This is a genomic window from Streptomyces sp. NBC_00820 (assembly GCF_036347055.1).
In the GTDB taxonomy this organism is placed as follows: Bacteria; Actinomycetota; Actinomycetes; order Streptomycetales; family Streptomycetaceae; genus Streptomyces.
Map to the genome: position 1 here is coordinate 5868287 of NZ_CP108882.1, position 57671 is coordinate 5925957.

The 57671-nt window shown below is 71.8% G+C and carries 41 protein-coding genes (2 of these 41 running past the window's edge); 29 read left to right on the forward strand and 12 right to left on the reverse strand.

Annotated features, from left to right (window positions below; genetic code table 11):
• The 3 genes from OIB37_RS26605 to OIB37_RS26615 all read left to right on the forward strand — a co-directional run.
• Positions 1–1424, forward strand: the 3' portion of a protein-coding gene (locus OIB37_RS26605) for an aldehyde dehydrogenase family protein (protein WP_330460128.1). Its footprint begins 22 nt before the window's first position; 1424 of the gene's 1446 nt are visible here — the last part of the coding sequence; its start codon lies beyond the left edge, outside the window; its stop codon occupies positions 1422–1424.
• 417 nt (positions 1425–1841) lie between these two features.
• Positions 1842–2756, forward strand: a complete 915-nt coding sequence (locus tag OIB37_RS26610; protein ID WP_330460129.1) for a formate/nitrite transporter family protein — start codon at positions 1842–1844, stop codon at positions 2754–2756.
• 396 nt (positions 2757–3152) lie between these two features.
• A complete protein-coding gene (locus OIB37_RS26615) occupies positions 3153–5090 on the forward strand; it encodes an acyl-CoA dehydrogenase family protein (protein WP_330460130.1) in 1938 nt (645 codons plus the stop codon).
• A 42-nt stretch (positions 5091–5132) separates the two neighbouring features.
• Here the strand turns inward: OIB37_RS26615 and OIB37_RS26620 are convergent, their stop codons facing one another.
• Positions 5133–5591, reverse strand: coding sequence for a lamin tail domain-containing protein (locus tag OIB37_RS26620; protein WP_330460131.1), 459 nt, complete (start codon positions 5589–5591; stop codon positions 5133–5135).
• A gap of 200 nt (positions 5592–5791) precedes the next feature.
• On the opposite strand from OIB37_RS26620, the gene dxr reads away from it, so the two are divergent.
• From dxr to OIB37_RS26650, 6 genes are all read left to right on the forward strand, one after another.
• Complete coding sequence (gene dxr / locus OIB37_RS26625; protein WP_330460132.1) at positions 5792–7063, forward strand: 1-deoxy-D-xylulose-5-phosphate reductoisomerase; 1272 nt, start codon at positions 5792–5794, stop codon at positions 7061–7063.
• Positions 7060–8364: a M50 family metallopeptidase gene (locus OIB37_RS26630; protein WP_330460133.1), complete on the forward strand. Its 1305-nt coding sequence runs from the start codon at positions 7060–7062 to the stop codon at positions 8362–8364. Before dxr ends, OIB37_RS26630 begins: the two co-directional genes overlap by 4 nt.
• Positions 8365–8738: 374 nt before the next feature.
• Positions 8739–9896, forward strand: coding sequence for a flavodoxin-dependent (E)-4-hydroxy-3-methylbut-2-enyl-diphosphate synthase (gene ispG / locus OIB37_RS26635; RefSeq protein WP_330460134.1), 1158 nt, complete (start codon positions 8739–8741; stop codon positions 9894–9896).
• A 177-nt stretch (positions 9897–10073) separates the two neighbouring features.
• Positions 10074–10922 (forward strand): GNAT family N-acetyltransferase, encoded by an 849-nt coding sequence (locus OIB37_RS26640; protein WP_330460135.1) that lies wholly within the window; start codon positions 10074–10076, stop codon positions 10920–10922.
• Positions 10923–11040: 118 nt separating this feature from the next.
• Positions 11041–11574, forward strand: a complete 534-nt coding sequence (locus tag OIB37_RS26645) for a GNAT family N-acetyltransferase (RefSeq protein WP_330460136.1) — start codon at positions 11041–11043, stop codon at positions 11572–11574.
• Between the two features lie 123 nt (positions 11575–11697).
• Complete coding sequence (locus OIB37_RS26650; RefSeq protein ID WP_330460137.1) at positions 11698–13401, forward strand: proline--tRNA ligase; 1704 nt, start codon at positions 11698–11700, stop codon at positions 13399–13401.
• A gap of 133 nt (positions 13402–13534) precedes the next feature.
• Here OIB37_RS26650 and OIB37_RS26655 read toward each other — a convergent pair whose 3' ends face one another.
• From OIB37_RS26655 to OIB37_RS26665, 3 genes are all read right to left on the reverse strand, one after another.
• Positions 13535–14452: an aminoglycoside phosphotransferase family protein gene (locus tag OIB37_RS26655; RefSeq protein ID WP_330460138.1), complete on the reverse strand. Its 918-nt coding sequence runs from the start codon at positions 14450–14452 to the stop codon at positions 13535–13537.
• Between the two features lie 78 nt (positions 14453–14530).
• Positions 14531–15061 carry a ferritin-like domain-containing protein gene (locus OIB37_RS26660; RefSeq protein WP_330460139.1) on the reverse strand — a complete coding sequence of 177 codons (531 nt, stop codon included), beginning with the start codon at positions 15059–15061 and terminating at the stop codon, positions 14531–14533.
• Positions 15058–15666, reverse strand: a complete 609-nt coding sequence (locus OIB37_RS26665; RefSeq protein WP_330460140.1) for a hypothetical protein — start codon at positions 15664–15666, stop codon at positions 15058–15060. Before OIB37_RS26665 ends, OIB37_RS26660 begins: the two co-directional genes overlap by 4 nt.
• 341 nt (positions 15667–16007) lie before the next feature.
• Between OIB37_RS26665 and rimP the strand changes: the two genes are divergently transcribed.
• The 9 genes from rimP (at position 16008) to OIB37_RS26710 (ending at position 28693) form a co-directional block, all read left to right on the forward strand.
• Positions 16008–16517, forward strand: coding sequence for a ribosome maturation factor RimP (gene rimP, locus OIB37_RS26670; RefSeq protein WP_330460141.1), 510 nt, complete (start codon positions 16008–16010; stop codon positions 16515–16517).
• A gap of 3 nt (positions 16518–16520) precedes the next feature.
• On the forward strand, positions 16521–17507 hold the full coding sequence (gene nusA, locus OIB37_RS26675; RefSeq protein ID WP_330460142.1) for a transcription termination factor NusA: 987 nt from the start codon (positions 16521–16523) through the stop codon (positions 17505–17507).
• A gap of 102 nt (positions 17508–17609) precedes the next feature.
• Positions 17610–17903: a YlxR family protein gene (locus OIB37_RS26680; protein WP_330460143.1), complete on the forward strand. Its 294-nt coding sequence runs from the start codon at positions 17610–17612 to the stop codon at positions 17901–17903.
• A 142-nt stretch (positions 17904–18045) separates the two neighbouring features.
• Positions 18046–21141, forward strand: coding sequence for a translation initiation factor IF-2 (infB, locus tag OIB37_RS26685; protein ID WP_330460144.1), 3096 nt, complete (start codon positions 18046–18048; stop codon positions 21139–21141).
• Positions 21142–21478: 337 nt separating this feature from the next.
• A complete protein-coding gene (locus OIB37_RS26690) occupies positions 21479–21778 on the forward strand; it encodes a DUF503 domain-containing protein (RefSeq protein WP_330460145.1) in 300 nt (99 codons plus the stop codon).
• Between the two features lie 38 nt (positions 21779–21816).
• Positions 21817–22266, forward strand: a complete 450-nt coding sequence (gene rbfA, locus OIB37_RS26695) for a 30S ribosome-binding factor RbfA (RefSeq protein WP_330460146.1) — start codon at positions 21817–21819, stop codon at positions 22264–22266.
• A complete protein-coding gene (truB, locus tag OIB37_RS26700; protein ID WP_330460147.1) occupies positions 22263–23168 on the forward strand; it encodes a tRNA pseudouridine(55) synthase TruB in 906 nt (301 codons plus the stop codon). Before rbfA ends, truB begins: the two co-directional genes overlap by 4 nt.
• Before the next feature lie 414 nt (positions 23169–23582).
• On the forward strand, positions 23583–27605 hold the full coding sequence (locus tag OIB37_RS26705) for a trypsin-like peptidase domain-containing protein (protein ID WP_330460148.1): 4023 nt from the start codon (positions 23583–23585) through the stop codon (positions 27603–27605).
• A 140-nt stretch (positions 27606–27745) separates the two neighbouring features.
• Entirely contained in the window at positions 27746–28693 is a 948-nt protein-coding gene (locus tag OIB37_RS26710; RefSeq protein ID WP_330460149.1) for a bifunctional riboflavin kinase/FAD synthetase, read from the forward strand.
• 97 nt (positions 28694–28790) lie between these two features.
• On the opposite strand, the gene OIB37_RS26715 is transcribed toward OIB37_RS26710, so the two are convergent.
• The 3 genes from OIB37_RS26715 to eccE form a co-directional block, all read right to left on the reverse strand.
• Positions 28791–32144, reverse strand: a complete 3354-nt coding sequence (locus tag OIB37_RS26715; protein WP_330460150.1) for an SCO5717 family growth-regulating ATPase — start codon at positions 32142–32144, stop codon at positions 28791–28793.
• A gap of 353 nt (positions 32145–32497) precedes the next feature.
• Complete coding sequence (locus tag OIB37_RS26720) at positions 32498–33289, reverse strand: hypothetical protein (protein ID WP_443058206.1); 792 nt, start codon at positions 33287–33289, stop codon at positions 32498–32500.
• Positions 33286–34623 (reverse strand): type VII secretion protein EccE, encoded by a 1338-nt coding sequence (gene eccE / locus OIB37_RS26725; RefSeq protein ID WP_330460151.1) that lies wholly within the window; start codon positions 34621–34623, stop codon positions 33286–33288. The genes OIB37_RS26720 and eccE overlap by 4 nt, the downstream gene beginning before the upstream one ends.
• Positions 34624–34819: 196 nt before the next feature.
• Between eccE and eccB the strand changes: the two genes are divergently transcribed.
• Entirely contained in the window at positions 34820–36349 is a 1530-nt protein-coding gene (gene eccB / locus OIB37_RS26730; protein WP_330460152.1) for a type VII secretion protein EccB, read from the forward strand.
• A gap of 11 nt (positions 36350–36360) precedes the next feature.
• Entirely contained in the window at positions 36361–37629 is a 1269-nt protein-coding gene (gene mycP / locus OIB37_RS26735) for a type VII secretion-associated serine protease mycosin (RefSeq protein ID WP_330460153.1), read from the forward strand.
• A 78-nt stretch (positions 37630–37707) separates the two neighbouring features.
• Here the strand turns inward: mycP and OIB37_RS26740 are convergent, their stop codons facing one another.
• The 4 genes from OIB37_RS26740 to OIB37_RS26755 are packed head-to-tail and all read right to left on the reverse strand — an operon-like array spanning position 37708 to position 41318.
• Positions 37708–37944, reverse strand: a complete 237-nt coding sequence (locus OIB37_RS26740; protein ID WP_330460154.1) for a hypothetical protein — start codon at positions 37942–37944, stop codon at positions 37708–37710.
• 41 nt (positions 37945–37985) lie between these two features.
• Positions 37986–38525: a hypothetical protein gene (locus OIB37_RS26745; protein ID WP_330460155.1), complete on the reverse strand. Its 540-nt coding sequence runs from the start codon at positions 38523–38525 to the stop codon at positions 37986–37988.
• Positions 38522–40828: a DUF6571 family protein gene (locus OIB37_RS26750; RefSeq protein ID WP_330460156.1), complete on the reverse strand. Its 2307-nt coding sequence runs from the start codon at positions 40826–40828 to the stop codon at positions 38522–38524. Before OIB37_RS26750 ends, OIB37_RS26745 begins: the two co-directional genes overlap by 4 nt.
• Positions 40829–40838: 10 nt before the next feature.
• Positions 40839–41318 carry a hypothetical protein gene (locus OIB37_RS26755; RefSeq protein WP_330460157.1) on the reverse strand — a complete coding sequence of 160 codons (480 nt, stop codon included), beginning with the start codon at positions 41316–41318 and terminating at the stop codon, positions 40839–40841.
• A gap of 588 nt (positions 41319–41906) precedes the next feature.
• Between OIB37_RS26755 and OIB37_RS26760 the strand changes: the two genes are divergently transcribed.
• The 8 genes from OIB37_RS26760 (at position 41907) to OIB37_RS26795 (ending at position 51833) form a co-directional block, all read left to right on the forward strand.
• The gene (locus tag OIB37_RS26760; RefSeq protein WP_330460158.1) at positions 41907–42386 is read left to right on the forward strand and encodes a hypothetical protein; all 480 of its coding nucleotides are present in this window, start codon (positions 41907–41909) and stop codon (positions 42384–42386) included.
• The gene (locus OIB37_RS26765; RefSeq protein ID WP_330460159.1) at positions 42383–44176 is read left to right on the forward strand and encodes a hypothetical protein; all 1794 of its coding nucleotides are present in this window, start codon (positions 42383–42385) and stop codon (positions 44174–44176) included. The genes OIB37_RS26760 and OIB37_RS26765 overlap by 4 nt, the downstream gene beginning before the upstream one ends.
• A gap of 23 nt (positions 44177–44199) precedes the next feature.
• The gene (locus OIB37_RS26770; RefSeq protein WP_330460160.1) at positions 44200–45477 is read left to right on the forward strand and encodes a S8 family serine peptidase; all 1278 of its coding nucleotides are present in this window, start codon (positions 44200–44202) and stop codon (positions 45475–45477) included.
• A gap of 110 nt (positions 45478–45587) precedes the next feature.
• On the forward strand, positions 45588–45926 hold the full coding sequence (locus tag OIB37_RS26775) for a WXG100 family type VII secretion target (protein ID WP_443058287.1): 339 nt from the start codon (positions 45588–45590) through the stop codon (positions 45924–45926).
• Between the two features lie 38 nt (positions 45927–45964).
• Positions 45965–46267 (forward strand): WXG100 family type VII secretion target, encoded by a 303-nt coding sequence (locus tag OIB37_RS26780; RefSeq protein ID WP_330460162.1) that lies wholly within the window; start codon positions 45965–45967, stop codon positions 46265–46267.
• Between the two features lie 118 nt (positions 46268–46385).
• Complete coding sequence (locus OIB37_RS26785; protein ID WP_330460163.1) at positions 46386–47447, forward strand: serine/threonine protein kinase; 1062 nt, start codon at positions 46386–46388, stop codon at positions 47445–47447.
• Positions 47448–47458: 11 nt separating this feature from the next.
• Positions 47459–49678: a protein kinase domain-containing protein gene (locus OIB37_RS26790; RefSeq protein WP_330460164.1), complete on the forward strand. Its 2220-nt coding sequence runs from the start codon at positions 47459–47461 to the stop codon at positions 49676–49678.
• Between the two features lie 34 nt (positions 49679–49712).
• Entirely contained in the window at positions 49713–51833 is a 2121-nt protein-coding gene (locus OIB37_RS26795; protein ID WP_330460165.1) for a protein kinase domain-containing protein, read from the forward strand.
• A 94-nt stretch (positions 51834–51927) separates the two neighbouring features.
• On the opposite strand, the gene eccCa is transcribed toward OIB37_RS26795, so the two are convergent.
• Positions 51928–55893 (reverse strand): type VII secretion protein EccCa, encoded by a 3966-nt coding sequence (gene eccCa, locus OIB37_RS26800; RefSeq protein WP_330460166.1) that lies wholly within the window; start codon positions 55891–55893, stop codon positions 51928–51930.
• A gap of 310 nt (positions 55894–56203) precedes the next feature.
• Here eccCa and eccD point away from each other — a divergent pair, with 310 nt between their 5' ends.
• Positions 56204–57671: the 5' portion of a type VII secretion integral membrane protein EccD gene (eccD, locus tag OIB37_RS26805; RefSeq protein ID WP_330461978.1), read on the forward strand. It continues 32 nt past the right edge of the window; 1468 of the gene's 1500 nt are visible here — the first part of the coding sequence; it begins with the start codon at positions 56204–56206; its stop codon lies off the right edge, out of view.

Genomic DNA, 57671 nt, shown 5'->3' on the forward strand with positions numbered 1-57671 from the left:
GGCTCGCCGGCCGCCAGGCCACCGGCGAGGACACCTTCGACGTCACCTCCTCGTGGGACGGCCGCCTCGTCGCCCAGGTGAGCGTGCCGACCGACGCGCAGGTCGAGGAGGCCGTGGCCGCCGCCCACGCCGTCCGCGACGAGTTCGCCGCCACCCCGGCCCACGTACGCGCCGCCGCCCTCGACCACGTCAGCAAGCGCCTGGCCGAGCGCACCGAGGAGATCGCCCAGCTGATCTCCGCCGAGAACGGCAAGCCGATCAAGTGGGCCCGCGGCGAGGTCGGCCGTGCCGTCTCCGTCTTCCGGTTCGCCGCCGAGGAGGCCCGCCGCTTCAACGGCGGCGAGGCCCAGCGCCTCGACACCGACGCCGGCGGCAAGGGCCGCCTCGCGCTGACCCGCCGCTTCCCCAAGGGCGTCGTCCTCGGCATCGCGCCGTTCAACTTCCCGCTGAACCTGTGCGCGCACAAGGTCGCCCCGGCCATCGCCGCCGGTGTCCCGATCATCCTGAAGCCGGCCCCGGCCACCCCGCTGTCCGGCCTCGTCCTGGGCGACCTGCTCGCCGAGACCGACCTGCCGGCCGGCTCCTGGAGCATCCTTCCGGTCACCAACGACAAGATGCCCGCCCTCGTCCAGGACGAGCGCCTGCCGGTCATCTCCTTCACCGGTTCCGAGAAGGTCGGCTACGCGATCATGGACTCGGTGCCGCGCAAGCACTGCACCCTGGAGCTGGGCGGCAACGGCGCGGCCGTCGTCCTCGGCGACTGGGCGAGCGACGCCGACCTGGACTGGGCCGCGACCCGCATCGCGACCTTCTCCAACTACCAGGGCGGCCAGTCCTGCATCTCCGTGCAGCGCGTGATCGCGGACGCGTCCGTGTACGACCGCCTGCTGCCGCGCATCGTGGCCGCCGTCGAGGCCCAGGTCACCGGTGACCCGAGCGACGCCACCACCGACGTCGGCCCGCTGGTCAGCGAGGACGCCGCCCAGCGCGTCGAGGCGTGGGTCGACGAGGCCGTCGCCGCGGGCGCCCAACTGCTCACCGGCGGCAAGCGCGACGGCGCCACCTACGCGCCGACCGTCCTCGCCGACCTCCCGGCCGGCACCACCCTCGCCTGCGAGGAGGTCTTCGGACCCGTCCTCAGCGTGCAGAAGGTGGACGGCGAGGCCGAGGCCTTCGCCGCGGTCAACGACTCCAAGTACGGCCTCCAGGCGGGCGTGTTCACCCACGACCTCCAGGCCGCGTTCCGGGCGCACAGCGCCCTCGAGGTCGGCGGTGTCATCATCGGCGACGTCCCGTCCTACCGTGCCGACCAGATGCCGTACGGCGGCGCCAAGCAGTCCGGTGTGGGCCGCGAGGGCGTCCGGTACGCGATGGACGACTACACCTACGAGCGCGTGCTGGTTCTCACCGGCCTCGCACTCTGACCTGACACGGACAGGTCGGAAAGAGAACGGCCGGAGCCCGCTGTGCGGGGGCTCCGGCCGTTCTTGTCGTTCCGCGGAAGTGATCACGCCATTCACGGGAACGCACATTGATAAAAGCGATCTATTAAACAATAACTCACGCCTATCAAGTGCTGAGATAAGCGCTGCCTATCAAGCAATTGATTGTGCTTTTGACTTTCCCTCACCAAAGCGCGCACACTTCCTCCCGCACCGGGAGTCGGACATTCGCGGACACGCTGGAAAGCGTCGGCGCAAGCGACCGCATCACCATGTGTCGGGCGTGGGCCCTCATGTCGGCCCATCCACGATTCGTCCCGCCCTCCCGTGTCGCCGCCGGGTGGCGATGGCGCCAGGCCCGGCACCTCATTTCGCTGAGCAGTCGCTGGGAGCACCGTCGTGCCGATACCACTTGAAGAGGCCCTGGACATGCAGGTCGAGACCGCGCGGGGCAAGGCCGCCCTGCTCCGGTCGCCCGGACGCTACCTGGTGCTCTCCGCGCTCGCCGGAGCCTTCATCGGCGTGGGCGTCGTCCTGATGGTCATGGTGAGCGGCCCCCTCGGCCTGGCGCACTCCCCCTGGGCCAAGCTGGTCCAGGGTCTGGTCTTCGGTGTGGCGCTGACCCTGGTGATCTTCGCCGGCGGCGAGCTGGCCACCAGCAACATGATGACGATGGTCCAGGGCGCCGCCCGCCGCCGCGTACCGGCCCTCGTCGCGCTGGCCGTCATCGTCGCCTCCCTCCTCGGCAACCTGGTCGGCTCCGTCGTCTTCGCCTGGCTGGTGCACCGTGCCGGGGTGCTGGACGTCGCGGCTGCCCCCGGCAGCCCGGCGCCCGGCGCGACGATGCTGGACGGCATGCTGCACGCGAAGCTGGCGGAGAGCGGCGACGTGCTGTTCTTCCGCGGGGTGCTGTGCAACTTCCTGGTCTGCCTGACCGTGTGGATGGGCGTGCGGACCCGCTCCGACGCGGCCCGGATCGTGCTGATCTTCGCGGGCATCCTGGCCTTCGTCGGCTCGGGCTTCGAGCACGTGGTCGCCAACATGACGACCTTCTCGCTGGGCCTGTTCGAGCACGTGCCGGGCGTCACCGTGGGCGCCTTCGCCCACAACCTGCTCTTCGTCGGCCTGGGCAACCTCGTGGGCGGCGGCCTGCTGGTCGGCGCGGCGTTCGCCTTCACCGGCCGCCGCACCGCGCCGGGCGCCACCCCGGGCACCACCCCGGCGGCCGTCCCGGCGCCCCGCTCGGGCGAGAAGTCCGAGACCGCGACCGGGTCCGAGCCCGCGCTCGCGGCTTCGGCGGGCAAGACCGCCTGACCCGAGCGCGCGCCCGTACGCGCACCGGCGCGCGTGCCGGTACGCACCGCGCCTTTCCCGCGCTCCGGCCGGCCCAGGACACGTCACATCCGTCCTCGGCCGGCCGTCGGCGTTCACCGCGCGACTCACCCGACGGAGTTACCACGAATGGCGCAGCGGGGCCGACCGGACCGGCGGGCCGTTCCTCCGGCCCGCCCGGATCGGCGGCCGCCGCACCCGACCCGGTCTTCCCGGGCGCCGCACCGGCGCCCGGAGCGGGCGGCCGCCGGAGCCCGCGGAGCCCGATCGCGCGCGCGAGGGGTGGTGGGGTCGGCCCGTTTCGGGTACCAACGATCCAGTAGCACTGGTCGGTAACGAACGGTCCGCAATCACCCTTCTCGCGGCGAGGTGAGCCTCATGTCCGCCCCCACCACCCAACGCACCACCGTCACCGAACGCGAGGCCCGCCAGGTGGCGGAGGCCGCCCGGGAGCAGAACTGGCGCAAGCCGAGCTTCGCCAAGGAACTGTTCCTCGGCCGCTTCCGGCTCGACCTCATCCATCCCCACCCGCTGCCGGACGCCGAGAGCGTGCGGCGCGGCGAGGAGTTCCTGGACAGGCTGCACGCCTTCTGCGAGTCCACCATCGACTCCGCCCGCATCGAGCGCGAGGCGCGCATACCTGACGAGGTCGTCGCCGGCCTCAAGGAACTCGGCGCCCTCGGCATGAAGATCGACACCAAGTACGGCGGCCTCGGCCTCTCCCAGCTGTACTACAACAAGGCCCTCGCCCTGGTCGGCTCCGTCAGCCCCGCGGTCGGCGCGCTGCTCTCCGCCCACCAGTCGATCGGCGTGCCGCAGCCGCTGAAGATATTCGGCACCCAGGAGCAGAAGGACGCCTTCCTGCCCCGCTGCGCCCGCACCGACATCTCCGCCTTCCTGCTCACCGAGCCGGACGTCGGTTCCGACCCGGCACGCCTGGGCACCACGGCCGTACCGGAAGGCGACGACTACGTCCTCGACGGCGTGAAGCTGTGGACCACCAACGGGGTCGTCGCCGACCTGCTGGTCGTCATGGCGCGCGTACCGAAGTCGGAGGGGCACCCGGGCGGCATCACCGCGTTCGTGGTGGAGGCCACCGCGGAGGGCGTGACCGTCGAGAACCGCAACGCCTTCATGGGCCTGCGCGGCATCGAGAACGGTGTCACCCGCTTCCACCAGGTGCGCGTCCCGGCCGCCAACCGCATCGGCCCCGAGGGCGCGGGCCTGAAGATCGCGCTCACCACGCTGAACACCGGCCGCCTGTCGCTGCCCGCGATGTGCGCGGGCGCCGGCAAGTGGTGCCTGAAGATCGCCCGCCAGTGGGCCGCCGAGCGCGAGCAGTGGGGCAAGCCGGTCGCGCTGCACGAGGCCGTCGGCTCCAAGATCAGCTTCATCGCGGCCACCACCTTCGCGCTGGAGGCCGTGGTCGACCTCGCCTCCCAGATGGCCGACGAGGACCGCAACGACATCCGCATCGAGGCCGCCCTCGCCAAGCTGTACGGCTCCGAGATGTCCTGGCTGATGGCCGACGAACTGGTCCAGATCCGCGGCGGCCGCGGCTACGAGACGGCCGAGTCCCTGAAGGCGCGCGGCGAGCGGGCGGTACCGGCCGAGCAGATGCTGCGCGACCTGCGCATCAACCGCATCTTCGAGGGCTCGACGGAGATCATGCACCTGCTGATCGCGCGCGAGGCCGTCGACGCCCACCTCGCGGTCGCCGGTGACCTCATCGACCCCGGCAAGTCCCTGTCGGACAAGGCGAAGGCCGGCCGGAGCGCGGGTGTCTTCTACGCCAAGTGGCTGCCCAAGCTGGTCGCGGGACCGGGGCAACTGCCGTCCTCGTACAGCGAGTTCAAGCGCGAGGTCGACCTCTCCGGACACCTGCGCTACGTGGAGCGGCACAGCCGCAAGCTGGCCCGCTCCACCTTCTACGCCATGTCCCGCTGGCAGGGGCGCATGGAGACCAAGCAGGGCTTCCTCGGCCGGATCGTGGACATCGGCGCGGAACTGTTCGCGATGAGCGCGGCCTGTGTCCGGGCCGAGCGGCTGCGCGCCGAGGGCGAGCACGGCCGCGAGGCCTACCAGCTCGCCGACGCCTTCTGCCACCAGGCCCGCATCCGGGTCGACGAACTGTTCGGCCGGCTGTGGTCCAACACCGACGACGTCGACCGCAAGGTGGTCAAGGGCGTGCTCGGCGGGGCCTACGGCTGGCTGGAGGAAGGGATCGTCGACCCCTCGGGCGAGGGCCCGTGGATCGCCGACGCGACCCCCGGGCCGAGCGAGCGCGAGAGCGCCCGCCGCCCGTACGGGAGCTGACACCGGCCGACAGGCCGCCGCCCGTACGGGAGCTGACGCCGGCTAGCAGTACTTGTCGCTCGGGTCCCGCGTCGTCCAGGAGCAGGAGTCGATCCTGGAGCCACTGGCCTTCGTCAGCGTCGCCGTGTCGCTGGTGTTGTTCCAGACGTAGGCGCCACGGTCCTGGTACTTGTTCGACGCGGTGTCCGAGCCCTTGCCGGTGTGGATCTTCATGTACTTCCCCGCGCCGATCTTGACGTTCGGGAAGACGTACTTGTGGTTCGAGGCGTCCTTGAGGATCCAGCCCTTGAGCGAGACCGACGCGCCGCTGGTGTTCTTGATCTGCACCCACTCGGCGTTCAGGCTCGTGTTCGAGCGGGTGTCGCTGCCGGGGCTGTCGAACCAGACGTGGTTGATCCGCACGCCCCCGGCCGCCTCGGCCGGGGTGCTGAGCAGGGTGCCCGTGAGCAGGGCGGCGCCCACGAGAGCGGGCAGGGCGGCGCGCGTACGCACAGAACGCATGAAGAGATCCCCCCAAAGGATTCGTCCGCGAAGTCGTTCAAGGGCCGGTCGTCCACCGGCCCGACTGAATTGCTATCACACGATCTTCACTCATCCTTCACGAACAGGGGAACCGCTCCATCCCGCGACGAAAGCCTCCAAGCCACCCACCCGGGGGATGTGCTGTCCGGACGGCCCTCGCTTGCGGCCACAATGGGGGAATGACCGACAGTCCCGTCAGCCCCGCCCCGCTCGCCGACCCGCACCTCGTGTACGACCCGCTCGCGGGTGACGGCCCGAAGGACGTGGTGATCCTCGGCTCCACCGGGTCCATCGGCACCCAGGCCATCGACCTCGTGCTGCGCAACCCCGACCGCTTCCGGGTCACCGCCCTCTCCGCGAACGGCACCCGCGTCGCCCTGCTCGCCGAGCAGGCCCACCGGCTGCGGGTACGCACCGTCGCGGTCGCCCGCGAGGACGCCGTACCGGCGCTGCGCGAGGCACTGAGCGAGCGGTACGGCACCGGCGAGCCGCTCCCGGAGATCCTCGCCGGACCGGACGCGGCCACCGAGGTCGCCGCCTCCGACTGCCACACCGTGCTGAACGGGATCACCGGGTCCATCGGTCTCGCACCCACCCTCGCCGCCCTGGAGGCGGGCCGCACCCTCGCGCTCGCCAACAAGGAGTCGCTGATCGTCGGCGGTCCGCTGGTGAAGGCGCTGGCCAAGCCCGGCCAGATCATCCCGGTCGACTCCGAGCACGCCGCGCTCTTCCAGGCCCTCGCCGCCGGCACCCGCGCCGACGTCCGCAAGCTGGTCGTCACCGCCTCCGGCGGCCCCTTCCGCGGCCGTACCAAGGCCGAGCTGGCGCACGTCACCGTCGCCGACGCCCTCGCCCACCCCACCTGGGCGATGGGCCCGGTGATCACGATCAACTCCGCGACCCTGGTCAACAAGGGCCTGGAGGTCATCGAGGCGCACCTGCTCTACGACATTCCCTTCGACCGCATTGAGGTCGTCGTGCACCCGCAGTCGTATGTCCACTCGATGGTCGAGTTCACCGACGGATCCACGATCGCCCAGGCGACGCCCCCCGACATGCGGGGGCCGATCGCCATCGGTCTGGGCTGGCCCGAGCGCGTCCCGGACGCCGCCCCGGCCTTCGACTGGAGCAAGGCCTCCACGTGGGAGTTCTTCCCGCTGGACAACGAGGCCTTCCCCTCCGTGAACCTCGCCCGGCACGTGGGGCAGCTCGCGGGGACCGCTCCGGCGGTGTTCAATGCGGCCAACGAGGAGTGCGTCGAAGCCTTCCGCGACGGCGCGCTGCCCTTCAACGGCATCATGGAGACCGTCACCCGGGTCGTCGAGGAACACGGCACCCCGGTTTCGGGAACTTCACTCACCGTGTCGGACGTCCTCGAAGCGGAGACCTGGGCGCGGGCCCGGGCCCGCGAACTGACAGCCACGACGGCGACCGCGGAGGCGCGTGCATGACGACCTTGATGTTCATCCTCGGCATAGGGGTCTTCTTCGCCGGCCTGCTGATCTCGATCGCATGGCACGAGCTGGGGCACCTGTCCACGGCCAAGCTCTTCGGCATCCGAGTCCCGCAGTACATGGTCGGCTTCGGCCCGACCATCTGGTCGCGAGACAAGGGCGACACCGAGTACGGCATCAAGGCGATCCCGCTCGGCGGCTACATCCGGATGATCGGCATGTTCCCGCCCGACGACCAGGGCCGGGTCTCCGCCCGCTCCACCTCACCGTGGCGCGGCATGATCGAGGACGCCCGCTCGGCGGCCTTCGAGGAGCTCCAGCCCGGCGACGAGACGCGCATGTTCTACACGCGCAAGCCGTGGAAGCGCGTCATCGTCATGTTCGCGGGCCCCTTCATGAACCTGGTGCTCGCCGTCGCCCTCTTCCTCACCGTGCTGATGGGCTTCGGCATCAAGCAGGGGACCAACACGATCGAATCGGTCTCGCCCTGCGTCATCTCCCAGAGCGAGCACCGTGACGCGTGCAAGAAGTCCGATCCCGCCTCCCCGGCGGCCGCGGCCGGGCTGAGGAGCCACGACAAGATCCTCTCCTTCGACGGCAAGCCGACCAAGGACTGGAACACGCTCTCCGACCTCATCCGGGACAGCGCGGGCAAGACCGTCCCGATCGTCGTGGAGCGGGGCGGCCAGGATCTGACCCTGCACGCGAAGATCGCCGTCAACAAGGTCGCCGCGAAGGACTCGAGCGGCGCCTACGTCCAGGGCAGGTACGTCAAGGCCGGCTTCCTCGGCTTCAGCGCCGCCGAGGGTTTCGTCAAGCTCGGCTTCGGCGACTCCGTGACCTGGATGACCGACCGCGTCGGCGACGCCGTCGAGAACCTCGTCGCCATCCCCGGCAAGATCCCGGCCCTGTGGGACGCGGCCTTCGGGGACGGCCCGCGCGAGCCGGACTCCCCGATGGGCATCGTCGGCGCCGCCCGTATCACCGGTGACATCGCCACCCTGGACATCCCCGCCTCGCAGCAGGTGGCGATGTTCGTCTTCGTCCTCGCCTTCTTCAACCTCTCCCTGTTCCTGTTCAACATGCTCCCGCTGCTCCCGCTCGACGGCGGGCACATCGCGGGCGCCCTGTGGGAGTCGCTGCGGCGCAAGGTGGCCCGCGTCCTGCGCCGCCCGGACCCGGGCCCGTTCGACGTGGCCAAGCTGATGCCGGTCGCGTACGTGGTGGCGGGCGTCTTCGTCTGCTTCACCGTCCTCGTCCTGATCGCGGACGTCGTCAACCCGGTCAAGATCAGCTGAAAAGCAGTCGTTCTCTCTCTGCTGCGGCGACCGTGAATTCGCGCCCTTCACCCGGATAGCTCTTACGGGTGAAGGGCGCGAATCGCGTGCAGGGCCCGGAAGCGCGCTTCGTACGCCCTTGTCCTGCGCCGATCTTCCGTACCGGCCCGGGCGACGTCGGCTCCCGAGGGCTCGGGCGATCCGGGCGGGGCGCCCAACAAGAGAGCATTTCCTCTTCCACGGCCCCCATGTCCGGCTTCCCGCTATGGCATGCCAATGGGTGTATTGTCGGGCGGCCGTGTGCCCGCGTTCACGGCCGTGCCGTAATCTCAAGGCCTGGAGCCCGCCGTTCACGGGACTCGGATCTTGATCCACGACTTGGGGTTGCACTGCAGATGACTGCGATTTCTCTCGGCATGCCGTCCGTTCCGACCAAGCTCGCCGAGCGCCGGAAGAGCCGGCAGATCCAGGTCGGATCCGTGGCCGTCGGCGGAGACGCGCCCGTATCGGTCCAGTCGATGACCACGACCCGTACGTCGGACATCGGTGCCACCCTGCAGCAGATCGCCGAGCTGACCGCGTCCGGCTGCCAGATCGTCCGCGTGGCCTGCCCGACGCAGGACGACGCGGACGCGCTCGCGACCATCGCGCGCAAGTCGCAGATCCCGGTGATCGCGGACATCCACTTCCAGCCCAAGTACGTCTTCGCGGCCATCGAGGCCGGCTGTGCGGCGGTCCGGGTGAACCCGGGCAACATCAAGCAGTTCGACGACAAGGTCAAGGAGATCGCGCGGGCCGCCAATGACCACGGCACCCCGATCCGTATCGGCGTCAACGCCGGCTCCCTGGACCGGCGCCTGCTCCAGAAGTACGGCAAGGCCACCCCGGAGGCGCTGGTCGAGTCGGCCCTGTGGGAGGCGTCCCTCTTCGAGGAGCACGACTTCCGCGACATCAAGATCTCCGTCAAGCACAACGACCCGGTCATCATGATCGAGGCCTACCGCCAGCTCGCCGCCCAGAGCGACTACCCGCTCCACCTCGGCGTCACCGAGGCCGGTCCCGCCTTCCAGGGCACCATCAAGTCGGCCGTCGCCTTCGGCGCCCTCCTCTCCCAGGGCATCGGCGACACCATCCGCGTCTCCCTGTCGGCCCCGCCCGTCGAGGAGGTCAAGGTCGGCCTCCAGATCCTGGAGTCCCTGAACCTCAAGCAGCGCGGCCTGGAGATCGTCTCCTGCCCGTCCTGCGGCCGCGCCCAGGTCGACGTCTACAAGCTCGCCGAAGAGGTCACCGCCGGCCTCACCGGCATGGAGGTCCCGCTGCGCGTCGCCGTCATGGGCTGCGTCGTCAACGGCCCCGGCGAGGCCCGCGAGGCCGACCTCGGCGTCGCCTCCGGCAACGGCAAGGGCCAGATCTTCGTCAAGGGCGAGGTCATCAAGACCGTCCCCGAGTCCAAGATCGTGGAGACCCTCATCGAGGAAGCCATGAAGCTCGCCGAGCAGATGGAGGCCGACGGCATCGCCTCGGGCGAGCCGTCCGTCTCGGTCGCCGGCTGAACCCTGCGGCCTCCCCGCGCGCCGGCACCCTGAAGGTGCGCGGGGAACCGCGGCGACCAGCCGCACGCGACCGGCGGTCGCCCACCCGTCAGGACCTCCCCAGCTCGGAGGCGCACCGCCAAAGCGGCGCGGCTATAGTGCGGAGATCAGCAGAACCCCCAGGGTGAGGCCCCGCACGTGTTGACCCAGACCACCTCACGGGTGCTCGATCCGAGCGACCTGGATGCCGCGCTCGCCGTCCTCGACCGCGAGCCGGTCGCCAACGCCTTCGTGACCGCCCGGGTCCGCATCGCCGGCCTCGACCCGTGGCGCCTCGGCGGCGAGATGTGGGGCTGGTACGAGGACGGCATGCTCACGTCCCTGTGCTACGCGGGCGCCAACCTCGTCCCCATCTGCGCCACCCCGCGCGCCGTCCGCGCCTTCGCCGACCGCGCCCGCCGGGCCGGCCGCCGCTGCTCCTCCATCGTCGGCCCCGTCGAGGCCACCGGTGAACTCTGGCGCCTGCTGGAACCGCACTGGGGCCCCGCCCGCGAGGTCCGCTCCCACCAGCCGCTCATGGTCACCGACCGCGCGTCCGCCGACAGCGCCCCGGATCCGTACGTCCGCCGCATCCGCAAGGACGAGATGGAGACGATCATGCCGGCGTGCGTGGCGATGTTCACCGAGGAGGTCGGCGTCTCCCCGCTCGCGGGCGACGGCGGCCTGCTCTACCAGGCCCGCGTCGCCGAACTCGTGGGCTCCGGCCGCTCCTTCGGCCGCCTCGACGAACACGGCAAGGTCGTCTTCAAGGCGGAGATCGGCGCCGCAACCTCCCACGCCTGCCAGATCCAGGGTGTCTGGGTCGCCCCCGAGTACCGGGGCAGGGGCCTGGCCGCCCCCGGCATGGCGGCCGTCCTCCAGTACGCCCTGGCGGACGTGGCCCCGGTGGTCAGCCTCTACGTCAACGACTACAACACGGCGGCCAGGCGGACGTACCGGCGGGTGGGGTTCCAGGAGATCGGCGCGTTCATGAGCGTGCTGTTCTAGGGGGTGTCGCTCCGGATCCTGACCGGAGCCGCGCCCGCGGACCCGGGCCGGCGGCCGCGCGACCGGGCCTGTCCTTCGTGCCCACCCCACCGCCCGCGGCCCCCTGTACGCTCCCGGCATGGACCTCGTGATCGGCCCCCTGGACCTCGCCTCCCACGTCGACGAGGCCTTGGCCGTGCAGGCCGTAGCCTTCGGACTGGGGGCCGAAGAAGTCGCCGTACGCCGCCAGATCGTCCAGCGCCACATGCGGTTCCCAGGCGCTCGCGCCCTCGGGGCCACGACCTCCGACGGGTACCTCGTGGGGTTCGTCTACGGCATGCCCAACTCCCGCGACCACTGGTGGTCCACCGTCGTCGCCCCCTACCTGCGCGCCCAGGAGAACGACGGCTGGCTGGACGACGCCTTCGTCATCACCGAGCTGCACGTCCACCCCGACCACCAGAACCGGGGCATCGGCCGCCGGCTGATCACCACCATCACCGACAGCGCCGCCCAGCCCCGCTCGATCCTCTCCGCCATCGACACCGACAGCCCCGCGCGCGGCCTCTACCACTCCCTCGGCTACGTCGACCTGGCCCGCCGCGTCCACTTCCCGAGCGCCCCGAGGCCGTACGCCGTGATGGGCGCGCCGCTGCCGCTGCGCCGCATGTAGCGGTCGCCGTTCATAACCGATTTCCGCCGGAACAGCCAGCCCGGCTAACCTCCTAGCCATCACCCTCTCCCACTCTCGGCCGTGCCCGAGCGGGGGGACCACATCGGCAGGAGTACGAGAAACATGGCGAACGCACCGGTCCAGCGCATGTCCCAGTTGTTGGCGAAGACGTTGCGTGACGACCCGGCCGACGCCGAGGTCCTCAGCCACAAGCTCCTCGTCCGCGCCGGCTACGTCCGCCGCACGGCTGCCGGCATCTGGTCCTGGCTGCCGCTGGGCAAGAAGGTCCTCTCCAACGTCGAGCGCATCGTGCGCGAGGAGATGGACGCCATCGGCGCCCAGGAGGTCTCCCTCCCCGCCCTGCTGCCGCGCGAGCCCTACGAGGCGACCGGCCGCTGGAACGAGTACGGCCAGGAGCTGTTCCGCCTGAGCGACCGCAAGGGCGGCGACTACCTGCTCGGCCCGACCCACGAGGAGATCTTCACCCTGCTGGTGAAGGACCAGGCGTCCTCCTACAAGGACCTGCCGGTGATCCTCTACCAGATCCAGTCGAAGTTCCGCGACGAGGCCCGCCCCCGCGCCGGCATCCTGCGCGGCCGCGAGTTCCTGATGAAGGACTCGTACTCCTTCGACACCGAGGACGAGGGCCTCGCGAAGTCCTACGCCCTGCACCGCCAGGCCTACCAGCGCGTCTTCGAGCGCCTGGGCCTGGACTACCGCATCTGCGCGGCCACCGCCGGCGCGATGGGCGGCTCCAAGTCCGAGGAGTTCCTGGCCCCGGCCGAGGCCGGCGAGGACACCTTCGCCGACTGCCCGAACTGCGACTTCGCCGCCAACACCGAGGCGGTCGGCTACGGACTGGTGGCCGTCGACGGCTCGGCCGTGCCCGCGCTGGAGGAGATCCCCACCCCCGACACCCCGACCATCGAGACCCTGGCCGCCTCCCTCGGCGTGCCGGCCTCCGCCACGCTGAAGAACCTCCTGGTCAAGGTGGACGGCGAGATCGTGGCCGTCGGCGTGCCCGGCGACCGCGAGGTCGACCTGGACAAGGTCGAGGCGCACTTCGCGCCCGCGGCCGTCGAGATGGTCACCGAGGCGGACTTCGCCGGCCGCCCCGACCTGGTGCGCGGCTACGTCGGCCCGCAGGGCCTGGGCGAGAAGGTCACCTACATCGCCGACCCGCGCGTGGCCCCCGGCACCTCCTGGATCACCGGTGCCAACAAGGAGCACACGCACGCGAAGAACGTCGTCGCGGGCCGTGACTTCGAGGTCGCCGAGTACGTCGACGTCGTCGTCGTGCAGGAGGGCGACCCCTGCCCGAAGTGCGGCACCGGCCTGAAGCTGGACCGCGCCATCGAGATCGGCCACATCTTCCAGCTGGGCCGCAAGTACGCCGACGCCCTCAAGCTGGACGTCCTCGGCCAGAACGGCAAGCCCGTCCGCGTCACCATGGGCTCCTACGGCATCGGCGTCTCGCGCGCCGTCGCCGCGCTCGCCGAGCAGACCGCCGACGACAAGGGCCTGTGCTGGTCTAAGGAGGTCGCCCCGGCCGACGTGCACGTCGTCGCCGCCGGCAAGGCCCTGCAGACCGAGGTGGCCCTCGACGTCTCCGAGAAGCTGGCCGCCGCGGGCGTCCGCGTCCTGGTGGACGACCGGGCCGGCGTCTCCCCGGGCGTGAAGTTCACCGACGCCGAGCTGATCGGTGTCCCGCAGATCCTGGTGGCCGGCCGCCGCGCCGGCGAGGGCGTGCTGGAGCTGAAGGACCGCAAGACCGGCGAGCGCGAGGAGCTGACCATCGAGGAGGCCATCGCCCGCCTCACCGCCTGAGGAACCCCGTAGCGGGAGCGCCCTGAGGTGACCCCGCACCGGGAGCGTCCCGAGGTGACCCCGCACCGGGAACACGAGAACGCCGGGCGGGCTGGGAAGACCAGCCCGCCCGGCGTTCTCGTGCCCGCGCGGCCTACAGCCAGGTCGCGAACTCCAGCAGCAGCTCGGCGTCCTGCTCACGGCCCACGCGGCGGGCCCGCACCCCGGACTCCACCGCGCGGAACAGGGTCCAGCCGCGCAGCCGCTCCTGGTCCACCTCCAGCGATTCCGCGAGCTTCTTGATCCGGCGCCGGGTGATCGACGGCCCGGAGGACGTGGCGATGAGGTCCTCCACCCGGTCACGCACGAGGCGCGCCAGGTCGAAGGCGCACTCGCCGACCACCGGGTCGGGACCGACCGCCAGCCACGGCAGGCGCTCCCCGCGGAGCACCTTGCTCTGCCGGAGCGTGCCGTGCAGCAGCCGGTGCTCGGGCGGCGCGGACAGCAGCTCCTCGCGGACCGCCAGCGCCGTCTCCACCAGCGGCCGCGCCTCGGCGTCGGCCCGGGCGCCCGCCCGCATCGCCTCCGCCTGCCGTCCGGTGCGCTCCCCGACCGTCTCGAAGACGTGGGCCGTCGCACCGGCCGGCGGCTCGACCCACAGCCGCCGCAGCGTCCCCGCCGCCTCCAGCAGGGCCTTGGCCTCCGGCAGGGTCCGCACCGACACGTCCGGGTGCAACCGCTCCAGCAGCAGCGCCCCCTCGCCGGCATCCCGTGCATCCGTCTCCAGCAGCTGTACGGCGCCCAGGCCGCCCCAGTGCGCCAGCGCCGCCCGCTCGCTCTCCGGCCGCGCCCGGGCGGGGGCCAGCTTCAGTACCGCCGGGGTGCCGTCGGCACGCCGGACCAGCACCACCAGGCTGCTGCGACCGCCCGGCACCTGGAGCCGTTCCACGGTCAACTCGCGTCGGGCGAGAGCCTGTTCGGTCGCCTCAGGCAGCCTCGCCAGCCAGTCGTCGCCGGGCGGCGCCGTCTCACCGGTCGCCCGCACCAGGCGCTGCGGCGGTTCGAAAGCCATGCGCGAGTCGTTCCTTCCTGCTGGTCTGCTGGTCTGCTGGTCTGCTGTGCGTGGGCCGTCGTACGGGTGGCTACGACGTCACGCCGACGGCGTCGCGGAACCCGGCGCAGCGGTTGTGCCGGTCGCGCCGGCCCGGCCGGCCGGGCCGCCGGCCCGCTCGGCGAGCCCAGGGAAGGCTACGCTCTCCCCGCTCCAGCGCACCGCCCGCACCGCCGCCTCGCGCAGCGCCGCCGCGGCGGCACCGCGCCGCACGCCGGCCGTCGCTCGCACCAGGTCCGAGTACACCCCGGCGACCCGCTCCTCCAGCTCGGCGGCCAGCCGTACCGCGGAGGCCGCGTCGGTCACGGGGTGCGGCAGCGCGTACGCGGCGTTCGCGGCCACCGGTGCGCCGCCCAGGTCGCGCACCTGGCGCACCAGCGCGTCCCGGCGGGCCCGGTGCGCGTCGTAGGCCGCCCGCGCCTCGGTACGCCGCCGCTCGCCGATCCGGCCGCCGACGACGCCGTACCCGTACACGGCCGCGTGCTCGGCGGCCAGCGCGGCCTGGAAGGCGTCCAGTTCGGCCTGCTCGGGGCCGTCGCTCCGCCTGGCCGCGTCGATCCTGGCGCTCACGTGGTCCCCCCGGTCAGCAGGTACGCGTGCGCGGCCCCGGTGGCCGCCACGGACGCCATCAGCCGGGCCAGCTCGCCCGGCACCTCCAGCAGATCGTGCGCCCTGCGGTCGGCGAGGTTCCGCTCGGCCGTGGCGAGCGAGGCGAGCGCCTCCTTCTCGGTGGTCGCCTTCCCCGCCGAAGACGTGATGGCCGGGGACGCGGTCGACCCGGACGCGGCCGACGGGGATGCGGCGGACGGGGATGCGGTCGACCCGGATGCGGCCGACGAGGTCGCGTGGGCGGCGCGGGACACCGTGGGGGAGGGGGACTCGGCGGACGCGGTGCCGCCGAACGCCTCCGCGTGCGCCGCGACCTCCGCGCGCAGCGGGCCCAGCCGCGGCGCGAGCGCCGGATGCGCGGCGAGCACGGCGTCGTAACGCGCCAGCAGGTCCGCGCTGTCCCGGGCCGCACGCGCGCGTGCCCGGGCGGACGCCGACGGGGCGCCTTCCTTGGAACCGGGACCTGCCGAGCAGCCGGCCAGCAGCAGGGCGGCCCCCGCGGCGGAGGCGAGCAGGGATCTTCTGCGCGGCCCCGAGGGGGTGCGCGGCGGTGGGGGATACGGCACTGCAGACGTCCTCGGGGGAACTCGTACGGAAGGGAGATCGGCGACCGGTGGCGCGCCCGTGATCACGGTACCCGCGCATCCATCCCGCCGACGTCACCGGCTCAACACCGCCCCGGCAGGGCCCCGGCGAGGCCCCCTCAGGGGCTCGGGGAAGCGCGCGACCAGCCACATACGACCCGCACCCACCGAAAAGCCCGGCCACCCCGACGCCGATTCCCGGCGCTGTTTCCGGCCGCGCCGCCGCGGACACGTGTGGACGGCAACACTCCCCGCGACCGGATACCCTTTGACCAGACACGCGACCCAACCACAACAGCACACGCGGCCGAGGAGTCACCCGGATGAGCACCACCCAGAGCGAGAGGCTGCGAGAGCTGCTGGAACCGCTCGTCACCTCGCAAGGGCTGGATCTCGAAGAGATCGCCGTGGACTCCGTGGGACGCAAGCGGGTGCTGCGCGTGGTCGTCGACTCCGACACCGGAGCGGACCTGGACCAGATCGCCGATGTGAGCCGCGCGCTCTCGGCGAAGCTCGACGAGACCAACGCGATGGGTGACGACGCGTACGACCTGGAGGTCGGAACCCCGGGCGCCGAGCGTTCCCTCACCGAGCACCGGCACTTCGCGCGCGCGGTGGACCGGCTCGTGAAGTTCCAGCTGGCCGAGGGCGACGAACTGGTCGCGCGGATTCTGGACGTGGACGACGAGGGCCTGGACGTCGAGGTGCCCGGGGTCAAGGGCCGCAAGGCGAAGGCCCGGCGGCTCGGCTTCCCGGAGATCGCCAAGGCGCGGGTGCAGGTCGAGTTCAATCGCAAGGACAAGAAGGACATGAAGGAAGAGGAGGAGGCGTAGCCAATGGATATCGACATGAGCGCCCTGCGGGGTCTGGTCCGGGAGAAGGAGATCTCCTTCGACCTGCTGGTCGAAGCGATCGAGTCGGCCCTCCTCATCGCCTACCACCGCACCGAGGGAAGCCGCCGACGCGCGCGCGTGGAGCTCAGCCGGGAGACCGGTCATGTGACCGTGTGGGCGAAGGAGGACCCCGAGGACCTCGAGGAGGGCCAGGAGGCCCGCGAGTTCGACGACACCCCGTCCGGGTTCGGCCGTATCGCCGCCACCACCGCCAAGCAGGTGATCCTGCAGCGGCTGCGCGACGCCGAGGACGACGCGACGCTCGGCGAGTACGCCGGCCGTGAGGGCGACATCGTCACCGGCGTGGTCCAGCAGGGCCGCGACCCGAAGAACGTGCTCGTCGACATCGGCAAGCTCGAGGCCATCCTGCCCGTGCAGGAGCAGGTCCCCGGCGAGACCTACGAGCACGGCCTGCGCCTGCGCTCGTACGTCGTGCGGGTGGCGAGGGGCGTTCGCGGTCCCTCCGTGACCCTCTCCCGCACGCACCCCAACCTGGTGAAGAAGCTCTTCGCCCTGGAGGTGCCGGAGATCGCCGACGGTTCGGTCGAGATCGCGGCCATCGCCCGCGAGGCCGGTCACCGCACGAAGATCGCCGTTCGGTCCACCCGTTCGGGTCTGAACCCCAAGGGCGCCTGCATCGGCCCGATGGGCGCGCGGGTGCGCAACGTGATGGCCGAGCTGAACGGCGAGAAGATCGACATCGTCGACTGGTCGGACGACCCGGCCGAGATGGTGGCGAACGCCCTGTCACCCGCCCGGGTGAGCAAGGTGGAGGTCGTGGACTTCGCGTCCCGCTCCGCACGGGTGACCGTGCCGGACTACCAGCTGTCGCTGGCGATCGGCAAGGAAGGGCAGAACGCCCGGCTCGCCGCCCGCCTCACCGGCTGGCGCATCGACATCCGGCCCGACACCGAGCAGGCCGGGGAATAGTTCCAGGCCGCGATTCGGTCGGATCACGACAGTTCCGAGTGCGGCAGCTGTTCGATCTCCCCCTCGGCGGGGTGAGGTCGGTACGGGGAGGTAGACTTAACTGTGTCTGGCCGGACGCATGCCCGAGCATGCCCTGAACGCACCTGTGTGGGGTGTCGGGGGCGGGCGGCCAAGGACGATCTCCTGCGGATCGTGGCGATCGAGGACGAGTGTGTCCCCGATCCTCGCGGTACGCTGCCCGGCCGGGGTGCCTATGTGCACCCCGCCCCGGTCTGTCTCGATCAGGCGGTACGCCGCCGAGCGTTCACGCGGGCACTGCGCGTCCCGGGAACGCTCGACACAAAGGCGTTGCGCCAGTACGTCGAGCAGACAACAGTTGTTGAGGCAACGCCGTAAGACGAGCCGCTCGGAAAACCGTGCGGCCTGGTACCTCGCGAGTCGAAAGCAGGTCGAGATTGCGATGAGCACTCGATGAGTACGCGATGAGTACGCCCATGAACTAGCGACGGTCCGGTTCCCCGGACCTCAAAGGAGCGAAGTGGCTAAGGTCCGGGTATACGAACTCGCCAAGGAGTTCGGTGTAGAGAGCAAGGTCGTCATGGCCAAGCTCCAAGAACTCGGTGAATTCGTCCGTTCGGCGTCTTCGACCATCGAAGCGCCCGTAGTACGTAAGCTGACCGACGCCTTCCAGGGTGGCTCCGGCAAGTCCGGCAAGCCCGCCCCGCGCAAGGCCGCCCCCAAGCCCGGCGCGCCCTCCCCGGCGCAGGCGGCACGTCCGGCTGCTCCGAAGCCGCCGGCCCCCAAGCCCCCGACGGCCCCGCAGCCCGCAGCTGCCGCCCCCGCGGCTCCCGCGGCGTCCGCGCCGGCCTCGGGTCCGCGTCCGGTTCCGGGCCCCAAGCCCGCGCCGCGCCCGGCCCCCGCTGCCCCGGAGTTCACCGCTCCGCCGGCCGCTCCGGCCGCGCAGGCTCCGCAGGCCCCCCAGGCTCCGGCCGCCCAGGGTCCGCGTTCCGGCGCCCGTCCCGGTGCGCCGAAGCCCGGTGGCCGTCCGGCCGGTTCCGGTCAGGACCGTCCGGAGCGTCCGGCCCGTCCGGGTCAGGGTGCTCCGCGCCCCGGTGGCCAGGCCCCGCGTCCCGGCGCTCGTCCGGCCGGTCCGCGTCCGGGTAACAACCCCTTCACCTCCGGTGGCTCCACCGGCATGGCGCGCCCGCAGGCTCCCCGCCCGCAGGGTGCTCCGCGTCCCGGCGGTCACGGCGGTGCTCCCGGTGCTCCCGGCGCCGGTCCCCGTCCCCAGGGGGCGCCCGGCGCCCAGGGTGGCGGCCCGCGTCCGCAGGGTCCGGGCGGTTCCCGTCCGTCCCCGGCCGGTATGCCCCGCCCGCAGGGTGGCCCGCGTCCCGGCCCGGCCGGCGGTCCGCGTCCGAACCCCGGCATGATGCCGCAGCGTCCCGCTGCCGGCCCGCGTCCCGGCCCTGGTGGCGGCGGTCGTGGTCCGGCCGGTGCCGGTCGTCCCGGTGGCGGCGGCGGCGGTCGTCCCGGTGGCGGCGGCTTCGCCGGTCGTCCCGGTGGTGGCGGTGGCGGCTTCGCCGGTCGTCCCGCCGGTCCCGGTGGTGGCGGCGGTGGCTTCGCCGGTCGTCCGGGTGGTCCCGGTGGTGGCGGCGGTGGCCGTCCCGGCTTCGGTGGCCGTCCCGGTGGTCCCGGTGGCCGTGGTGGCACGCAGGGCGCCTTCGGTCGTCCCGGTGGTCCCGCGCGTCGTGGTCGCAAGTCGAAGCGTCAGAGGCGCCAGGAGTACGAGGCCATGCAGGCCCCGAGCGTCGGCGGCGTGATGCTGCCGCGCGGCAACGGTGAGGCCATCCGCCTCTCCCGCGGCGCGTCGCTCACGGACTTCGCCGAGAAGATCAACGCCAACCCGGCGTCGCTCGTCGCGGTCATGATGAACCTCGGCGAGATGGTCACCGCCACGCAGTCCGTCTCCGACGAGACGCTGCTCCTCCTGGCCGGCGAGATGAACTACACGGTTCAGATCGTCAGCCCCGAGGAGGAGGACCGCGAGCTGCTCGAGTCCTTCGACATCGAGTTCGGCGAGGACGAGGGCGACGAGGACGACCTCGTGGTCCGTCCGCCGGTCGTCACCGTCATGGGTCACGTCGACCACGGTAAGACCCGACTGCTCGACGCCATCCGCAAGACGAACGTCATCGCGGGCGAGGCCGGCGGCATCACCCAGCACATCGGTGCCTACCAGGTCGCGACCGAGGTCAACGACGTAGAGCGCAAGATCACGTTCATCGACACCCCGGGTCACGAGGCGTTCACCGCCATGCGTGCCCGTGGTGCCCGGTCGACGGACATCGCGATCCTCGTCGTCGCGGCCAACGACGGCGTCATGCCGCAGACGGTCGAGGCGCTCAACCACGCCAAGGCGGCCGACGTCCCGATCGTCGTCGCGGTCAACAAGATCGACGTCGAGGGCGCCGACCCGACCAAGGTGCGCGGTCAGCTGACCGAGTACGGCCTCGTGGCCGAGGAGTACGGCGGCGACACCATGTTCGTCGACATCTCCGCCAAGCAGGGTCTGCACATCGACAGCCTCCTCGAGGCCGTCGTCCTCACCGCGGACGCCTCGCTCGACCTGCGGGCCAACCCGAACCAGGACGCGCAGGGCATCTCGATCGAGTCCCGTCTCGACCGCGGCCGCGGTGCCGTGTCCACGGTCCTCGTCCAGCGAGGCACCCTGCGGGTCGGCGACACGATGGTCGTGGGCGACGCCTACGGTCGCGTGCGCGCCATGCTCGACGACAACGGCAACAACGTCGCCGAGGCGGGCCCGTCGACGCCGGTCCAGGTCCTGGGCCTGACCAACGTCCCGGGTGCGGGCGACAACTTCCTCGTCGTCGACGAGGACCGCACCGCTCGCCAGATCGCGGAGAAGCGCGCTGCCCGTGAGCGCAACGCGGCCTTCGCCAAGCGCACGCGCCGCGTCTCCCTCGAGGACCTGGACAAGGTGCTCAAGGCCGGCGAGGTCCAGCAGCTGAACCTGATCATCAAGGGTGACGCTTCCGGTTCGGTCGAGGCTCTCGAGTCCTCGCTGCTCCAGCTGGACGTCGGCGAAGAGGTCGACATCCGCGTCCTGCACCGTGGTGTCGGTGCGGTCACGGAGTCCGACATCGACCTGGCGATGGGCTCCGACGCCATCGTGATCGGCTTCAACGTCCGTGCGGCCGGTCGTGCCGCGCAGATGGCCGAGCGCGAGGGTGTGGACGTCCGGTACTACTCGGTCATCTACCAGGCGATCGAGGAGATCGAGGCGGCCCTCAAGGGCATGCTCAAGCCGGAGTACGAAGAGGTCGAGCTCGGTACGGCGGAGATCCGCGAGGTCTTCAAGTCGTCCAAGCTGGGCAACATCGCCGGTGTCCTGGTCCGGTCGGGCGAGGTCAAGCGCAACACCAAGGCGCGCCTCATCCGCGACGGCAAGGTCATCGCGGAGAGCCTCACCATCTCCGGTCTGCGTCGCTTCAAGGACGACGTCACCGAGCTCCGCGAAGGCTTCGAGGGTGGTATCAACCTCGGAAACTTCAACGACATCAAGATCGACGACGTCATCGCGACGTACGAGATGCGCGAGAAGCCGCGGGTGTAACCACCTTCGCTTCGCCGCTGGCCGGCGGGACATCTGTCCCGTCGGCCAGCGGGCCGTTCCCGGGGGCTTCGCCCCCGGACCCCGGGCCTTGTGCCCACCCACCCGACTCGGTGGGCCGACAGTCAGCCGAACGGGCGCCCTGTCGGCCCATCGAGCTGGGCGGGTGGGCAGGAAGCCGGAGTCCGGGAGGCGGAGCCCCCAGGTGGGGCCGCCGCAACCGACGGCACCGGGAAACCCTGTCGAGCCACCGGCGGGTACGCGGTACCGTTCTTGGTGTCCCAGGCCATACGGCTCCGGGGCCACCGATCCCGTACCGGCGGGTGAACCGGCAACACACATGTACGTGGGGACTCTGTCCTTCGACCTCCTCCTCGGCGACGTCCACTCGCTGAAGGAGAAGCGCTCCGTCGTTCGCCCGATCGTCGCCGAACTCCAGCGGAAGTACGCGGTGAGCGCGGCAGAGGTCGACCACATGGACCTCCACCGGCGGACGATCATCGGCCTGGCCGCGGTCTCCGGAGACGCGGCGCACCTCACCGACGTACTGGACCGGTGCGAACGGCTGGTCGCCGGCCGCCCCGAGGTGGAGCTGCTGTCGGTACGACGGCGGTTCCACGGCGACGGCGACGACGACTGACCACAAGAACAGATCAGGAAAGAACGGGAGACGGACCAGTGGCCGACAACGCGCGGGCGAAAAAGCTGGCGGACCTCATCCGAGAGGTGGTGGCCCAGAAGCTGCAGCGCGGGATCAAGGACCCGCGGCTCGGTACCCACGTCACCATCACGGACACCCGTGTCACGGGTGACCTGCGGGAGGCGACCGTCTTCTACACGGTCTACGGGGACGACGAGGAGCGGACGGCCGTGGCCGCCGGCCTGGAGAGCGCCAAGGGCATCCTGCGCTCCGAGGTCGGCCGTGCGGCCGGCGTGAAGTTCACCCCGACCCTCACCTTCGTCGCGGACGCCCTGCCGGACACCGCCCGGAACATCGAGGACCTCCTCGACCGGGCCCGGCAGTCCGACGCGCAGGTGCGGGAGACGTCCGCCGGTGCCGCGTACGCGGGTGACGCGGACCCGTACCGGAAGCCGGGCGACGACGAGACGGACGACAGCGCCGAATGACCAGCAAGCCCACCCCGCCCGACGGCCTTGTCATCGTCGACAAGCCGTCGGGCTTCACCTCGCACGACGTGGTCGCCAAGATGCGCGGGATCGCCCGGACCCGCCGTGTCGGCCACGCCGGCACCCTCGACCCCATGGCCACCGGCGTCCTCGTCCTCGGCCTGGAGCGCGCCACCAAGCTCCTCGGGCACCTCGCCCTCACCGAGAAGGAGTACCTGGGCACCATCCGCCTGGGCCAGAACACCCTCACCGACGACGCCGAGGGGGACATCACCTCCTCCACCGACGCCTCCCAGGTGACCCGGGACGGCATCGACGCCGGCGTCGCCAAGCTGACCGGCGAGATCATGCAGGTGCCGTCCAAGGTCAGCGCCATCAAGATCGACGGCGTGCGGTCGTACAAGCGGGCCCGTGACGGCGAGGACTTCGAGATCCCCGCCCGCCCGGTGACCGTCTCCTCCTTCACGGTGTACGACGTCCGGGACGCCGTCGCCGAGGACGGCACCCCGGTGCTCGACCTGGTCGTCTCGGTGGTCTGCTCCTCCGGCACCTACATCCGTGCCCTCGCCCGTGACCTGGGCGCCGACCTGGGCGTCGGCGGCCACCTCACCGCGCTGCGCAGGACGCGCGTCGGGCCGTACAAGCTGGACGTGGCGAAGACGCTCGACCAGCTCCAGGCCGAGCTGACCGTGATGCCGATCGCCGAGGCCGCGTCCGCCGCGTTCCCCCGCTGGGACGTGGACGCCAAGCGCGCCCGGCTGCTCGCCAACGGTGTCCGGCTGGAGATGCCCGACCAGTACGCGGGCGGCGGAGCCGTCGCCGTGTTCGACCCCGAGGGCCGCTTCCTCGCGCTCGTCGAGGCGCACAAGGGCAAGGCGAAGAGCCTGGCCATCTTCGGCTGAGTGGCTGAGTGGCTGAGTGGCTGAGTGGCTGAGCGGCTGAGCGGCCGATGGGCTGACCGGCCGATCGACGGATCGGCTGAGTGGCTGATCTGACTCCGCGGTCGGGCCGGGCCGGGCTGGTCCGGTCCGGCCCAGTTCGGTCCGGAAGGGTCGGACCGGTTTCTCGCGGGTGTGTGCCCGTGGAGCGGCGGCCACGGGGTACTTGCTACTGCCCGCCGCTCCACGGTCCCCCCTCGGTTCCCCCACCTCTAGGGTTATCCAGTCACCCCCGCTTATTCACCCGTCCGGGCAGGCGCTCGGAGTGAACGGGGGGAGCGGAAGGGGGCGCTTTCGCATCGTGAGCTGTCCCGCTGATCACCGCGCACCTACCGTCGGGAGACGAGGGCGCGTGTGCGTGGGCGGGGAGGTACGGCGATGGCGGGACGGGGTGCCGGTCACGCGGGCCGCACCGATGACGGCGACCGCACCGATGACGGCGACCGGACCGCCGACGCCCTGGAGCCCCCTGTCGCGGACCTCGTCCAGATCCGCGACCCGGCCGGCCGCCCCCGCGGCGTCGGCTTCCTCGCCGACCATCACGGCACACTTCTCACCAGCCACGAGGCCGTCGACGGCCTGCCCCGGATCGTGCTGCACGCCCCCGGGCACCGGACCTGCGTGATCGACGCCCGCGCCGACGCGGGATCCGTGGTCCCATTGCCCCGACTCGGCCTCGCCCTGGTCCGCACCGAGGGCCTGGAGGTGGAGCCGCTGCCGCTGAGCGTGCGGGAGCGGATCGACGCCGGTACGTACGTCAGGGTCGCCGCGGGCCGCTGGCGAGAGGCGCGGGTGCTGGCCGCGACCCAGGTCACGTACACCGCCACCGACCGGTCCCATCTCCTCGACGACGCCCTGGAGCTGGCGATCGGCACGGCGGGCCGCGACGCGCTGCGGCCGGGCGGCGGCGCGGCCGGCGGACCCGTGCTCGACGCGCGGACCGGCGCCGTACTGGGCGTCCTCGGCACCGCCCTGCGCTCCGACCGGCGCGAGGACGGCTTCGCGGTGCCGCTGCGCACCCCGGCCCCCGCGGGCGGCACGACGGAAGAGACGGCCGCCGCCAAGGCGGCGCTCTCCGGACTCCTCGCCCGCAACGAGACCACCGTGCCCGCGTACGGCGTCGACCTCAACCTGGCCGGAGTCCTGGAACTGACCGCGACCTTGGTGGGCCAGGACGGTCCGCCGAGCGCCCCGGACACCGGCATCGGCACGGCCGCCTGTGCGGACCCCGCCTTTGTGCAGCCGGTCGAACGAGCGCAGGCGGCAAAGGAGTTGGCCGTCTTCACGCAGGGGCCCCGCACGATGCTCGGCCTCGTCGGGCCCCCGGGCAGCGGCCGTACGACCGAACTCGCGGCCCTCGCCGCCCGCCGCGGCCGGGGCGACCGGCCCGCCCCGACCCTCTGGCTGCGCGGAGCCGACCTGCGGCCGGGCGACGCCTCGGTGGCCGACGCCGCGCGCCGCGCGCTGGACCGTGCCGCCCGGATCGTCGCCTCGACCCGCCGCGTCGCCGTCGCCGGCCTCGGCGACCTCACCCCCGAGCGCCTGGCCCGACTCGCCGTACGGACCGGCCACCCGCTGCTGCTCGTCCTCGACGGTCCCGAGGAGATGCCGCCCGTCCTCGCCCACCGGCTGTCCGAGTGGACCGGGGGAACGGCTGACTGGCTGCGCGGGACCGGGGCGCAACTGGTGGTGGCCTGCCGGGAGGAGTACTGGGAGCGCGCCGGTGGCGCCTTCCCCGCGGACCTCCTGCACTCCCCGGTGGAACCGGCCGGCCTCCTCACGCCCTGCGTACGGCTGGCCGACCTGACCCCCGAGGAGGCCCGCCTGGCCCGCGCCCGCCACGGCATCCCCGACGGCGCCCTCGGTGACCGCGACGCTCGGCACCCGCTCGCCCTGCGCCTCCTCTCCGAGGTCCGCTCGGCCCTCCCGGACGCCCCGGCCGCCGGACCCGTGGACCGGCACGAGGTGTTCTCGGCCCACCTCGACCTCATGTGCCTGCGCGTCGCGGTCCGCCTCGCCACCGAGAACGGCCTGCGCGGCACGGCCGTACGACGGCTCGCCGCCCGGGTGGCCGGACAGGTGCACGAGGCAGCCCGGCGCAGCCTCGGCCCCGGTCAGGGGTCGGTCGACCGGGCCTCCTTCGAGGCCGTGTTCCCCTGGGGGGCCGCCCCGGCCCGGCTCGGCGGCGGCACCGGCTGGGCCTCGGCCGTCCTCGGCGAAGGCCTCCTGGTCCCGGCCGGCGACGGTTACCGCTTCGCGCACGAGGAGCTGGCCGACTGGATCCAGGGCGTGCACCTCGACCTGGACGAAGCCCTGCACGCCCTGGTGCACCGTCCCCGCACCCCGGGCGAGGCCCACCCCCTGCCCGTACCGCACCACCGCCTCGGCCCGGTCGTCCAGTCCCTGCTCCTGCACGGCCGCCAGCAGGGCACTCGCCAACTCGCCTTCCGGCTGCGTGAGTTGGTGGACGCCCTGGACCTGGACACCACCTCGTGGTGGGCCGCCCGCCTGCTCAGCCACACCCTCCTCCAGGTACCGGACGCGACTCCGTACCGCGAGGTGCTGAGTCTTCTGGCCGAGCGCGTCGTCACCTGGCGCCTCGGCCACCGTCCGGTGCCGCCCGACTTCGCGCCCGCCTTCTGGACGGCGCTCCCTCTCGCACACGCCGAGCGCTTCGAACTCCTGCGGCACCTGGTCCTGGCGGACGGGGCGCCGGAGGAGGGGGCCTGTACGGACGGGGCGTCGGTGGAGGGGAGCGGGCGGAGGGTGTGTGCGCAGAGGGGCGCCGACGGACGCCTCGGTGGCGGTGGCGGTGGCGATGGCGATGGCGATGGCGATGGCGATGGCGGTGGCGGTGCCGGTGCCGGTGGGGGCACTCCGGCTCGGGCGGCCGGACCGGAACGTACCGGCGCGTGGCACTCGGGCGGGCCCGGCGAGCCCGGGGGTGAGCGGTACCTCGACGCCGCCGCCCGGCTGCTGGCCGCCGAGCCCGCCGCCGTACAGCCGTGTCTCACGCGCTGGTTCGACGACGAGCGGCCGTTGCCCGCGACCCCGCACGCCACCGTGGCGACCGCCGCGCAGGTGCTGCTGCACACGCACCGGCACGGGGCCCTGGACGACCTGGCCGAGGTGCTCGTGGAGTGTGCCCACCCCAGGGCCGACGAGCTGCTCGCGGTCCTCGCCGAGGAGGAGCCCTCGGCGGTGTGCCGGGCCGTGCACCGCTGGGCGCACGACGAGCGGCCCGCCCGCCGGACGGCGGCGATGACCTTCGGCCCGCGCGCGGCCCGCCACGTCCGCTCGACGGCCGACCGCGCGCTGCTGCGCCACGCGGCCGAGGCGGTGCTCACCCGCACCACCGGCCGGACCCCGCACGGTGGCGCCCTCGCCCTGCTGGTCCTCGACCCGCACACTCGCGACCGGCACCTGACCCGGGCCCTGCGCCACTGCGCCGACGGAGATCCCGACTTCCCGGCCGCCGCCCTCGTCCTGGCCCTCACCACCCATCCCGATCCGGTCCTGGACGCCTTCCGTGCCCGCCTGCTCGGTGCTCCGGACGCCGACGAGACGCTCCACACGCTCGCCGACGTCATCACTCCGGCACTCGCCCGCCGGATCGCCCTCCTGGTCCGGGAGACCGTCGTCCTGCGCCCCGGCAGCGCCGAGCACGTGGCCGCGTACGTCGGCCGGTGCCTCGACCGGGGCCCCACCGCCCGTTCCGCCCTGCTGCCCCTCGTCTCCGGCCTCCTCGACGCGGCCCCCGTCCCGGTCCGCACGGCCCTCGCCACCGTGCTCGGCGCCTCCGGCACCCCGGCCTCCCACCCCCTGCGCCGCGAACTGCTGGACCTCCTGCTCGCCCGCGAGGAAGATCCGGCCGTGCTGCTCACGGTGCTGCGCACGGCCGCCCGGGACGCGGGCGCAGGCCACGGCGCGGATGCGACGTCCGCGGCCGCGGCCGCGGACGTCGGTGGGGGGTGTGGTCCGCACGGCGGCGGGGAGGACGGCAACGGGGGCCTCGGCGGGGACACCGGCGAGGGCGTCGGCCGGGGTGGCGACGAGCAGCGCGGCGGGCAGGGAACCGGGCAGGGCACCGGTCAGGACTGCGGGCAGGGTTCCGGGCAGGACCGCGCGCAGGACCACGCGCAGGACTGTGGAGTGCGGGGCACGCTCCGGGACGACGAGGTCCGCGGGCTCGTCCACCGCACCGGCCTCCTCCTCGTCCGCACCCCCGAGGGCGCCACCCGGTTCGACGCCGGTCTGGTCGACCTGGCCCGGCACGTGCCCGGCTTCGCCGCGCGGATGACCCGCTGGCTGGCCGACGCCCCGGACGACTGGGCCGCGGTCGTGGGCCCCAGCACCCGCCGCACGGTCGAGAACCTGGCGGGGGCACGGGTGCCGGCCTGATCGGTCCGACCGGGCCCTCACGGACGTGCGCCCGATCACAGCCCCGATGCCGATGCGGGGCCACGGCAACCGGCATGGCACCCTTAGACCTGCACAAGAGGTCAAGGTAGACACGGACACGGGTTCGAGGAGCGGTCACAGTGCAGCGCTGGCGTGGCTTGGAGGACATCCCCCAGGACTGGGGGCGCAGCGTCGTCACCATCGGTTCCTACGACGGCGTGCACCGGGGCCACCAGCTGATCATCAAGCACGCCGTGGACCGCGCCCGCGAGCTGGGCGTCCCGGCCGTCGTGGTCACCTTCGACCCGCACCCCAGCGAGGTCGTCCGCCCCGGCAGCCACCCGCCGCTGCTCTCCGCGCACCACCGCCGGGCCGAGCTGATGGCGGAGCTGGGTGTCGACGCGGTCCTCATCCTGCCCTTCACCACCGAGTTCTCGAAGCTGTCGGCGGCCGAGTTCGTGGTCAAGGTCCTGGTGGACAAGCTGCACGCCAAGGCGGTCGTCGAGGGCCCGAACTTCCGCTTCGGCCACCGGGCGGCCGGGAACGTGGAGTTCCTCGCCGAACAGGGCAAGGTCTACGACTTCGAGGTCGAGATCGTCGACCTGTACGTCACCGGGGAGGCGGGCGGCGGCCAGCCGTTCTCCTCGACCCTGACCCGCCGTCTGATCGCCGAGGGCGACCTCACCGGCGCCCGGGAGATCCTGGGTCGCCCGCACCGCGTCGAGGGCGTCGTCGTGCGCGGTGCCCAGCGCGGCCGCGAGCTCGGCTTCCCCACGGCGAACGTCGAGACCCTGCCGCACACGTGCATCCCCGCCGACGGTGTCTACGCCGGCTACCTCCACGTCGAGGGCGAGGCCATGCCGGCCGCGATCTCCGTGGGCACGAACCCGCAGTTCGACGGCACCGAGCGCACGGTGGAGGCGTACGCCATCGACCGCGTCGGCCTCGACCTGTACGGCCTGCACGTCGCCGTCGACTTCCTGGCCTACGTGCGCGGCCAGGCGAAGTTCGAGTCGCTGGAGGCCCTGCTGGAGCAGATGGCCGAGGACGTCGAGCGCTGCCGCGAGATCGTGGCGGCGGACGCGTAGCGCCCGGGGCTCCCGGCCCTCACGGGGCACACGCCCACGAACAGAACGCGAAGGGCGGCCGGTGCGGTGAGCACCGGCCGCCCTTCGTCGTACCGTCCTACTGCTGCTGGGGCGGAGCCTGCGGCGGCTGCTCCTGCGCCGGCTGGCCCTGAGGGGGCTGCGCCTGGGGCTGCCCCGGCTGCTGCGGGTATCCCGGCTGCGGCGGGTACGGCTGCTGCCCGGGAACGGGTTGCGGCGGGTACGGCTGGGGCTGCTGAGGCTGCCCGGGACCGGCCTGCGGATACGGCTGGGGCTGCTGCGGGTACGGCTGCCCCGGCTGGCCCTGGTGCGGCGGATAAGGCTGCTGGCCCGGGGCGGGCGGCTGGCCGTAGAGACCCGGGTACGGCTGCTGCCCCGGCACGGGTTGCCCCGGCTGCGGCTGTCCGGGCATCGGCTGTCCAGGCATGGGCTGCCCCGGAATCGGCTGACCCTGCATGGGCTGGCCCGGCATCGCGTACCCGGGCATCGGCGGGGCGGCCACCGGCGGCGGGTTGCCGTTGCTGGTCCACAGCCCGTGCGACTGCTGGTGCCGTACGAAGTCCTCGGCGATCATCGCGGAGAGGTTGAAGTACGCCTCCCGCACCTTCGGCCGCATCATGTCGAGGTCGACCTCGGCGCCGGCGGCCAGATGCTCGTCGAACGGCACCACGACCACGCCCCGGCAGCGCGTCTCGAAGTGGGACACGATGTCCTCGACCTTGATCATCTTGCCGGTCTCGCGGACCCCGGAGATGACGGTGATCGACCGGGAGACGAGGTCGGCGTACCCGTGCGCGGACAGCCAGTCCAGCGTCGTGCTGGCGCTGCTCGCGCCGTCCACCGACGGCGTGGAGACGATGATCAGCTGGTCGGCGAGGTCCAGCACCCCGCGCATCGCGCTGTACAGCAGACCGGTGCCCGAGTCGGTGAGGATGACCGGGTACTGCTTGCCGAGCACGTCGATGGCGCGGCGGTAGTCCTCGTCGTTGAACGTGGTCGACACGGCCGGGTCCACGTCGTTGGCGATGATCTCCAGACCGGAGGGCGCCTGCGAGGTGAAGCGGCGGATGTCCATGTACGAGTTCAGGTACGGGATCGCCTGGACCAGGTCACGGATGGTCGCCCCGGTCTCGCGGCGCACCCTGCGGCCGAGCGTGCCGGCGTCCGGGTTCGCGTCGATGGCGAGGATCTTGTCCTGGCGCTCGGAGGCGAGGGTGGCGCCCAGCGCGGTGGTCGTGGTCGTCTTGCCCACGCCGCCCTTGAGGCTGATGACCGCGATCCGGTAGCAGGACAGCACCGGCGTGCGGATCAGCTCCAGCTTCCGCTGCCGCTCGGCCTCCTCCTTCTTCCCGCCCAGCTTGAACCGGGACGACGCGGCGGTGGGACGCCCGCTCTTCGCCTTCTGCCGCTTGTTGTTGAGCAGCCGGTCCGAGGACAGCTCCACGGCCGCGGTGTAACCCAGCGGCGCGGCACCCGGGTTGGTCGGCTGCCGCTGGTCGTGCTGCATGGGCTGCGGCCACGCGGCACCGGCGCGGGGGTCGACCGGGGCACCCTCGGGGGCCTGCCCCTGCTGCGGGAAGCCGTAACCGCCCTGCGGATCGTGCGGGTTGGGGGTGCCGGGCGGCGGGAAGCCGTAGCCGGCCACAGCGTTGGGGTCGTTCGGGGTCGGCAGCGGGAACCCGTAACCACCGGGCGGCGCCGGGGGAGTGGGCGCTCCCGGCGGCGGGAAGCCGTAACCGGCCACGAGCGCGGGCCCGTTCGGACCCGGCTGCTGCGGGAAGCCGTAACCGCCGGGCGGGAGGGGACCCGTGGGAGCCGGCTGCGGTGCCGCTGCCCCGGTCTGCGGGGCCGGAGCAGCGGGGACACCCGGGGCCTCGGGCGCGCCGGGCATGCCGGGGGCGTACGGCTGGCCGGGCTGGGGCGCGGGCGGGTTCCACGCGGCGGGCGCGGGCTGTGGCGCCTGAGGCTGGAACGGCGGCTGCTGCCCCAGCGCGTCCACGGCATCCGCCTGCTGCGGCTGGGGCTGACCTGGCGTCGGGCCCGGCTGCGGCGGCGCCGCCTGAGCGGGCCACTGGGCCGCCGGGGCCGGGGCGGCGGGCTGGTACGACGGCGGCAGCGGCGGCACGCCGCTCTGCGGCGCGGGCGGAGGAGTCCAGGCGGGCGGCGCGCCCTGCGGCACCGGAGGAGCGGCAGGAGCGGGACCCTGAGGGGGGATCGGGGTGGCAGCGGCAACGGGGGTGGGAGCGGGCGGAGCGGCGGGGGCCGCGTGGTCCGTTTCCGGTGAGGCCCCGTCCCCGGGCGTGCTGCCCTCGGTCACACCGGTCCCGCCGGACGTGGCGGCGTCGGTGGCGGCCGAGCCCTCCTGGGACACCGCGGCACCCGAACCGGCGGGCGCGCCCTCGGCATCGCCGTCACCGGCCTCCTGCGTGCCCTGCGTGTCCTGCGTGCTCTGTTCGGCCTGCTCGGCCGGGTCGGAGGACTCGGCAGACGCGGGTGCCTCGGCGGACACGGGCGACTCTGCGGCCCCGGCGGAGGACGCGGTATCCCCGTCCGGCACCGAGGTGTCCTCGGAGCCGGCCTCGGCGAACTCCGCCACCGGCGAACCGTCAGGCCCGGAGCCGACCTCGGCCCCGGCCGCGGCCCCGGTGTGGGACTCGTCCTCGGTCCCGGCCGTGGCCTCGGCGGCCGGCCCGTTCTCCGCGAGCCCCTTGTCGCCGCCCTCGGCACCGTCACCGACCTCGGCGGAAGCGGCCCCCTCTGCGTCGCCCTCCGCGGGGTTCGCCTCCGCCGGCTGGGCACCCTGGGCGTTGGCGGCAGCCGCCCGTTCGGCGATCTCGGCCATCTCCCGCTTCAGGGCGCCGGCGGAGAACCGCATGGTCGCGCCGCTCTCCAGGTCGCCGTTGTCGGCCTCGGGCGCCGGTGCGGCCGGGACGGAGGGAGGCGGGGTCTGCTGAGACTGCTGCGGCTCGAAGCCGGCCGGCAGGTGCGGCACCGGAACGGGACTCCCGACCGGGGGAGCGGGCGGAGCGTACGGCGCGCCCGGACCGCCGGTCGGAGCCGGCGGCGGGGCCGGAGTCGGAGCGGGAGCAGTGAAAGGCGCGCCGGGCATGCCCGGCGTCGGCGTCGGCGCGGGGGCGGGAGGCGTGGGAGGCGCCGCAGGGGGCGGCGGGGCGAACGACGGAAGCTGTGCCGCACCCGGACCGGCCGGTTCCCCCTGCCCGTCACCCGAACCCGAACCGGCGAAACCGCCCATCCCGGCCGCGGGCGCACCCGCGGCGGTCCCGGAGGCCCCGGACGCGTTCTGCGTGTACCAGGCGGGCGGGGCGTAGTCGATGGTGAACTCGCCGGTGGTCTCGAAGGCCGATTCCGCGTCGGGCTGGTCATCGTCGGGTGTCGCCCAGCCCCCGCGGATCCCGTCCCGATCGCTGCTCACAGTTCCTCCTGGTGTGGTCGCGCACCCTCATGGCGTGCCGGGGCGACCAAGTCGTGTCGTTCAAGTCGTCCGTAGTGGTGGGGCAGTCCGGTCCCCCGGCCCTCCCCCTGGGGCGACGCCCGCTCCACGGGTTCCGGCATCGCGCCCGCTCCCAGCCTAATCACCGTGAGGCGTACGACGGCAGGCCCGCCCACCACTCGACACGTGACCACCGGCCCACGGCGCACCGGCACATACCGCCGCCCACCCGCCACTCTGTCACGGCAATCACGCAGAAAACAGCGGACAAAGGGCGAACCGGCGGCGCACCATCGCCGCACACGCGCCGAACAAACCGGACAATAAAGGTCAGTTCAGTCCATCCGGCGCGGGGTGCCCAACAATCCGATCTCGGCATCGGTGGGTTGGGTGAGCACGTACTGCCGGTCACGGTCGGTGCACCACAGGGTGACGCCGTCGGGCAGCGCCGGCAACGACTCCACCTCGGTCCGGGACAGCCCCATCGTGCGCCCCAGCTCCGCCGCCTCGTCGGGCGAGACCCGCTGGATGCCCGCGAGCCGCGCCTGCCGCAGCAACCGGGGCGCGACCGGGCTGAGGTAAGGCAGCAGGGTCAGCACCGACTGCCAGGGGCCGCCGACCACCCGTCCGCGCGGCGGCCGCATGCCGCAGTCACGCACGACCAGCACGGGCGTCCCGGCCGACGCGCCCTGGGGCGGCACCCGCCCCACGTCGAACACGGACAGCCCGTTCTGCCCGCCGCCCATGGCGTGCACCATCTGCATCCAGGCCTGCGGCCGGCCGGTCTCCACGGCCACCCGCGCCCCCGTCGCCGCCGTCCGCAGCGCCAGCACCTGCGCCGTCCACAGGCCGCCGATCAGCACGATGTCGTACGGAGTGGGCCGGTTGATCCCCAGCACGGCCGGCTGCCCCTCGGCGTCCACACCGGCCACCACGCCGTCGTCACCGATCGGCAGGGCGAGCGCGTCCAGTTGCTGCCCGGGCAGCGAGTGCCGCGTGTGCCGGGGCCCGATCAGTCCGAGCCCGCGCCGCAGCCGCTCACCGGCCCGCGCCAGCCCGGAGGCGTCCGGCACTCCCGCGCCGGCCGCGCCCGCACCGCCGGGAGCCGTAGTCGTCGGAATCGTCAACGCGCACCTCCAAGGGGCAACGTGGCCAGCATGCCCGGCAGTTGCTCGCGGTCCAGCCGGGCCAGACCCGCACCGGCCTGCTGCGCCGCGCTCTCCAGCGCGCGGCGCGCGGCCACGAGCTCGTCGTCGCTGCGCCCGGTCACCCGCAGGTGCCCGCACAGCGAAACCTCCTGCCGCTCGCCGCGCGCGAGCGTGAGGCTGAAGGTGGTGGCCAAAGCCGGAATCGCCGTCACCCGGGCGACGAACTGAGGCAGCGACTCACCCCGGGCGCCGCCCAGCTGGGGCCAGCGCCGGACCCAGTACGTCGTGTGCCGCCGGTTGTCGCACCGCCAGCTGCGCCCGGACTCCTCCGTACGCCGCTCACGCGCCTCACCGCGCGCCGCCTCGGCGGTGACCAGGGGGTTGGCACAGGCCGAGGTGGCGAGCGCGGAGACCAGCTCCTCCTCGTCGAGCACGCTGGCCCGGAACCCCGCGCCGGTCAGCCGGCTCGCGAGATGGTCCGCGACCCGCACCACGCACTTCTGCGCCCCGAGCAGTCCGCCACCGCGCGCCGCCACCGCCTCCGCGCACAGCTCGGGATCGAGCTTCAGCGCGATCCAGGTGATGCGCACCGCCGGGGCGCCCGTCTGCTCCTGGAGCGGCTGGTAGTTGGCGACGGCCACGGACTGCTGCGGCAGATGCAGCGCGGGCGCCGGCTGCGTGTGCAGCACGACCTGGGCCGACTCCAGCCGGATCCCGTCCACCTCCAGCGCGTCCCGCACCAGCCCCAGCGGCAGCGGCTGCCGGTTCCGCTCGGCCCGCAGCGCCGTGGTGTCGGCCTCGACCTGGAGGACGGCGGTCAGGAAGGTCCCGTCCCCGGCCATCCCGACCGGGCGCCGGTCACGGCCGCCGTAGGAGTAGGTGCGCAGGGCGGGCTCGCACTCGAGGGCGGGCACCAGCGCCGGTTCCGTGCCAGGCGGTACCGGGGTCGCGGCGGCGCGCCGCTGACGTGCCTTCAGCTCACGGGCCGTGCCGAGCCACTCCGGCAGCGAGCGCCCCCGCCGCCGTACGAAGGCCAGCAGGACCAGGGCCACCGCGACGATCGCGGCAGGTACCAGCGCCAGCGTGCCGATCGCCCAGCCCACGACCAGGACGGCGGCCGCGATCTCCACCAGGACGAGTCGTTGCAGACGAAACGAACCGGCCTGCCCCGGCCGGTGTCCGGGGCCCAGCGTGACCGCCTGACGCGGCGCTTCGGACCGACCGGACGTCTCTCGTGGACCCGGCGCCGACTCGGCCGTACGACCACGTGCCGCGGACCGGCCGCGCGAACGCGTCCGCGTTCCGGAAGTCATCACTCCATCCCCCCGTTTTGCTCACAACTCATGGGAACCACGCGAACGCACAGGCCCCTTGAGGGCCCAGGTACCCTACCCGCTCCGCAGGACTCGTCCCGCACCAGGCATAGTAGGGGCCGGGTCCGACAACGGAGGGCGGGGGAGCGTGGTCCCCGGGCGCGCTCCGCGTGAGACACGGGGAGAAACGGCACAGATGGCATCTCGGCGGGACCAACTCAACGCCTACACCTTCGCGAAGCGCCGCATGCTCGCGTCGTTCGTGCAGTCGTCACCGGATGCCTCGGACGAGGGGGCTCCACGACCGCTGCGCGCGGTGCTGCCGGGCGCGATCGTCGGCGTGGTCGTCCTGGCGGCCTTCGGAGCCTGGGGCATGTTCAGGCCGACGGCCCCGGAGGGCTGGGACGCTCCCGGCCAGAAGGTGATCATCGCCAGCGAGTCGACCACCCGGTACGTGGTGCTGAAGACCAAGGGCAAGGTCCAGCTCCACCCGGTGCTCAACATGGCCTCGGCCAAGCTGGTCCTCGGCACCCAGGACGACGTGGACGTCGTCACCGTCGACGAGTCGATCCTCGACAACGGCAAGATCCCGCACGGCGTCACCATCGGCATCCCCTACGCGCCCGACCGGCTGCCGTCCGACACGGAGGCGGGAGCCGAGAAGCGCTGGGCCGTCTGCGAACGCCCCAGCGGCAGCGGCGACTCGATCCAGAAGGCCGCGTTCGTCCTGGCCACGCGCGACCTGGGCAGGACCGAGGGCGCCCGGCAGAAGCTGCACGGCGGCGAACTGCTCTACGTCACCACACCCGACAAGGCGCGCTACATCGTGGACGCCCGGGGCTGGGCGTACAAGGTGGACGGCACGGACCCGCTGCTGCTGCAGACCCTCGTGGGCACGACGCGTGAACCCCAGCACGTCACCAAGGAGTGGATCGACACCCTGCACCAGGGCGACCCCGTCGACTTCCCCGTGATCGACGGCACTCCGGGGACACCGGCGAGCGCCCCCGGACAGCTGGACAGCCGGACCAACCGCGTCGGCATGGTGCTGCGGGCCCGGATCAACGGCAGCGAGCAGTACTTCGTCGTCCTGCCCCACCGGGTCGCCCCGGTCTCCCCCTTCGTCGCCCAGCTGCTGCTGACCAGCAAGGACCTCGTCACGGTCGGCCAGACAGGTCACGAGACGGAGGTCAGTCCCGGTGCCATCGTGCGGGGCGAGCCGTTCGGCGCCGAGCACACCTGGCCCACCGAGGCGCCCACCGCGGTCAACGAGGCCTCCACCGCCGCCGGCAGCCGCAACACCGTCTGCACCGTCCTGCGCCACGTCGACCCCAAGAACGGTGCCACGACGCTGAGCACCTGGGCGGGCACCGACTTCCCCGCGGTCCTGGCCACCGGCTCCTCCAGCGCGTACGTCACCGCCGGCTCCGGCCAGCTCTACCGCCAGTTCCAGGGCACGGAGGCCGCCGCGGGCCCGGTCTTCCTGGTCACCGACACCGGCCTGCGCTACGCCCTGCAGTCCAACGACGACGGCGAGACGGGCAGCGCGGGCATCGGCGTCACCGTAAAGCAGCGCCAACAGCTCCAGCAGGAAGCCAAGCTGGCGCAGACCCACCTCGGATACGCGGGCGTGCGTCCCGCGCCGATTCCCGCGGCCTGGTCGAAGTTCCTGCCGACGGGCCCCCGCCTGTCCACGGCGGACGCCCGCCAGCCGCAGGGTTCGTGAGGAGCACGCCGATGACCTCCAGCCGCATCACCCCGCACCCCCGGCTCCGCACGCGTACGACCCTGGCGGCGGCGCTGGCCACGGCCGCCGCCGGCACCCTGCTGACGGCGCCCGTCGCGGCCGCCGACTCCGGATCCGACCAGTGCACGTTCTCCCGGACGAACCACAAGTACGCCGGGACGCCCTGGGCCCTGCAGCGGGTCATGCTCGACGAGCTGTGGAGCCAGTCGAAGGGCAGGAACGTCAAGGTGGCCGTCATCGACACAGGCGTCGACACGGCCAACCCACAGCTCACCCACGCGGTGGACGGCGCCCTGGGCGTCAACCTGCTGCCCCCCAAGGACGACAAGGGCCAGCCGGTCGACGGAGCCAAGTCCAAGGCCACCACGGACACCGTCGGCCACGGCACACGCGTGGCCGGCATCATCGCCGCCCGCCCGATGAAGGGCACCGGCTTCGTCGGCCTGGCGCCCCAGGCCACGATCGTCCCCATCAAACAGAACGACGCGGAGGGCCACGGCACGGCCGACTCCCTCGCCGCCGCCGTCCGGCACGCGATCAAGGCCAAGGTCCAGGTCATCAACATCTCCCAGGACACCGCGAACGCCGCGGCCCCGACGGAGGACCTGCACCGGGCGGTCGACGAGGCCCTCGCGCAGCAGATCGTCGTCGTCGCCTCCGCGGGCAACGACGGCCTGGGCGGCAACGACAAGAAGACCTACCCGGCGTCGTACGCCGGTGTCCTCGCCGTTGCGGCCTCCGACCGCAACAACGAGCGGGCGGCGTTCTCCCAGTCGGGCGACTTCGTGGGCGTCGCGGCCCCCGGCGTCGACATGATCTCCACGGTTCCCAAGGGCGGCCACTGCTCCGACAACGGCACGAGTTTCTCGGCCCCCTACGTGGCCGGCGTCGCCGCGCTCATCAAGGCCAAGCACTCCGACTGGACCGCCCGCGAGGTCGTGGCACAGATCGAGCAGACGGCGGAGCGTTCCATCACGGGGCACGACCGGCTCGTCGGCTGGGGAGTGGTGGACCCGGTCCGCGCCCTCACCGAGGACGATCACCCCATCGAGTCCCCCCACCCCGACGCGGGCCTCGCCCACGCGGAGGCCCCCACCCCCGCCCGCCTCACCCTCGGCGAGACCCCCGAGGAACGCAACGCCCGCATCGCCACGTACGCGGCCATCGGCGTCGGAGTCCTGGTGGCGGGCCTGAGCGGCGGCGCGGTGGCCCTGCGTGACGCGCGCAGGAGGCGCCGAGGACTGGAAGCCCGAGCCTGACCCCACCGAAGACGACGACCTCCGTCGCCTTCACGCCCCGCTGGACGGCAGATTCAACAGCCATCGGCCACACGCGGCCTACGCGCACTCACCGCTGTTCCCCAGGGCACGGGAGTACGCGGTGGCCAACTTCCTCATCGCGGTGGCATCTCCGAGGTCCGAGGCGCGCACACGCAGGGAGACGTACGGCACCCACCCGGGCCGGCCGGGATGCGCGCAGCCCTTGACGCGCATCACGGCACCCGTCCCGCTGTGCAGGAAGGTTCCGTCGGGGGACGGTTCGGCCGGACCCAGTTGGGGATTGGCGTCCGCCACCGTGAGTTCCGCCGTGGGCGGGTGGAATTCTGGATATGGGTTCAGGACGTCGGCCGGCAGGGGTGTTGATCCTTCAGCGACGTCGTGTAGCCGTCAATCATGCTCTTCACGGCGGATTCATTTTTCCGCGCCGGATCCAGCAGCTTGACGAGCGTGCTGATGTCCTCCTTCTCGACATCCGCTCCGCGGCATTTCACCAGCGACACGGCAGCACGGTCGGCGTAGGCGATGGAGCCGTCCTCCGCGGACTTCTGCTGCTGGATCGAGAGGCGGCTCTGCAGGATGTGGCGGGCCGAGTCACCGGCGTCGATCCGCTCGCTGCTGATCATCAGTACCGTGTCGCCGTCGACCTTGACGTCACACAGAGCGGAACCGTCGGTCAGGCTGCCGGTGTGCTGAGCCGTGAGGCGCTTGCCGGACTCCGGCAGGAGGCGGGAGAGCGCGTCGGCCGGGACGGGTGTTCCGCACAACGCCTGCGGGACCTTGAACTCCCGCTTCGGCTCGTTCGTGGAGCAGCCGGCCGCCACCAGTCCGGCGAGGACGAGCGACGCGGCGCGCAGGGCGTGGGATGCGGACTTCAATTCTTGCCACTCTCCGATTTCCACTGGGCCCCGTCCGAGTGGCTGTGGCCGGCAGACGTGCGCGCCGCTCTCCGCAGATCCTCGGCAGTATCGGCATTGATGGTGTCGTTCTTCGCCAGGGCGTGGTCGACGGCAGCGGCGGCTGAATTCAGGGCCGCGTTCCGTCCCGCCGTGTACTCCTGGCCGGCTTCTGTGTCTGCTTCGTCCGACGTGTCCTGCTCGATGCTCTTCATGATGGACTCCTGGATGTCCTCCGAAGCCCATTCCAGAGGGGCGCCGGCGATGGGAACCCGCTCGGCCGCCTTCTCGAGCCCCATGCCCAGGACGCGGTTCACCCACTTCTGCTTCTCGGCGGCGGCTTCGTTGAACTCCGTGTCGGAAGCGACGTGGTAGTGGTGGATCGCATGGGCCCTGGCGTCGCTCATGATGCCGGCGATCGCCGAACCGGGGGCCACCGCGGCACCCACACGCCCGTCCAGGGACGCCGTCGAATGGCTCGGGTCGTTGATGACGTGGTCCACGACGTCGCTCGTGTAGGCCTGCTGCGCGGTCGTGATGGACGAATAGGCGTCGGGGTCCTGGCCGACTTCGCCCAGGAAACGGGAGACATGATTCGAGTCGAGGTCGGCAGCGGCGCCGAATGTCGGGAAGAGGCCGCTGTGAGGGTCCTCCTGGTACATGGCCTGCTGGAAGTCGCCCATGTACTCGGCGGTGATGTCTCCGAGGCTCCCGCGAAGGGCGTACAGGGGGCCGCTCTCCTCGTCCAGATCCCCGTTCTCGTTGTGCCTGATGAGTTCGGGGTGTTCACCGAACTTGTCCACGATCTGGCTCACCAGGTGCGCACGAGCCTCGGTGTGCCTGATGGCGTCGGCCGTCGCGTCGGAGTCGTACGGTCGCCCGCTGGTCGCCGACTCCAGGGCGTGGCCGAGGGCCTGGGGTCCGAAGCCGAGGGCCCTCTGCGTCTTGTCCTCGTCGACCATGATGTTCGTGTCGTTCGTGTCGACGGTCCACTCGAAGTCCTTGTCGGTGAACACGTCGAGGTACGACGTGAAACCGGGGTCGCCCCCCTGCTTCACCGTGCCGTCCTCGTTGTAGGCGGTCGGCGGCTGGGTGAAGAACTTCTCCGAGGCCTCCGGACTGTGCCCCAGCGCCTCCAGGACGCTGTTCAGCGGGTCGTTGCCGGTGCCGAGCTTGCCCGAAGGGTTGTAGCCGTAGAGGTCCGGGTTGTCGGCATGGCCACCCGGGGCGAAGAAGTGCGGGTTCTCCTTGTGGACCTGGGTGATGTGCTCCGCGATGGGCGTGAGGAACCGCGGGTCGTAATTGCCGTAACGGAGAAGGCCACCGAGCACCTGGTAGCCGAACGGCTTGTCCATCTGGCCCCGCTCCCAGCCGATCTGCTGGGTGCCGAGGCGCCGGAACTCCGTGCCCCAGCTGTCGGCCAGGTGATGGGTGTGGTCCGGGTCCGTCGCGTTGGCGAGCGTGTACCCCATGACCTTCTGCAGGTCCCGTACCTCGTCGAGACGCATCGCGGACACGTGGCCGCTGGTGCCGTCGAGTGACATCTGGGCGTAGAACTTAAGGGCTTTGTCGGGGCCGCCGAGACCTTGGTAGAACTCGGTCGCGAACTCCCCGTCCTTCTCCGCGGAGTTGAACCGCAGCAGCTGGTTCAGCTCGCGCAGCTCCGCGTCGGACATCTTGGTCCCCTTGCGGGCCAGTTCGACGGCGCGCTCGGCCTCGGCGTCGTTCAGGGACCCGTACGCGCTGTGCCCTGCGTCGTGGCCGTCCTTGCCGTGGCTCTTCGCCAGGGCGCGGGCGACAGAGGCGTCGATCTCCTCGGCGTGGGCGAGCAGCCGGTTGATCCGGCCCTCCAGCTCCTGCCTGGCGTCGAGCTGCTCCGGAGTGCGCTCGTCGGTGTCACCACGGACGTGGGGGAAGAAGCAGCGGACCTTTCCGCCGCCGATGTCCTCGACACGGATCCCCAGATGCGGGGCATCGGTCTCGACCGCCTTCTTGATCTGTTTCTGCAGGGCCTCGAGTTCGGTGTGCCCGTCGTCGAGGACCTGGTAGATGCTGTTCGCCTCGACGTGGAGATCCGAGATCTCCTTGGTCGTCTTGGTGATGAACTCCCGCGTCACCGTCGCGTTGACACCGGCCCAGTGGGCCGAGTCCGACTTCGCCCGCATCCCCTTGCGCGCGTTCTCGGCCGACTTCGCGAGACCGTCGACGGTCTTCTTCCAGTCCGCCACGGCGGTGGCGAGCTTGCCGAGGTCGACCTCGACGAGGTCCGTGAACGTGAGAGCCACTGGAGTTCCCCTACTTGAAGTACTCGTTGAGCTGGGACACCGACACGGTGGATCCGTCACTGCCGCGCAGGACGGTCCCGATCTTCGCGTCGTCCTCCGCGTGCAGCTTCTTCGTGAAGTCCAGGTGGTCGGAGATGTGCGCACAGGCCTGGAGGACGGACTTGACCTGCGACGTCCAGATCTCGACGGTCGTCTCCAGGGCGCCCCCCGTCTGGAAGCCGTGCGACTTCAGGGCGGACGCCGCCTGCGCCGTCGAGCCGGCTCCTCCGCTGCCGGCCCCGGCCCCGGCGATGTCGGCCTGGCTCCGTACGTCGTCGTACAGGAGGTGGGCCTCGTGCCCGACCGCACCCAGGTCGTCCTGGTACACCACCAGGTCGCCGGTTCCCCCGCCCCCGCCACCACCGTCCGGTGCCAGCTGATTGAGGCGCGTGTGGGTCGACGGCCGCTCGGCGGCCTGAGCCTTGAGCTGTTCCCACTCGTCCCATGCCATCGGGTGGACCCCTTCCCCTGTGACCCCCGTCGGTCTTCCCGTCGAGAGACGCGGGGCGGTGCCGACGTTCCGGTGTGCCGTCAAGTTAGCAACGGGGCCCGCGTGAAATCTCCGTCACCGTCAAGGTGTGATGTCCGCCGCGCGTGAAGGTTCCGAGGAGACGGGCGGCGCCCGCTTCCGCAGGCGAGTGGGGCACGTCCGTCCCGTCGCCACGAGAGTCCTGCGTCCCCGCCCTGCGCGTCGATCCTGACCTGGTCGAACTGTTCGACAAGGCGGCGTGACCTCCGCAGGGTGAGGTTTTGTGGTTGCAAAGTTCACCCGTGACCGGATCGAGTGGACCCGGCCACAGGGCGGATGTGAATCTTCTGCGGTGATGTCGGGATCCCTCTGTCTACTCCATACCGATTGCGGGTTTTTGGGGTCTTGTGACCGACCGCTTCGGGACGGCATCGCAACTGAACCGTCGCAGAGTTCAGTTGGCCGCGATTTACACAGTGACTACAGTGGTCGATGAAGGTACGGGTGTGCGGTGCGCGCCGCCTGGGCCGTCAAAAGTTGTACAAACGGGGAAACGGGGAAGGGGTCGCAGTGGGTGACGGTGGCGGCTCGGACGTGAGGCGCGGAGTCGACGCGCTGTCGGCGTTCAAGGACCAGATCGACAAGGCGCTGGGCGACTTCGAGGGTTCTCCCGGCAGCCCGTCCAAGATCGAGGAACAGGCGCTCGGCCGTACGTCGTTCGGTGGTGTGAATGCCCAGTTCGACGAGGCCGGCAATCTGCACACGCAATACGAGCACGTGCATGAGCGCCTCATTCACCTCTCGAAAACGCTGGGCCTGCACATCGAGGCCCTGAAGCTCGCCACGCACGCGGCCGATGTCACCTACGACGGGACCGAGGACGAGGTGCGGCGCCGGTTCTGGCAGATCCAGCACCAGCTCGATGACGATTATCAGCAGGCCGTCAAGCAGCAGCGGGAGCACGACCAGGTTGCCAAGACGGGCGACCACGGCGGCAAGGCGGACTCGGGGCGCGGCCACAACGAGACGGTGGGGGCGGACCAGGCATGAGCGACGACTGGAAGAAGAAGCCTCAGTACAAGTCCGATGTGCAGCAGGTCGGCCAAGAGGTCGACGGCAAGGTCACGCCTGTCACCACCGCGCAGAACGTGCTGGCGCACATGCCGTTCTTCGGTGGTGTCCGTGTCAACCTCCTCGGCTCGACGAACTTCGAGGACCACGATCTCAACGAGATGATCGACCTGGTCCAGCATGCCAACCCCGATCACCTCGAGCTGACCGGCAAGTCCCTGTGGGACGCCGGCACCGCCATTCGCAGGGCCGCGGTGGACCTGGAGAAGCATCTCGGTGTCGACTGGGAGGGTGAGGGCGCCACCGCCTTCCATGGCTGGACCCAGAATCTCCTGACCTACACCCACCAGCTCGCGGGCTACGCCGACCACGCGGCCACCCAGCTGTCCGTGGCGGCCACGGGTCTGGCCTCCGTGCGCAGCGCCATGCCACCTCGGGACACCCGGCCGCATGCCGACCAGAAGCTCCCCACCGAACTACCCAAGACCAAGCAGGTCGACGGCAACCCTGACTACGCGGCCGCGCTGAAGGTCGAGAACAACCGGCAAGAAGCGATCAACCAGATGAACCGTCTGGCGTCGTTCTATCAGGTGTCGGCGACGGAGCTGCACAAGCAGCCGGAGCCGGATCCGCTGTCGGCGATGCCCAATGTCGGAGTGCCTCAGCCGAGTTCGCGGGATGTCGAGTCTGCATACCGAAGGCACGATTCGGGATCGTCGCCGGTGCGGACCGCCGCGATCCAGGAGGATGTGGCGGGGCACCACGCTTCTTCCGCCCCGACCGGAACCGACGTCGGTGGGCACGTACGTCCCGTCAATGATGTGCACGATCCCGTCACGCGTCCCGGCGACGACGTCGGCACGAAGATCGACACGGTGGACACGCTGCCCCCTCAGGCGCCCGCGCAGCATGGCACGCCGACGCCGACTCTCCCCACCACGGGTGGAGGCGGCGGGCAGACACCTCCCCTGATCACCGGCCCGTCGGCGCCGCCGATGGCCCCGCCCGTCGGCCGTTCCGGCGGTTACGGCCCGGTCGGCCGGCTTCCCCTGTCCACGCAGGGCCGTCCCGGTCAGTCCGGTACCGCGAGCGGACGGGTCCCGCAGGGGCCCGAAGGGCAGGCCGGGCGTGCCACGGCCGGCGGTCGTGCGACGCAGGGCCCCTTGGGGCAGGCGGGGCGTGCTGCAGGGCGCACGACGCCGACCGGTCAGCCGGGTATGCGGGGTGCCACGGAGGCGGGCCGTTCGCCCATGGGGCGTGCTGTCACTGGCGGTACCCCGAGGCCGGCCAACTCGCCGGGCGGGCGCACCGGAACCGCTGGTTCCAGTGGTCCTGTGCGCAATGGCGTGGTGGGTGGCAAGCCGGTCTCCGGTCGCTCCGGCACTGCCGGATCCAACCCGCGTATGCCGCGCGGCACGGTCGTCGGTGCCGAGGAACAGGCCTCCTCCACCCCGGTGAGGGGTGCTCTCGGTCAGCGGGGTGTCGTGGGTGCTCCCGCCGCCAAGGCCGAACCGGGCGCCGCGCGGCAGGTCCTGCGTTCGGCCGGCAACCCCGAGGGTGTGGTCGGCGCACCTCGTAATAAGAACAGTGCCGCCTCGTCCCCCGAAGATCCGGCGGTCGGTAGTGGTGGCCGGGGGCGCGGTCGTGGTGTCGTGGGGGAGCGGCAGGGCCCGGAAGGTGGGACCGGTCGTGCCGGTGGACCGTCCGAGAAGGAACAGCACCGTTCGTCCCGCAAGCAGCGACGTGAGACGCCCCAGAAGAGCGACTGAACACTAACGAGGACTAGACAGGCATGAAGCCAGGGACCCGCCGGCGCGGCACGACCACTGCCCGCCTGACGAGGCGCAATGCGAGACGTCTGGGTGCCGTGTGTTCGGCACTGGGCGCGTTGGTCATCACCTCGGCGACGCTGGCTCCCGAAGCCGCTGCCGTCGACATCCGGTCGAAGCAGTGGTACCTGGACACGATGCGCGCCCAGGAGCTGTGGAAGATCAGCACCGGCAAGGGGGTGAAGGTTGCCGTGATCGACAGCGGGGTCAATCCGGAAACTCCGTCCCTCAAGGGTCAGGTGCTGGTCGACGAGGTCCCGACGTCGGTCGCGTATCACGTCACTCAGGACTACGACGGGCACGGCACCTCCATGGCCGAACTCATCGCGGGTACCGGAGCAGGTGGAGGAATCAAGGGCGTTGCTCCGGACGCGAAGATCATTCCTTTTCGTGTCGCTCTCGGGGGACTGAAGGACGCCAAGGAAAAAAGCAAGACGGCCGACGAGGCCCACGCGATACGTGCTGCCGCTGACACCGACGCCAAGATCATCAATATGTCCTTTGGTGGGATATATCCTGATTCGGAGATGAAGGATGCCATGAAATATGCGGCATCCAAGGGGAAGTTGATGTTTGCTTCCGTCGGCAACGGTGGGAGCGGGAAGAACGAGTCCGAATATCCGGCCAGTTATCCGTACGCCAATGGTGTGGCGGCGCTCGACAAAAACGGAACCGTGGGTAAATTCTCCACCCATGGTGACGATGTAGACCTTGCGGCGCCAGGGGTCGACCTTCCCATTTGGTGTGACAGCACATTCACCGAGTACTGCGACAGCGGAGGGACCAGCCAGGCCGCCGCCATCGCCTCCGCCTCCGCCGCCCTCGTCTGGTCCGTGCACCCCGACTGGACCGGCAACCAGGTCCTGCGGTCCCTCATCGACACCGCCGGCCGTTCCTGGCCGAAGAGCAAGCCCAGTAACTACCTCGGTTACGGAATCGTCCGCCCCCGGCGCGTGCTCATCGCCAAGAACATCAACCCCGGGCCGGCGAACGAAGACCCGCTCGCCTACGAGAACTACGACGGCCCCTCGGGCAGCCCGACTCCGCCGAGCAGCCCCTCTCCTTCCTCCGGCCGCCCCGCGAAGGAAGCCGGTTCCTCGGGCAGCTCCAACTCCGCAGCCGCCAAGAAGTCCGACTCCGGTGACAACACCCAGACCTGGGTGATCATCGGCGCCGCAGCAGCCGTACTGGTCGCCGGAGGCGCCGGCTTCGCCGTGCTGCGCGCACGCCGTAACGCCTGAGCGCTTTCCCCAGACCCGCTCGCTCGCCGAGCGAGCGGGGCCCGCTTGCCGCCGGTGCCGACGTCGAACTCGGCACGAGGCAAGGTCAGTTCACAGAGAAAGGCATGGAAATGGCGCAGCGCCAGAAGGTAAGCGACAAGGACATTATCGTCCTCGAAAAGGAGCTTCTGCACCGTTTCGAGGGCATCAAGGGTCAGCTGAAGGAACTCCAGGCCATCATCGACAGCCTCGAGGGCCACTGGAAGGGCATCGGCGCCGGTGCGTTCAACACCAAGCAGACCGAGATCAACGAGCGCATGGTCCGCATCGGCAACATCCTGGCCAAGTTCATCGAGGCCATGACGAACACCCGGAAGATCAAGGACGGCACGGAGGACGAGGTCCGCTCCCAGGTCCAGGGCATCGACGTGGACCTCGGCGGCTCGCACTCCGCCCTCTCCAGCTACTGATCCCCACCAGGCCACAACTTCTCAGCAACGGAGCAAACATGGGCGTCAACAACAGCGGCGAGCTCGAGGTCACTTACAGCGGTATCGACGAGACCGCCACTCAGCTCGCGAACCACGCCAAGCGTCTCGAGGAGAGCCTCGAGGCCATCAAGCAGAAGGTCGCCGGCGTCGCCAGCATGTGGGAGGGCGAGGCCCACTCCGCGTACGCCGAGCAGCAGGCTGCCTGGGACCGCGAGGCCAAGGGCATCCACGAGGCCCTCATGGCCATCGGCAAGGTCGTGCACGCGGCCGGCGGCGACTACCAGGGTGGCGACCGCAAGGCCGCCAGCTACTACATGTAAGACCGCGCGAGCGGAGCTGACCGGCAGGACGCGGTAGCGGGGTGGGCACGCACGGGAGGTGCCCACCCTCTGCCGTGCCGGAGGCCGGGACAGTGCAGACGACGAATCGGGACGGGGAATGCACGCCACAGGAGGTGGCCCGGAGGCGGCCACCGGAGAAGGACCGGGCGGAGCCGCCGGGACGCGGCGACGGGTGGGGCCCTACAGCCTCATCACCGAGCTGGACGATCCCCGCACAAGGCTCCCGGTCCCCGAGCGGCGCTACATCGCCCGCAGCACCGACGGGCGGTACACCGTGCTGCTCTCCCTCCCCCGGCCGGGATCGGACGCCCAGCGCTTCATGGCGGAAGCCGAAGCCTCCCGCTACCTCCTCGGCCCCTGTGCCGCCCCGGTCACCGCTCTGGCCGCCCCGGGCGAGGCCGCCTGGTGCAGTCGCCCGTACCTGCCCGTCCTGCCGCTGCCGACCGCCCTCGCCGTGCACGGCGGCCCGTTGCCCGAGCGGACGGTGCGTGCCGTCGGTGTGGCCCTCGCGGAGACCCTGGCCGTCATCCACGGGCAGGGCCTGACGTACGCGGGTGTGTCCCCCGCGGCCGTCCTGCTCACCGCCGAAGGCCCTCGCCTCTCCTGCTTCGGAGCCGTACGCGCCGCCGCGCCGGACGGCACCCCGCGCTCCGGACTGCCGGGACTGGAGTCCGGCAGCCTGCCCCCGGAACAGGCGTCCGGAGGCCGCCCGCGCCCCCTCGGCGACGTGTACGCCCTCGGCGCGACGCTCGCCTACGCGGCGACCGGCCACACGACCCCGGAGCGCGACGAACTCCCGGCCGCCCTGCGTACGGTCATCACCCGATGCCTCTCGCGTGACCCGGGGAACCGCCCCCAACTCGCCGAGCTGATAGTTGCGTTGACCGAGAGCGCCCCTTCCGCTGACGCGCCATCCAGCAACGTGCCCTCCAGCGATGTACCTTCCACCGGCGCACATTCCACCGATGCACCCCCCGCCGGCACCTCCCCCGCGCCCCGCAACGCGCCCCCGTTCGCCCCCGGATGGCTCCCCGGCCGTGTGATCGCCGCCCTCGCCCATCAGTCGGCGGCCGTCCTCATGGCGGAGATCCCCGCCGGACTGGCGTCCGCGTCCGCGCCCGCTTCTCCTCCCGCCCACCCGTCCCTCAGCCGGAACTGACGACCGCCCCCATGCCTTCCCCCCTCACCCACGACGACCCTCAGGCGATCGGCCCGTACTGGCCGGTCGCCCGCCTCGGCAGCGGAGGCATGGGCACCGTCTACCTCGCCCGCACGGCAGGCGGCCGTACCGTCGCGCTGAAGACGATGCACGCCCGCATCGCCTCCGACCCGGCCTTCCGTACCCGCTTCCGGCTGGAGACCGACGCTGCCCGGGTCGTGGGGGAGCGGTTCGGCGCGGGGGTCGTGGACGCGGACCCGCGGGCCGACACGCCCTGGTTCGCCACCGAGTACGTGCTCGGGCCGCCCCTCGACGAGGCCGTCGAGCTGTGCGGTCCGCTTCCCGAGGGGTCCGTACGGGTGCTCGGTGCGGCGCTGTGCGGGGCGCTGGGCCAGCTGCACGGGTCCGACGTGGTCCATCGCGACCTCAAGCCGTCCAACATCCTCATCACCGCCTACGGGCCCAAGGTCATCGACTTCGGCATCGCCCGCGCGGCCGGGGACGACCGTCTCACCCGTGTCGGAGTCGCCGTAGGCACCCCCGCCTTCATGTCGCCGGAGCAGGCGAGCGGGCAGGAACACAGCGCGGCGGGCGATGTCTTCGCCCTCGCCAGCGTGCTGGTGTTCGCCGCAACCGGGCACCCGCCCTTCGGCCACGGGCAGCCGGCCGACCTGCTCTACCGGGTGCAGTACACCGAACCCGACCTGAGCGGCGTACCCGACGGTCTCCGCCCCGTCCTCGCCCGGTGCCTGGACAAGAACCCCTTCCGGCGTCCCACGACCGGCGAGCTGGCCGCACAACTCCACGACGGATCCGGCGAGTTCGCCGATCATCTGCCGCCCGCGCTCCTGGCCGACGTCGGACGGCGGGCCACCGAGGTCTGGCAGATCACCCCGCAGCGGCTGCCGGCCCCGCCCGACGAGCCCGACCAGACCGGCGTGGCGTCGACGGCCGTGCCCGTGCGCTGGTCGCGCCGACGGGTGCTGCTCACCGCCTCGGGTGCGGCACTGGGAGTGGCCGCCGCCGGGGCCGGGGCGTGGGCCGTGACCGCGGGAACCGGCGGCTCCGCACCGCGGCCCACACCAGGGCCGAGCAACAGCCTCCTGGCGAAGCCGGAGGTGGACTCCGTCTGGCAGATCCAGATCGGCGAGCAGGACCGCTTCGAGAGCAGCATGCCCTCGCACCCGCACGTCCTGGCGAACCTGGTGACGGCGGTGACCGGTGACCTGGCCGGGGTCATGGCGCAGACGGGGCAGCGCGCGTGGACGGTGTCCGGGATGGACATGGCCTGGCAGATCGCCTCCGACGGCCGGCGTCTCGTCGCGCTGACGTCCTCGGGCGATCCGGCGGACCGCGGCGACGCCGGCGGGGAGGCGCTGCTCATCACGTCCCTCGACCCCCTCAAGGGCGAGATGCGGGAACCCTTCGCCCACCTGTCCGACTTCAACGGCGAGCTCTTCCCGGACCAGATGGTGTGCACCGCGAACGGTGTCGCCTATGTGGCGGCCGGCCGCGGCCGGTACGTCCACAACACCTTCTCGGCCGCCCAGACCTGGTACCTGCTCGCCGTCGACATCGCCACCGGCAAGCTGCTGTGGAAGACACCGCTGCCCGCGCGCCGCCCGGGAACCGAGCGGTTCTACTTCCTCTCCGCCGACGTCGTGGGACCCCACCTCGTGACACTCCAGGAGGCCAACGACGGCACCGTGCACGCCGTCGTACGCGACACCCGCACCGGTGCCGTCCGCTGGGACCGGCCGCTCGACGGGGTCGAGGCCGACCGGGTACGCCTGCCCCTGACCACCGACGCGCGGTACCTGTACGCCGGCGTCGGCCGGCTGCGGGCCCTGCGGCTCGACGACGGGAAGGTGGCCTGGGACTCCAAGTCCGCCCGGCCGGGCCGGACCTACGGGCCGCCGGCGGTGAAGGACGGCACTCTCTACGCGGTCGAGAAGGGGCTCGGGCTCGTCGCCCTCGACCCGGTGAGCGGCCGGGTCAAGTGGGAGGAGAAGGGCGGCCAGGGCAAGAACGCGGACCTGAACAGCGCGCCCGTCATCGGCACCGGCTACGCGTACAGCCGGCGCGGCTCGAAACTCTGGGCCGTCGAACTCTCCTCCCGCACCCCGGCGCATTCCTACCGGACCACCGGCAACCGCTTCATCGCCCATGAGAACGCCAAGAGGGTCATCGCGCAGGGCGGCGGCTTCCTGGCGGCCTTCCCCCTGCAGTGAGCCGCCCGGTGACGAGAAGAGAAAGCGATCAGCGATGAGACACCTGGAGACCGGCGACCCCCTCCGGCTCGGCCCCTACCGGCTGCTCGGCGTGCTCGGCGAGGGCGGCATGGGCAAGGTGTACATCGGCCAGGACCACGCGGGCACCGCGGCCGCCGTCAAGGTGCTCCGGCCCGAACTCGCCCACGACACCGGCCTCGCCCAGCGTTTCGTACGCGAGGCACTGGCGGCCCAGGCCGTGCGCAGTCCCGGCGTGGCGGCGGTGCTGGGCGCGCAGACCGAGGGCGGACGGCCCTGGATCGCCACCGAGTTCCTCGCCGGACCGACCCTGGACCAGATCGTCGACGGGCACGGCCCTCTCGACGACGCGAAGCTGCGCGCCCTGGCGGTGTCCCTCGCGCGCACCCTCCGCGACATCCACGCGGCCGGCTTCGTCCACCGTGACCTCAAGCCGCCGAACATCGTGCTCACCTCCGACGGCCCGCGGATCATCGACTTCGGTATCGCGCGCCCCGAGCACGGGCTGACGCTCACCACCACCGGACAGATCCCGGTCACCCCCGGGTACGGCGCCCCCGAGCAGGTGCTGGGCCACCGGGTCAGCACCGCCGCCGACGTCTTCTCCCTCGGTGCCGTCCTCGTCTACGCGGCCACCGGCCGGCGGGCGTTCGACGGTGCGCACGTGGCCGCCGTCCAGTACGAGGTCGTTCACGGCGAACCGCGCTGGCACGGCATCCCGCCCGAGCAGCACGCGCTGATCGCGCCCTGCCTGGCGAAGGACGCCGCCGCACGGCCCACTCCCGACCAGATAGCCGCCGCCTTCACCCCGCCGAAGAAGAACGGCGCGGTGTGGAAGAGCGGCCCGGTGGCCGACGCGATCAGACAGCGGGAGCACGACGTACGGAACCTCACCGCCCCGCTCCTGGCCACGGTGGAGACGGGGGCGGGGCCGAGCAGACGGCGCCTGCTCACCGGGTTCGCGGCCGGCGGGGCCGTACTCGCCGCGGGCGGCACGGGCACGGGCTGGTGGCTGCTGCGCGGGGACGGGGGCGGCGCACGCCGGAAGAGCCTTTTCACCTACCCGGCCGCGGTGAAGACGCCCACGGCGCGGCTGCTCTCCGCCGACGACGGCGACTACATCATCGGGGGCTCCCCGAAACCGTTGTGGAGCGTTCCCGACGCGACGGACTTCGGGTCTCCGGCCCCCTTGCCCATACGTGACGTCGTCATCGTCGGCCACCTCCTCAGGGGTGTCGTGGCGCTCAACGCCGTCGACGGCAAGCTCCGCTGGAAGGCTCCGGCGATGCGGATGAGGTCCCGTTACCTCTCGCTCTCCGACCGGCTCGTGGTGGCCGCCGACGAGCAGGGCACGCTCCACACCTTCGTGCCGTCCACCGGGGAGCCCAAGTGGACGGCACGGGCCGACGCCGCGACCCTGCTGGCCGCGGACGGGGAGCAGATCTACCTGCTGACCAAGGACCAGCGCCTGCGTGCCGTGAGCCGGGCCGATGCGAGGATCCGCTGGACGGTACGGCTGCCGGAGGACTTCCGCAAGACGATCGTGCCCAAGCCCGCCGCCGACCAGGGACGGCTGGTCCTCACCACGAGCACCGGGCACGCCATGGCCGTGAACACGAAGAACGGCCGTACGGAATGGACCGCCCGCGACCTGGCGAAGGAACGGCTGCTCGTCCCGGCGGCCAGGAACGGCGTCGTCCACCTCAACGGCAAGGCGCTCACCGCGCGCCGGATCTCCGACGGCAAGGAGCTGTGGACCCACACGGAGAAGCATTACTACGACGAGCAGAACTACGAGTGGTCCCGGCCCGGCCTGTACGGCGACCTGGTGTACGCGAGCGCCTGCGACAGCGACGTGGGCCACCCTTACGGGTTCGACGTCCGCAGCGGGAAGAAGCAGTGGGAGGCCGGCATCGCGGTGAAGAACAGCGATGACCCGATCCTGACGCAGGGCAACGGAATCTGGATCATGGACAGAGGCACGGTCCCCACACTGACGACCATGGATACCGTGGGCAGGGCGCGCGAGATCTGGTCCTACGAACTCACCAGCGGCAGTGATGTGGCCTTCGCGGCCGACGGCAACCGCGTCTTCGCGAGAAGCGGCGCCGCCTTGTACGCACTGCCGGTGTTCTGACCCGAACCGCTCCCACGGGTGACCCGCGGCCGCGCGTGAAACGCCGAATCCGGCGGTCCCCAGGACCGCCGGATTCGCCACCCTCGAGGGTCTGTCAGTACTCGACGTCCACCAGACCCGTCTGAACCAGGGGCTTGCCCCGCTTGCGGGACACGAAGACGCCCCGCCCCGCCGGCATCGCCCGCGGCCGGACCCCGCCCAGGATGTCGCCCTCCGTCGGGTCGCCCGCCATGATGAGGCCCTGAGCGCCCAGTTCCTTCATGCGCTGGACGAACGGCTCGTACGCGGCACGGCCCGCGCCCGCCGAGGAGCGGGCGATGATGAAGCGGACGCCGACGTCCCGCGCGAACGGGAGCATCTCGGTCAGGCCGCTCAGCGGGTTGCCGCTGGACGTGGACACGAGGTCGTAGTCGTCGATGACGACGAACACCTGCGGACCGCGCCACCAGCTGCGCTCACGCAACTGCTGCGCGGTGACCTCGGCCGTCGGGGTCCGGCGCTGCATCAGGTCGGCGAGCGCGGCCATGTGGTGGTCCATCTGGCTCGACATCGGGATGTACTCCGCCAGGTGCGAGGGCGGGGTGATGTCCAGCAGCGAGCGGCGGTTGTCGACCACGAAGAACTTGGCCTCGTCGCCGCTGTACTGCTGCGTCAGCTGCTTGATCAGCAGCCGCAGCAGGTTGGACTTGCCGGACTCGCTCTCGCCGAAGACGAGGAAGAACGGGTCCTGGTCGAAGTCGAGGAACACCGGTTCCAGGTTGTCCTCGTCGAGCGCGAAGGCGACACCCCGCTGGGGGAAGCGGTCGCCCGGCGGCAGCTCCACCGCTTCCAGCTGACGCGGCAGCAGGCGTACCTGCGGCGCGCCCGGCGCCTGCCAGTGCCGCCCGACCTCGGCGGTCAGCGCCGCCGTCGCCTCGGCGAGATCGGTGTCGGAGGTCAGGCCGTCGATCCGCGGCACCGCCGCCATGAAGTGCAGCTTCTGCGGGGAGAGGCCGCGGCCGGGGACGCCGGCGGGGACGTTCACGGCCACCTTGCGGTCGATCTCGGAGTCCATGACGTCGCCCAGGCGCAGCTCCAGGCGGTTCATCAGGTGGTCCTTCATGTTCGCCCGGACCTCCATCGAGCGCGACGCCGTGATGACCACGTGGATGCCGTAGCCGAGACCGCGCGCGGCGATGTCCAGCACGGCCGGCTCCAGGCCCTCGTAATCCGTACGGAAGTTGCCCCAGCCGTCGACGACCAGGAACACGTCACCCCACGGCTGGTCGGTGACGGAGATGTCCCCGCGCGCCCGCCGGGCCCGGAAGTCGGCGATGGAGGCGATGCCGGCCGAGCGGAAGTACTCCTCGCGGCGCGTCATCACGCCGTACACCTCGGAGACCGTACGGCGCACCCGCTCGGGGTCCAGGCGGGACGCGATCCCGCCCACGTGCGGCAGGTCCGCCACCGCGGCCATGCCGCCGCCACCGAAGTCGAGGCCGTAGAACTGCACCTCGTGCGGCGTGTGCGTGAGCGCGAAGGAGCAGATCAGGCTGCGCAGCAGCGTCGACTTGCCGGACTGCGGGCCGCCGATGATCTGCATGTGGCCCGCCGCGCCCGAGAAGTCGAGCAGCAGCCGGTCGCGGCGCTGCTCGTACGGCTTGTCGACCAGGCCGGCCGGGACGACCAGGCGTCCCGAGGCCTCGTAGTCGGGCTGGGTGAGACCGCGCCCCTGCACCGCGGTCAGGCCGGGCAGCAGCGCGTCGAGCGAGGGCGGGCTCTCCAGGGGCGGCAGCCACACCTGGTGTGCCGACGGCCCCTGTGCCTCCAGCCGGCGCACGATCACGTCGAGGACCGTGTCGGCCAGCGCGTCGTCCACGTCCGGCGCGGACTCGACGCGCTGCTGCGGCACGGCGGTGTACTGCACCGGTACCTCCGTCGCCGTGAACAGCACCGGCCGCCGGTCCACCGGCAGCGGGCCTCCCGGCAGTGCCGTCCGCCGGCTGCCCGTGCGGTAGGTCCCGGAGACGTACGCCGCCTTGAACCGCACCATCTCGTCCGTGCCGAACTTCAGGAAGCCGGAACCGGGGACGTTGGGGAGTTCGTAGGCGTCGGGGACGCCCAGCGCGGCACGCGACTCGGCCGCGGAGAACGTCCGCAGACCGATCCGGTACGACAGGTACGTCTCCAGGCCGCGCAGCCGGCCCTCCTCCAGGCGCTGCGAGGCCAGCAGCAGGTGCACGCCGAGCGAACGGCCGATGCGGCCGATCTGCACGAACATCTCGATGAAGTCCGGCTTGGCGGTCAGCAGCTCGCTGAACTCGTCGATCACCAGGACGAGCGAGGGGATCGGCTGGAGCGGGGCGCCCGCCGCGCGCGCCTTCTCGTAGTCGTGGATGTTGGCGTAGTTGCCGGCGTCGCGCAGCATCTCCTGGCGCCGGTTCAGCTCACCGCGGATCGAGTCGCCCATGCGGTCGACCAGGGTCAGGTCGTCGGCCAGGTTGGTGATGACAGCGGCGACGTGCGGCATCTGGGCCATGCCGGCGAAGGTGGCACCGCCCTTGAAGTCGGCGAGGACGAAGTTCAGGGTCTCGGAGGAGTGCGTGACCGCGAGGCCCAGCACCAGCGTGCGCAGCAGCTCCGACTTGCCGGAACCCGTGGCGCCGACGCACAGGCCGTGCGGGCCCATGCCCTCCTGCGCGGCCTCCTTGAGGTCGAGCATGACCGGACGGCCGTCCTCACCGAGGCCGATCGGCACCCGCAGGCGCTCGGCCAGGGCGCGCGGGCGCCAGGTCCGCTTGGTGTCGACGGAGGCCGCGTCGCCGAGTCCGAGCAGGTCGGTGAACTCCAGGTTGGCGAGCAGCGGTTCGTCGTCGTCGCCGCCCGACGCCATGCGCAGCGGCGCCAGCTGCCGGGCCAGCGCCTCGGCCGACTCGTGCGACAGGGTGTCCGGGCTGCCCTCGTAGACCATGCCGTGCCCGGACTCCAGGCGCAGCAGGTCCGGCTGTACGACGACCGACAGGTCGCCCCCGGCGCCCGTCAGCTCACCCGGCACCACCTCGATGACGGTGACGCCCTGCAGACCCTCCGGCGAGGCGAGCACGGAGTCGGGCAGCAGCGACAGATCGTCGAGGACGATCACGATGTGCGGCTCGTCGGGCAGCGGCGCCGCGTCGGGGTGGAAGCGCGGGCGTCCGGTCAGCCGGGTGGCCAGCAGGTCTTCCAGTTCGCGGGTGTCGCCGCCGATCAGCCGCCGACTGCCCGCGCCGTCCATCGCGCCGGACGTCTGCGTGTGCGGCAGCCACTTCGCCCAGTCCCAGTGCGGCAGCGCCTCACGCCCCGCGGCCACCGCGACGACCAGGTCCTGGGGGGAGTGCAGCGAGGCCAGCGAGCCGACCAGGGCACGGGCGCAGCCGCGCACGGACTCCGGCTCACCGCTGAGGGTGACGTGATAGAAGGCGCGCAGCGAGACCGCCATCGGCAGCTCGGTGAGTGTGCCGTGCAGGGACACGAACCGCTGCATCGCGCCCGCGGTCAGCGGCTCCAGCTGTTCGACGGGACCCGTCTCCGGAGCCAGCAGCGGGGTCGCCAGCGGCTGCGGACCCAGACCGACGCGCACGTGCGAGAAGTCCTCGTCGCCGGGCCGCCGCTCCCAGACCCGGCTGCCCTCGGCGACGAGCGCCCAGAGCTGTTCGGGGGAGGGGTGCAGGTAGTACTGGGCGTCCCGCTGGGCCTTCGCCGTCCGCACGGCGGCCTTGCGGGTCTGCGACAGATAGCTGAGGTAGTCGCGCCGCAGGTCGGCCAGCTGCCCCTGGGAGCCGCGACGGAAGCGGACCACCATCGCGATCGACATTCCCACCGTCGAGGCGATCATGATCATGCCCATGATCTTCATGAACGGCTGTCCGTTCGTGAAGAAGAAGACCACGGAACCACCCATGCCGAGCGTGGGCAGCAACTGCATCAGGACGCTCTCCTGATGGCCCCGCGGTAGTTCCGGCGGTGGCTGGACAGCGATCTCTTCCGTGGGCACTTCGGACGGAAGCGCCCGAGGAGGGCGCTTTACGACAATCTGGCTCACTGCTCACCAATTCCCTTGCCCGACCCAGGCTTTCCGCCCACCGCCCCGTGTCGGCGGACGCAGGCCGCCGCGCGATCCTACTGAGTTCACGGAACACGGGTGAGCGGTAGGGTGCCGAATGTTCGCGTGAGCACACGCCGGTACGGTCGAATAAAACGGGACAACCCACCTCGAAAAGGTGCGGACATGGCCCGGACCGCGCTCGTACGACCCCCGTGCCGCCGCCGACGTGGAAGGCGCGGGAGTCATCGGCACAGGACCTTCACGATGTAGACGCACCACCACCACTGAGGGGGAGCAGCAGGTGAGCATGACGGCCGCCGCCACCGGCGGACCCGGAACGGGAGCCCCTGCCGGAGCCGGCACAGGACTCGGTTTCTGCCGGGTGACCATCGTCGCGCCGGACAGCCGCATCGACGTGGCACTGCCCGACGACGTGCCGGTCGCCGACCTGTACCCGGAGATCCTCCGACTGTCCCAGCAGAGCCCCGACGCCGGCGCCCCGGTCGGGTACCACCTCGTCCGCACCGACGGCACCGTGCTGGACAGTTCCCGGTCCTTCGCCGCCCAGCGCATTCTCGACGGCGAACTCCTGACGCTGCGCCCCTTCGCGGAGTCCCTTCCGCCGGCCGTCTTCGACGACGTCTCCGAGGCCGTCGCGTCCGCCGTCACCAAGCAGCACACGCTGTGGACCGGCGACCTGACCCGGGCCGCAGGCCTCGTCGGCGGCGGCGTGCTGCCGACGCTCCTCGCGTTCGTCGCGTGGACCGCCGACCCGCACCACGACATGAACGGCCTGGCCGGCATCCTCGCCGCCGTCACCGGCGTCCTGCTGGTGGTGCTCTCCGCCGTGCGCGCACGGGTCTACGACGACCGCGCCTCGGCCGTCGCGCTCGGCCTCGGCGCGCTGCCCAACATGGGCGTCGCGGGCAGCGGACTGCTGCCGCTGACCGACGGACAGGGCATCGGCAGGCTGCAGTTCCTGCTGGCGTGCGCGGCCGTCCTGGTCGCCGCCCTGATCCTCACCCTGACCTCCCCGCACGGAGACGGCCCGTTCGTCGCCTTCGTGTTCGCCTCGGCCGTCGCCCTGCTCGCCGTCTTCGCCGCGACCCTGCTCGACTGGGCCCCGATCGAGACGGCCGGCCTGTGCGCGCCGGTCGCCGTGGGCGCGCTCGCGTTCCTGCCGGGGATGTCGATGCGGTTCGCCCGGCTGCCGATCGGCTTCGAGGCCCCGAGCGGCGCGACCCGCTCCGCGTACGGCCACGAGGCCCACACGCCGGAGTCCGTGGACACCGAGCGCATCGAGGCGCAGGCCCGCCGCGGTCACGAACTGCTCGTCGGCCTCGTCGGCGGCTGCGCGCTGCTCGCCGTCGGAGCCTCGGCGGTGCTCGGCTTCTCCAGCGACGTCTGGGCCCAGCTGCTCGCGCTCGCCACCGGTGTGGCGATGCTGATGCGTGCCCACCTCTTCCGCTACACCGCCCAGGTCGCCCCGGTCCTGGCCGCGGGCCTCGGCTCCCTGGTCCTGCTCGGCCTCGGCCTCGCGCTCAACCCGCCGCAGTCGGTGTTCCGCAAGGCGCTCGAAGGGCACCGCACCGACCTCGACATCCGGACGGTCTGGCTGATCGCGGTCATCGCCGCGGCCACCGCGCTGGTCACGGCGCTCGGCCTGATCCTGCCGCGCGGCGGCCTGACCCCCTTCTGGGGCCGCTTCCTGGAGATCTGCGAGGGCTTCGTCCTGCTGACGCTGATCCCGCTGACCCTGGCGGTGTTCGACGTCT

Coding starts and splice junctions, on each gene's coding strand:
- eccE (WP_330460151.1), bottom strand. CDS start 34,623: ATGACTTCCGGAACGCGGACGCGTTCGCGCGGCCGGTCCGCGGCACGT.
- nusA (WP_330460142.1), top strand. CDS start 16,521: ATGGATATCGACATGAGCGCCCTGCGGGGTCTGGTCCGGGAGAAGGAG.
- OIB37_RS26770 (WP_330460160.1), top strand. CDS start 44,200: ATGAAGCCAGGGACCCGCCGGCGCGGCACGACCACTGCCCGCCTGACG.
- OIB37_RS26620 (WP_330460131.1), bottom strand. CDS start 5,591: ATGCGTTCTGTGCGTACGCGCGCCGCCCTGCCCGCTCTCGTGGGCGCC.
- OIB37_RS26615 (WP_330460130.1), top strand. CDS start 3,153: ATGTCCGCCCCCACCACCCAACGCACCACCGTCACCGAACGCGAGGCC.
- OIB37_RS26790 (WP_330460164.1), top strand. CDS start 47,459: ATGCCTTCCCCCCTCACCCACGACGACCCTCAGGCGATCGGCCCGTAC.
- OIB37_RS26630 (WP_330460133.1), top strand. CDS start 7,060: ATGACGACCTTGATGTTCATCCTCGGCATAGGGGTCTTCTTCGCCGGC.
- OIB37_RS26655 (WP_330460138.1), bottom strand. CDS start 14,452: ATGGCTTTCGAACCGCCGCAGCGCCTGGTGCGGGCGACCGGTGAGACG.
- OIB37_RS26645 (WP_330460136.1), top strand. CDS start 11,041: ATGGACCTCGTGATCGGCCCCCTGGACCTCGCCTCCCACGTCGACGAG.
- OIB37_RS26650 (WP_330460137.1), top strand. CDS start 11,698: ATGGCGAACGCACCGGTCCAGCGCATGTCCCAGTTGTTGGCGAAGACG.
- dxr (WP_330460132.1), top strand. CDS start 5,792: ATGACCGACAGTCCCGTCAGCCCCGCCCCGCTCGCCGACCCGCACCTC.
- OIB37_RS26795 (WP_330460165.1), top strand. CDS start 49,713: ATGAGACACCTGGAGACCGGCGACCCCCTCCGGCTCGGCCCCTACCGG.
- mycP (WP_330460153.1), top strand. CDS start 36,361: ATGACCTCCAGCCGCATCACCCCGCACCCCCGGCTCCGCACGCGTACG.
- OIB37_RS26775 (WP_443058287.1), top strand. CDS start 45,588: ATGGCGCAGCGCCAGAAGGTAAGCGACAAGGACATTATCGTCCTCGAA.
- OIB37_RS26705 (WP_330460148.1), top strand. CDS start 23,583: ATGGCGGGACGGGGTGCCGGTCACGCGGGCCGCACCGATGACGGCGAC.
- rimP (WP_330460141.1), top strand. CDS start 16,008: ATGAGCACCACCCAGAGCGAGAGGCTGCGAGAGCTGCTGGAACCGCTC.
- OIB37_RS26780 (WP_330460162.1), top strand. CDS start 45,965: ATGGGCGTCAACAACAGCGGCGAGCTCGAGGTCACTTACAGCGGTATC.
- OIB37_RS26765 (WP_330460159.1), top strand. CDS start 42,383: ATGAGCGACGACTGGAAGAAGAAGCCTCAGTACAAGTCCGATGTGCAG.
- OIB37_RS26785 (WP_330460163.1), top strand. CDS start 46,386: ATGCACGCCACAGGAGGTGGCCCGGAGGCGGCCACCGGAGAAGGACCG.
- ispG (WP_330460134.1), top strand. CDS start 8,739: ATGACTGCGATTTCTCTCGGCATGCCGTCCGTTCCGACCAAGCTCGCC.
- truB (WP_330460147.1), top strand. CDS start 22,263: ATGACCAGCAAGCCCACCCCGCCCGACGGCCTTGTCATCGTCGACAAG.
- eccB (WP_330460152.1), top strand. CDS start 34,820: ATGGCATCTCGGCGGGACCAACTCAACGCCTACACCTTCGCGAAGCGC.
- OIB37_RS26755 (WP_330460157.1), bottom strand. CDS start 41,318: ATGGCATGGGACGAGTGGGAACAGCTCAAGGCTCAGGCCGCCGAGCGG.
- OIB37_RS26690 (WP_330460145.1), top strand. CDS start 21,479: ATGTACGTGGGGACTCTGTCCTTCGACCTCCTCCTCGGCGACGTCCAC.